The organism is bacterium (genome assembly GCA_004299235.1).
In the GTDB taxonomy this organism is placed as follows: Bacteria; Chloroflexota; Dormibacteria; order Dormibacterales; family Dormibacteraceae; genus SCQL01.
Genome location: SCQL01000035.1, coordinates 1 through 53396, shown reverse-complemented (window position 1 = coordinate 53396; position 53396 = coordinate 1). Strand labels below are relative to the sequence as shown.

Annotated in this window: 49 protein-coding genes and 1 riboswitch; of the genes, 26 read left to right on the top strand and 23 right to left on the bottom strand. The window is 69.1% G+C overall.

The window, feature by feature from the left end:
- The first annotated feature begins 3 nt into the window (after positions 1-3).
- Positions 4-888, top strand: coding sequence for a DNA-3-methyladenine glycosylase 2 family protein (locus EPN29_13500; GenBank protein TAN31441.1), 885 nt, complete (start codon positions 4-6; stop codon positions 886-888).
- Positions 889-899: 11 nt separating this feature from the next.
- On the opposite strand, the gene EPN29_13495 is transcribed toward EPN29_13500, so the two are convergent.
- From EPN29_13495 to EPN29_13480, 4 genes are all read right to left on the bottom strand, one after another.
- Positions 900-2591 carry a M3 family oligoendopeptidase gene (locus EPN29_13495; GenBank protein TAN31438.1) on the bottom strand — a complete coding sequence of 564 codons (1692 nt, stop codon included), beginning with the start codon at positions 2589-2591 and terminating at the stop codon, positions 900-902.
- An 81-nt stretch (positions 2592-2672) separates the two neighbouring features.
- The gene (locus EPN29_13490) at positions 2673-3236 is read right to left on the bottom strand and encodes a DNA-3-methyladenine glycosylase 2 family protein (GenBank protein ID TAN31437.1); all 564 of its coding nucleotides are present in this window, start codon (positions 3234-3236) and stop codon (positions 2673-2675) included.
- Between the two features lie 62 nt (positions 3237-3298).
- Positions 3299-4321 (bottom strand): 2-oxoacid:ferredoxin oxidoreductase subunit beta, encoded by a 1023-nt coding sequence (locus EPN29_13485; protein TAN31436.1) that lies wholly within the window; start codon positions 4319-4321, stop codon positions 3299-3301.
- Positions 4318-6147 carry a 2-oxoacid:acceptor oxidoreductase subunit alpha gene (locus tag EPN29_13480; GenBank protein ID TAN31435.1) on the bottom strand — a complete coding sequence of 610 codons (1830 nt, stop codon included), beginning with the start codon at positions 6145-6147 and terminating at the stop codon, positions 4318-4320. The genes EPN29_13485 and EPN29_13480 overlap by 4 nt, the downstream gene beginning before the upstream one ends.
- A 97-nt stretch (positions 6148-6244) precedes the next feature.
- Between EPN29_13480 and EPN29_13475 the strand changes: the two genes are divergently transcribed.
- The 4 genes from EPN29_13475 to EPN29_13460 all read left to right on the top strand — a co-directional run bounded on the left by EPN29_13475 (position 6245) and on the right by EPN29_13460 (position 10360).
- Positions 6245-7378: a Re/Si-specific NAD(P)(+) transhydrogenase subunit alpha gene (locus EPN29_13475; protein TAN31434.1), complete on the top strand. Its 1134-nt coding sequence runs from the start codon at positions 6245-6247 to the stop codon at positions 7376-7378.
- Positions 7375-7695, top strand: coding sequence for an NAD(P) transhydrogenase subunit alpha (locus EPN29_13470; GenBank protein TAN31433.1), 321 nt, complete (start codon positions 7375-7377; stop codon positions 7693-7695). Before EPN29_13475 ends, EPN29_13470 begins: the two co-directional genes overlap by 4 nt.
- A 28-nt stretch (positions 7696-7723) precedes the next feature.
- The gene (locus EPN29_13465; GenBank protein TAN31432.1) at positions 7724-9109 is read left to right on the top strand and encodes an NAD(P)(+) transhydrogenase (Re/Si-specific) subunit beta; all 1386 of its coding nucleotides are present in this window, start codon (positions 7724-7726) and stop codon (positions 9107-9109) included.
- 186 nt (positions 9110-9295) lie between these two features.
- Positions 9296-10360 (top strand): GNAT family N-acetyltransferase, encoded by a 1065-nt coding sequence (locus tag EPN29_13460; GenBank protein ID TAN31431.1) that lies wholly within the window; start codon positions 9296-9298, stop codon positions 10358-10360.
- Between the two features lie 4 nt (positions 10361-10364).
- On the opposite strand, the gene EPN29_13455 is transcribed toward EPN29_13460, so the two are convergent.
- The 5 genes from EPN29_13455 to EPN29_13435 all read right to left on the bottom strand — a co-directional run bounded on the left by EPN29_13455 (position 10365) and on the right by EPN29_13435 (position 16778).
- Positions 10365-11255 (bottom strand): hypothetical protein, encoded by an 891-nt coding sequence (locus tag EPN29_13455; protein TAN31430.1) that lies wholly within the window; start codon positions 11253-11255, stop codon positions 10365-10367.
- Between the two features lie 44 nt (positions 11256-11299).
- Positions 11300-12091 carry a bifunctional hydroxymethylpyrimidine kinase/phosphomethylpyrimidine kinase gene (thiD, locus tag EPN29_13450; protein TAN31429.1) on the bottom strand — a complete coding sequence of 264 codons (792 nt, stop codon included), beginning with the start codon at positions 12089-12091 and terminating at the stop codon, positions 11300-11302.
- A complete protein-coding gene (locus EPN29_13445; GenBank protein ID TAN31428.1) occupies positions 12088-13482 on the bottom strand; it encodes a hypothetical protein in 1395 nt (464 codons plus the stop codon). Before EPN29_13445 ends, thiD begins: the two co-directional genes overlap by 4 nt.
- Positions 13471-13580, bottom strand: a riboswitch (TPP riboswitch). (Overlaps the previous gene by 12 nt.)
- A gap of 64 nt (positions 13581-13644) precedes the next feature.
- Positions 13645-14538, bottom strand: a complete 894-nt coding sequence (locus EPN29_13440) for an alpha/beta hydrolase (protein TAN31427.1) — start codon at positions 14536-14538, stop codon at positions 13645-13647.
- A gap of 242 nt (positions 14539-14780) precedes the next feature.
- Positions 14781-16778: an ATP-dependent DNA helicase RecQ gene (locus EPN29_13435; protein ID TAN31426.1), complete on the bottom strand. Its 1998-nt coding sequence runs from the start codon at positions 16776-16778 to the stop codon at positions 14781-14783.
- Positions 16779-16875: 97 nt separating this feature from the next.
- Here EPN29_13435 and EPN29_13430 point away from each other — a divergent pair, with 97 nt between their 5' ends.
- From EPN29_13430 to EPN29_13420, 3 genes are all read left to right on the top strand, one after another.
- Positions 16876-17568: an alpha/beta hydrolase gene (locus EPN29_13430; protein TAN31425.1), complete on the top strand. Its 693-nt coding sequence runs from the start codon at positions 16876-16878 to the stop codon at positions 17566-17568.
- Positions 17381-18454 (top strand): hypothetical protein, encoded by a 1074-nt coding sequence (locus EPN29_13425; protein TAN31424.1) that lies wholly within the window; start codon positions 17381-17383, stop codon positions 18452-18454. Before EPN29_13430 ends, EPN29_13425 begins: the two co-directional genes overlap by 188 nt.
- 135 nt (positions 18455-18589) lie before the next feature.
- Positions 18590-18793, top strand: a complete 204-nt coding sequence (locus EPN29_13420) for a cold shock domain-containing protein (GenBank protein TAN31423.1) — start codon at positions 18590-18592, stop codon at positions 18791-18793.
- A 61-nt stretch (positions 18794-18854) separates the two neighbouring features.
- On the opposite strand, the gene EPN29_13415 is transcribed toward EPN29_13420, so the two are convergent.
- Positions 18855-20096 carry an amidase gene (locus EPN29_13415; GenBank protein TAN31422.1) on the bottom strand — a complete coding sequence of 414 codons (1242 nt, stop codon included), beginning with the start codon at positions 20094-20096 and terminating at the stop codon, positions 18855-18857.
- Here EPN29_13415 and EPN29_13410 point away from each other — a divergent pair.
- The gene (locus EPN29_13410) at positions 20068-20583 is read left to right on the top strand and encodes a hypothetical protein (GenBank protein ID TAN31421.1); all 516 of its coding nucleotides are present in this window, start codon (positions 20068-20070) and stop codon (positions 20581-20583) included. The two genes, EPN29_13415 and EPN29_13410, sit on opposite strands and share 29 nt — an antisense overlap.
- Here the strand turns inward: EPN29_13410 and EPN29_13405 are convergent.
- The gene (locus EPN29_13405) at positions 20575-21177 is read right to left on the bottom strand and encodes a hypothetical protein (protein ID TAN31420.1); all 603 of its coding nucleotides are present in this window, start codon (positions 21175-21177) and stop codon (positions 20575-20577) included. The genes EPN29_13410 and EPN29_13405 overlap by 9 nt on opposite strands.
- Before the next feature lie 106 nt (positions 21178-21283).
- Here EPN29_13405 and EPN29_13400 point away from each other — a divergent pair, with 106 nt between their 5' ends.
- The 6 genes from EPN29_13400 to EPN29_13375 are packed head-to-tail and all read left to right on the top strand — an operon-like array spanning position 21284 to position 28026.
- Entirely contained in the window at positions 21284-21799 is a 516-nt protein-coding gene (locus EPN29_13400) for a (2Fe-2S)-binding protein (GenBank protein TAN31419.1), read from the top strand.
- 4 nt (positions 21800-21803) lie between these two features.
- Positions 21804-24176 carry a xanthine dehydrogenase family protein molybdopterin-binding subunit gene (locus tag EPN29_13395; protein TAN31418.1) on the top strand — a complete coding sequence of 791 codons (2373 nt, stop codon included), beginning with the start codon at positions 21804-21806 and terminating at the stop codon, positions 24174-24176.
- The gene (locus EPN29_13390) at positions 24173-24979 is read left to right on the top strand and encodes a xanthine dehydrogenase family protein subunit M (protein TAN31417.1); all 807 of its coding nucleotides are present in this window, start codon (positions 24173-24175) and stop codon (positions 24977-24979) included. The genes EPN29_13395 and EPN29_13390 overlap by 4 nt, the downstream gene beginning before the upstream one ends.
- Positions 24980-24999: 20 nt before the next feature.
- The gene (locus tag EPN29_13385) at positions 25000-25890 is read left to right on the top strand and encodes a MoxR family ATPase (GenBank protein TAN31416.1); all 891 of its coding nucleotides are present in this window, start codon (positions 25000-25002) and stop codon (positions 25888-25890) included.
- Positions 25883-27043 carry a VWA domain-containing protein gene (locus EPN29_13380; protein ID TAN31415.1) on the top strand — a complete coding sequence of 387 codons (1161 nt, stop codon included), beginning with the start codon at positions 25883-25885 and terminating at the stop codon, positions 27041-27043. Before EPN29_13385 ends, EPN29_13380 begins: the two co-directional genes overlap by 8 nt.
- A 2-nt stretch (positions 27044-27045) precedes the next feature.
- Positions 27046-28026: an XdhC/CoxI family protein gene (locus tag EPN29_13375; protein TAN31414.1), complete on the top strand. Its 981-nt coding sequence runs from the start codon at positions 27046-27048 to the stop codon at positions 28024-28026.
- On the opposite strand, the gene EPN29_13370 is transcribed toward EPN29_13375, so the two are convergent.
- Positions 27940-28584, bottom strand: a complete 645-nt coding sequence (locus EPN29_13370; GenBank protein ID TAN31413.1) for a hypothetical protein — start codon at positions 28582-28584, stop codon at positions 27940-27942. The two genes, EPN29_13375 and EPN29_13370, sit on opposite strands and share 87 nt — an antisense overlap.
- Before the next feature lie 90 nt (positions 28585-28674).
- Between EPN29_13370 and EPN29_13365 the strand changes: the two genes are divergently transcribed.
- Positions 28675-28914, top strand: a complete 240-nt coding sequence (locus tag EPN29_13365) for a hypothetical protein (protein TAN31412.1) — start codon at positions 28675-28677, stop codon at positions 28912-28914.
- A gap of 30 nt (positions 28915-28944) precedes the next feature.
- On the opposite strand, the gene EPN29_13360 is transcribed toward EPN29_13365, so the two are convergent.
- The gene (locus tag EPN29_13360) at positions 28945-29790 is read right to left on the bottom strand and encodes a deoxyribonuclease IV (GenBank protein TAN31411.1); all 846 of its coding nucleotides are present in this window, start codon (positions 29788-29790) and stop codon (positions 28945-28947) included.
- 93 nt (positions 29791-29883) lie between these two features.
- Between EPN29_13360 and EPN29_13355 the strand changes: the two genes are divergently transcribed.
- The 3 genes from EPN29_13355 (at position 29884) to EPN29_13345 (ending at position 32703) form a co-directional block, all read left to right on the top strand.
- Positions 29884-30837, top strand: a complete 954-nt coding sequence (locus tag EPN29_13355; protein TAN31410.1) for a nucleotidyltransferase family protein — start codon at positions 29884-29886, stop codon at positions 30835-30837.
- 107 nt (positions 30838-30944) lie between these two features.
- Positions 30945-31802: a 1,4-dihydroxy-2-naphthoyl-CoA synthase gene (gene menB, locus EPN29_13350; protein ID TAN31440.1), complete on the top strand. Its 858-nt coding sequence runs from the start codon at positions 30945-30947 to the stop codon at positions 31800-31802.
- A gap of 1 nt (position 31803) precedes the next feature.
- The gene (locus tag EPN29_13345; GenBank protein ID TAN31409.1) at positions 31804-32703 is read left to right on the top strand and encodes a 1,4-dihydroxy-2-naphthoate polyprenyltransferase; all 900 of its coding nucleotides are present in this window, start codon (positions 31804-31806) and stop codon (positions 32701-32703) included.
- A 157-nt stretch (positions 32704-32860) separates the two neighbouring features.
- On the opposite strand, the gene EPN29_13340 is transcribed toward EPN29_13345, so the two are convergent.
- A complete protein-coding gene (locus tag EPN29_13340; GenBank protein TAN31408.1) occupies positions 32861-33751 on the bottom strand; it encodes an alpha/beta fold hydrolase in 891 nt (296 codons plus the stop codon).
- On the opposite strand from EPN29_13340, the gene menD reads away from it, so the two are divergent.
- Positions 33736-35415: a 2-succinyl-5-enolpyruvyl-6-hydroxy-3-cyclohexene-1-carboxylic-acid synthase gene (gene menD / locus EPN29_13335; GenBank protein TAN31407.1), complete on the top strand. Its 1680-nt coding sequence runs from the start codon at positions 33736-33738 to the stop codon at positions 35413-35415. The two genes, EPN29_13340 and menD, sit on opposite strands and share 16 nt — an antisense overlap.
- A 52-nt stretch (positions 35416-35467) precedes the next feature.
- Here menD and EPN29_13330 read toward each other — a convergent pair whose 3' ends face one another.
- The 9 genes from EPN29_13330 to EPN29_13290 form a co-directional block, all read right to left on the bottom strand.
- Positions 35468-36805 (bottom strand): isochorismate synthase, encoded by a 1338-nt coding sequence (locus EPN29_13330; protein ID TAN31406.1) that lies wholly within the window; start codon positions 36803-36805, stop codon positions 35468-35470.
- Positions 36802-37500 (bottom strand): MerR family transcriptional regulator, encoded by a 699-nt coding sequence (locus EPN29_13325; protein ID TAN31405.1) that lies wholly within the window; start codon positions 37498-37500, stop codon positions 36802-36804. The genes EPN29_13330 and EPN29_13325 overlap by 4 nt, the downstream gene beginning before the upstream one ends.
- A 64-nt stretch (positions 37501-37564) precedes the next feature.
- The gene (locus EPN29_13320) at positions 37565-38677 is read right to left on the bottom strand and encodes a PDZ domain-containing protein (GenBank protein TAN31404.1); all 1113 of its coding nucleotides are present in this window, start codon (positions 38675-38677) and stop codon (positions 37565-37567) included.
- 4 nt (positions 38678-38681) lie between these two features.
- Positions 38682-39386 carry a hypothetical protein gene (locus EPN29_13315; protein TAN31439.1) on the bottom strand — a complete coding sequence of 235 codons (705 nt, stop codon included), beginning with the start codon at positions 39384-39386 and terminating at the stop codon, positions 38682-38684.
- Between the two features lie 131 nt (positions 39387-39517).
- On the bottom strand, positions 39518-41626 hold the full coding sequence (locus EPN29_13310; protein TAN31403.1) for an AAA family ATPase: 2109 nt from the start codon (positions 41624-41626) through the stop codon (positions 39518-39520).
- Positions 41623-42195 (bottom strand): hypothetical protein, encoded by a 573-nt coding sequence (locus tag EPN29_13305; GenBank protein ID TAN31402.1) that lies wholly within the window; start codon positions 42193-42195, stop codon positions 41623-41625. The genes EPN29_13310 and EPN29_13305 overlap by 4 nt, the downstream gene beginning before the upstream one ends.
- A gap of 6 nt (positions 42196-42201) precedes the next feature.
- Positions 42202-43386 carry an amidohydrolase gene (locus EPN29_13300; GenBank protein ID TAN31401.1) on the bottom strand — a complete coding sequence of 395 codons (1185 nt, stop codon included), beginning with the start codon at positions 43384-43386 and terminating at the stop codon, positions 42202-42204.
- Positions 43379-44182 (bottom strand): response regulator transcription factor, encoded by an 804-nt coding sequence (locus EPN29_13295; GenBank protein TAN31400.1) that lies wholly within the window; start codon positions 44180-44182, stop codon positions 43379-43381. Before EPN29_13295 ends, EPN29_13300 begins: the two co-directional genes overlap by 8 nt.
- A gap of 243 nt (positions 44183-44425) precedes the next feature.
- Positions 44426-44890: a response regulator gene (locus EPN29_13290; GenBank protein ID TAN31399.1), complete on the bottom strand. Its 465-nt coding sequence runs from the start codon at positions 44888-44890 to the stop codon at positions 44426-44428.
- On the opposite strand from EPN29_13290, the gene EPN29_13285 reads away from it, so the two are divergent.
- The 6 genes from EPN29_13285 to EPN29_13260 all read left to right on the top strand — a co-directional run.
- Positions 44890-48915, top strand: coding sequence for a GAF domain-containing protein (locus EPN29_13285; protein TAN31398.1), 4026 nt, complete (start codon positions 44890-44892; stop codon positions 48913-48915). The genes EPN29_13290 and EPN29_13285 overlap by 1 nt on opposite strands.
- Before the next feature lie 579 nt (positions 48916-49494).
- Entirely contained in the window at positions 49495-50481 is a 987-nt protein-coding gene (locus tag EPN29_13280) for an MBL fold metallo-hydrolase (protein ID TAN31397.1), read from the top strand.
- A gap of 5 nt (positions 50482-50486) precedes the next feature.
- Positions 50487-51578, top strand: coding sequence for a 23S rRNA (adenine(2503)-C(2))-methyltransferase RlmN (gene rlmN / locus EPN29_13275; GenBank protein ID TAN31396.1), 1092 nt, complete (start codon positions 50487-50489; stop codon positions 51576-51578).
- Between the two features lie 90 nt (positions 51579-51668).
- Positions 51669-52316 (top strand): DUF72 domain-containing protein, encoded by a 648-nt coding sequence (locus EPN29_13270; GenBank protein TAN31395.1) that lies wholly within the window; start codon positions 51669-51671, stop codon positions 52314-52316.
- Between the two features lie 181 nt (positions 52317-52497).
- On the top strand, positions 52498-53259 hold the full coding sequence (locus EPN29_13265) for a DUF222 domain-containing protein (protein TAN31394.1): 762 nt from the start codon (positions 52498-52500) through the stop codon (positions 53257-53259).
- The coding region (locus tag EPN29_13260; GenBank protein TAN31393.1) for a DUF222 domain-containing protein at positions 53193-53396 on the top strand (204 nt) is incomplete at its 3' end. The genes EPN29_13265 and EPN29_13260, both read left to right, overlap by 67 nt.

Sequence of the window (53396 nt, the reverse complement as noted above, 5' to 3'; positions counted from 1 at the left end):
GAGGTGCGGGCGCGGTTCGAACCGCGCCCGCCGCTGAACCTCGCGCTCACGCTCGGACCGATCGGGCGCGGCGCATGGCTGCGTCTCGAAAACGCCGAGGCCTGGCGCGCCACGCTGACGCCGGAAGGCCCGGCGACCCTTCATCTGCGCCACGGCGGAAGCGCCGTCGACGTCGAGGCGTGGGGCCCGGGCGGTGCATGGGCCGCCGCCAACGCGCCGGCGCTTTGCGGTGAGGAGGACGACGACAGCGCCTTCTTCCCGGGCCACCCGCTGCTCGCCCAGCTCCGCCACCGGCACCCCGGCCTGCGCCTGCCGAAGACACGATCAGTGTTCGAGGCGCTGGTCCCGGCGGTGCTGGCTCAGAAGGTCACGAGCGTCGAGGCCAAGGCCGGGTATCGCGCGCTCGTCGGCGCCCTGGGCGAACCCGCGCCTGGGCCGGTCCGCCTCACGGTGCCGCCGGCTCCGCAAGTCCTTGCGCGCACCCCGTACTGGACCTTTCACCGGTTCGGGATCGAGCGCAGGCGTGCCGAGGTGATCATCCGCGCGGCACGCAGCGCCAACCGGCTCGAAGAAACCGTGGCCATGGACCTCCCGAGGGCATACCGCCGGCTGGAGGCCTTCCCCGGGATCGGTCCGTGGACGGCGGCCAAGGTCGCGCTGGTGGCGCTGGGCGACCCCGATGCCGTGCCCGTGGGCGACTACAACCTCCCGCACAGCGTGGGCTATGCGTTGGAAGGCACCCCGCGGTCGAGCGACGAGCGGATGCTGGAGCTGCTCGAGCCTTACCGGGGCCATCGAGCGCGCGTCATTCGCCTGATCACCGTCGCGGGCATCGGTGCGCCGCGGTTCGGCCCCCGGCAACCGCTCCGAGACATCGTTCACAGCTGAGGCCTCGGGCCTCAGCCGTCGAGCTTCTCTTCGACCAGGGATATGAGCTCGCGCATCCCCGCGCCGTCAAAGATCAGGCGCGCGCCCGCGGCCTTGAACAGTTCGGGCAGGGGGCGGGTGGCGCCAAGTGACAGCGCCTCGCGGTATCTCCGAACCGCATCGCCACGATCGCGCAGGCTGTTGCGCCATACCTGCAGCGCGCCCAGCTGCGCGATCCCGTACTCGATGTAATAGAAGGGGCTAGAGAAAAGGTGCGGCTGCTGGTACCAGCGAGCGATTCGCTCGGCGTCAAGACCGGCCCAGTCGACCGAGCCGCCTTCGAATCGCCGGCGCAGTTCCAGCCACTTGGCGTCGCGCGCGGCGGCATCGCGACCTCCATCGTGCAGATAGATCCAATGCTGGAACGCGTCGACCGAAGCGCAGTGGGGGAAGAACAGCACGATCCCCTCCAGCAGCTCAGATTGTGACCGGCGCGCGTCATCTTCCGTGTAATAGCCGCCGCTGGCCCTGTCGATGTATGGCGCCGCCAGCAGCTCCATCGACATCGACGCGACCTCGGCCATCTCGGATCCAGGGTGTCGCTGAAACAGGAGCGGAAGGCGCGCCGCCTCGAAGGCATGGAAGGCATGGCCCGATTCGTGCAGCAGCGTTCTCACGTCGCCGTCGATGCCAACGGCATTCATGAAGATGAGCGGCATCTTCCTGAACGCCAAGGTCTGGCAGTACCCGCCGGGGGCCTTGCCCTTTCGGTTCTCGAGATCGAGCAGTTTCGCGTCGGCCATGCTCTGGTAGTAGCCGCGAAACTCCGGGTCGACATGCCCGAAGACGCCGGCCGCGCGGTCGATGAAGGTGCCGATGTCGTCGAACGGCGCGAGCGCCGGCCGGCCTTCAGGATCGACCGCGAGGTCCCACGGCCTGAGCTCATCCAGCCGCATCCGGCGCCGTCGCCGGTCCATGATTCGCTCCACCGCCGGCAGCACGGCGGTCTCCACGGCTTCGTGGAACCGCAGGCAGTCATCCGGTGTGTAATCGAAACGATTCTTCTCGCGATGCGCATAGTCGCGGAAGTTTGGGAACCCCGCATTCCACGCCACCTGCTGGCGCAGGTCGTACATGCGGTCGAAGATGCCGGCCAGTACCTCACGCTGCTCGATGTACGGCTTGGCTCGCAGCCTGAAGGCGCGCTCGCGAACCTCGCGGTCTCCGGCCTGAAGAAACGGGAGGAGTTGAGCCGGCGTCTTCTCCTCGCCTGCCCACTCGACGGTCAGCGCGCCATTGATCTTTGACCACTGCGTGCCGAGCGTCGCGAGCTCGGCGAAGAGGGGCACATTGGCCTCGCTGAACAGCTGCATCTGATTCTGGAATCGCCGCACGACCATTTCCAGGCCGGGACGTACATAGCCCAGCTCGACCAGGCGTCTTTGGAGCCGCACGCGCTGCTCCTGAGCCTGGGGCGAGATCTGGGTCCCAAAGCGAAGGTGTGCCGACTCACGCCCCGGGTCCGTGGTGTCACACGAGTAGGCGAAGCTCGCGAGGGCGCCAGCCTCCGACAGCAGCGACTCGACGCGCGACCAGTCGGCAAGCCAGGCTTCCACGTTGTCGTGATCGAGCGGCCGCTCGGCCAGCTCCTCGTAATAGGGACGCACGTCCTCCCAGCTCGCGTTCTCGAACGCATCGGGAGAATCCGGAATTGCCTTCACCACACCTCACCCTCCGATTGCCATCGCCACGCCTGCGGGGCGCCTCATGGTACAGAGGGCCCCGCCCAGCGCCGGGCGCCCGGCTCAGGCCGAAAGCACGGTGTCGACCGCGCGCCAGCAATACCACGCGGCGACGGTGCGGTAGGGGCGAAAGCGATCGCCTTCGGCCTCCAGGAGGCGCGGCGTAAGCAGGTCTTCGAGCTTGTGCGCCAGCGCCCAGCCCTTGCGCACGCCGTAGTCGTCCACCGGCCAGACGTCCAGCCGGCGCAGCTGGAAGATCAGGAACATCTCCGCCGTCCAGCGGCCGATGCCCCTGACCTGCACCAACCGGGCCACCAGCTCGTCGTCCGCCAGCGAATCCACGTCGTCGAGAGGAACCGTTCCATCGCCCACCTTCCGTGCCAGATCGGTGATCGCGGCGGCCTTGGAGCCGCTGACGCCCGCCGAGCGCATCGCTCCTTCGGGCAGCGCCAGCACCGCGGTGGGGGAGAGGCCGTCGCCGAAGAGCTTCAGAAACCGGCCGTGGATCGTCGCCGCGGCGGCTCCAGCCAGCTGCTGATACATGATCGAGCGCACCAGCGCGGCGAAGCTGTCGTCGATGGGATCGCGCAGCTTGGCGGGCCCCACCGCTTTGATGAGCCGCGCCATGGCCGGGTCGCGGCGGGCGACCAGCCGGGTGCCGCGTATCAGCTCCGGCGGCGGATCAGGGCTCAGGCGAACTCGGAGATGAAACTGGCGAACTGGTCAGGCGTCAGCCGGAGCTCATCCTCGCCCAGGTCCTTGAGAGGGCGCTCCGGGATGTGCTCTGTCGTGGCGAAGTCCTCCATCGTCGTGTCGAGGTAGAGCAGCCCGGTCACCAGATGGCCCGCCGAACGTCCCTCTTCGAGCACGTGCATCGCCCCGCGGCGGTCGCTTGGGTCGTGGTCCTCACCCAGCTTCTTGAGCAGGATGTGCGACCCGTCGTGGAGCTCGACATCGCGGATCGTCCCCGGCTCGTAGTCGACGTGGACCTCCTCGTAGAACGGGATGAACGAGACGTCGGCGATCGACTCCTCGTGGTCCTTGACCCAGCTGTAGCTCTTGGTCGACCCGTCGTGGTCGTTGAACGTCACGCAGGGGGAGATGATGTCCAGCACAGCGGTGCCGCGGTGCGCGATGGCGGCCTTGATCAGCGGCACGACCTGCTTGCCGTCGCCGCTGAACGAGCGGGCGACGAAGGAGCAGCCCAAGGTGAGCGCCACGGCGCACGGGTCGATCGGCTGGAAGGTGTTGACCGCGCCCTTCTTCTGCACCGACCCGAGGTCCGCGGTGGCCGAGAACTGACCCTTGGTGAGGCCGTACGTGCCGTTGTCTTCGATGATGTAGGTGCAGTCGATGTTGCGCCTGATCATGTGCATGAACTGGCCGAGCCCGATCGACGCCGTGTCTCCGTCACCCGAGACGCCGAGCATGATCAGCTGGCGGTTGGCAAGCTGGGCACCGGTCGTCAGGGCGGGCATGCGTCCGTGGACGCCGTTGAATCCGTGCGCGGCCTCGACGAAGTACGCGGGGGTCTTCGACGAGCAGCCGATACCTGACATCTTGGCCAGGCGGTGCGGCTCGATGCCCAGCTCGTAAAGCGCCTTGATCAAATGGTTGGTGATCGAGTTGTGGCCGCAGCCCGCGCACAGGGTCGTCGCCGCGCCCTTGTAAGCGTCGCGGGGCAGGCCGATCCGGTTCAGGGTGGCACTCATGCGGGCACGGCCTCCGACTCGAGGAGCGGCTGGGTGATGGCGGCCGCCGGAATGGGCTGGCCGTTGTAGTGGCGGATGGACTTCACTCGATCGACCAGGTGTGCGGGCACCGCCAGGCGGACCAGGTCGTACACCTGGCCGTCTCGGTTTTGCTCGACGACGTATACCCGTTCATGCCGGGAGACGAACTCGACCACCTCGGAGGCCAGAGGCAGTGCGCGCAGGCGCAGGTAGTCCACCGGCCTGTTCGCCGCCGCCAGGCTCTCGCGCGCCTCCACCACCGCCGCATGCGTGGAGCCGAAAGCGATCAGGCCCACGGCCGACCTCGCCGTCTCGTCCACCACGGGGGAGGGCAGCGCGGCGCGCGCGGTCTCCAGCTTGAGCGCCAGCCGATCCATGTTTTGCTGGTACACCTCGGCGCTCTCCGTATAGCGGGCGAACTCGTCGTGCCCGGAACCGCGCGTGAAGTAGCCGGCCGCGGGGTGATCGGTCCCCGGCAGCGTGCGGTATGGCACGCCGTCGCCGTCGACGTCCCGGTAGCGACCCCAGTCGCCGGCGAGGCGCTCGAGGTCGGCTTTGGAGAGGACCTTGCCGCGGTCGAACGGCTTGTCCGGGTACTTGAACTCCGGCGTCATCCACAGGTTCATGCCCAGGTCGAGGTCGGAAAGGACGAACACCGGCGTCTGGAACCGGTCGGCGTGGTCGAACGCGTCCCGAGCGAACTCGTAGCACTCTTCCACCGTCCCGGGCAGCAACACGATGTGCTTGGTGTCGCCGTGCGAAAGCGTGAAGGCGAAGCCGACATCCGCCTGCGAGGTGCGGGTCGGTAGGCCGGTCGACGGCCCGATCCGCTGGATGTCGAAGATCACGACGGGCACCTCGGCGTAGTACGCCAGGCCGGCGAACTCCGCCATCAGCGAGATGCCGGGGCCCGACGTGGAGGTCATTGCGCGCGCGCCCGCCCAGCCCGCGCCGATCGCCATCCCAACCGCCGCCAGCTCGTCTTCCGCCTGTACGACCGAGATGCGCCGCTCGCCCGTCTTGGGGTCGATCCGGAAGCGGTCGGCGTACGCGATGAGGTTCTCGCACAACGAGGACGACGGGGTGATCGGATACCACGCCACGACGGTGACGCCACCCATCAGGGCCCCGATCGCGGCCGCCTGGTTGCCCTCGACAAGGACCCTCCCGTCGACGGCGCCGGTCATCGGCTCGAGCCGGTACGGGTCCTGCTTGGAGAAGTTGTCCTGCCAGTGGTCGAGCCCGATCTTGATCGCGTCGAGGTTCACCTGGACGGCTTTCGGCTTGGACAGGAACTGACGCCTGACGGCGTGCTCGAGCGCCTCCCATGGGATGCCGAGCAGCCCTCCGACCACACCAACGTAGATCATGTTGGCGAGCTGCTTGCGCAGGGTGTCGCTTTGGATCTTCGACTTGGCCAGCTTGGCGAACGGCACCGGGTAGTAGACGACGTCGGAGCGGACGTCAGCCGTGGAGAAAGCCTCCTCGTGGATGACGACGCCGCCGCGACGCACCGTCTTCAGGTCCTCGCGCCAGGTCGCGACGTTGAAGGCGACCAAGATGTCGACCTTGTCCGAGCGGGCCATGTGCCCTTCCGGCGTCACCCGAAGCTGGTACCAGGTGGGCAGGCCTTCGATGTTCGAGGGAAAGACGTTCTTGGGCGCGACGGGGATCCCCATGTGAAAGATCGCCCGAGTCAACACCAGGTTCGCCGTCTGGCTTCCGGAACCGTTGACGGTGGCGGCCTGGATGGTGAGGTCGTTGATGATCTGCTCGGTCAATTCGTCTCTAATGCCCTCTCCCAATCAGGGGAGAGGAGGGCGATTTCTTCACTTGTGGCGAGGGATTAAGAATCTTACGCGCCTGCAAGAATCGACCCCGATTCCTTACAGTCCTCATTCTGTGAGAGTCGCCATTCCGAAGGAACGTGCTCAGGACGAACATCGGGTGGCGCTCGTCCCCGACACCGCGGCCAAGCTCATCGCCGCCCACCTGCAGGTCAGCGTCGAGACCGGCGCCGGTGCCTCGGCGTTCATCGCCGACGAAGTCTATGAGCAAGCCGGGGTCGAGGTCGTCGAGGGCGCGCCCTCGCTGCTGCGGAAGGCGGACGCCGTCCTCAAGGTGCAGGCACCGGCCGCCGCGGAAGTCGACCTGCTCAAGCCGGGATCCGTCCTGATCAGCTTCCTGCAGCCCGCCACGCAGGGCGACGTCGTCAAAGCGCTGGCCGGCCGCGGCGTCACCGCGTTCAGCTTGGAACTGCTGCCGCGCATCTCGCGCGCCCAGTCGATGGATGCGCTGTCGTCCCAGGCTTCAGCCGCCGGCTACAAGGCGGTGCTGATGGCGGCTGAGCGGTTGGGCAAGTTCTTTCCGATGATGATGACCGCCGCCGGCACGGTTGCTCCCGCGCGGGTGCTGGTCATGGGCGCGGGCGTCGCGGGCCTGCAGGCGATCGCGACCGCGCGCCGCCTCGGCGCGGTGGTTTCCGCGTACGACGTGCGCCCGGCCGTCAAAGAGGAGGTGCAGTCGTTGGGCGCGACCTTCATCGCACTGCCGCTCGAGACGCAGGAGGGCGAGGGCGGTTATGCCCGCGAGCAGTCGGAAGAGTTCCTCGGCAAGCAGCGAGAGCTGATCGGCGAGCACGTCGCCAAGTCCGACGTGGTCATCACAACCGCGGCCGTTCCCGGCCGCCGGGCGCCCCTCCTGGTCACCGGGGAGATGGTCAAGGCCATGCGCCCGGGGTCGGTGATCGTCGACCTCGCCGCGGAGACCGGCGGCAACGTGGAGCTGACTCAGGCGGGAAAGGACGTCGACGTCGCGGGAGTCACCATCATCGGCACGCGCAACGTGCCTTCGACGATGCCCCTGCACACCAGCCAGCTGTTCGCCCGCAACGTCGCCAACCTCCTGCTGCACCTGGTCAAGGACGGCGCGATCGCGCTCGACTTCAACGACGAGATCACCAAGGGCAGCTGCGTCACCCACGGCGGCGAGATCGTCAACGAGCGGGCCAGGCAGCTGGTCGGAACAACGTCGTGACCAACGAGCTCCTCAACGAGGTGACCTTCTTCGTCCTGGCGATCTTCGTCGGCATCGAGGTCATCTCCAAGGTGCCGACGATCCTGCACACCCCGCTGATGTCCGGGACGAACGCCATCCACGGCATCATCCTGGTGGGCGCGATCGTGATCGCGTCCGGCGCCAGCTCTCCGGTCACGATCGTCCTCGGCCTGGTCGCGGTGATCCTCGCCACCACCAACGTCGTCGGCGGCTTCGTCGTCACCGACCGGATGCTGGAAATGTTCAAGGGCCGCCAATCGCCCAAGCCGGCCCCGCAAACCCCTCCCGCCAAATGACCGCGGAGTCGCGGCAGGAGGTCGACCTGTGAATCTCGCCATCACGCTCGCCTACCTGGTGGCGGCGGTGCTCTTCATCCTCGGCCTGAAGCAGCTGAGCTCGCCCAAGGGCGCCCGCAACGGGAACTTCACGGCCGCGGTGGGCATGGTAATCGCCCTCGGCGCCACGATCCCGCTGCTCCACTTCACGACCACCGGGCTGGTCGTCATCGCGATCGGCGTGCTGATCGGCGCGATCGTCGGCAGCGTCGGGGCCCGCATGGTGAAGATGACCGCCATCCCGCAGATGGTCGCCCTCTTCAACGGCGTGGGCGGCGGGGCGGCGGCGCTCGTCGCGGTCGCGGAGCTGCTCGGTTTCGGCGTCCACCCGGCCTTCTCCGAAGCGTTCCCCAGCGTCTTCAGCATCGTCATCGGCTCGGTGTCATTCGCGGGCAGCATGGTGGCCTTCGCCAAGCTCCAGGAGCTCATGACCGGCACCCCCATCACCTATCCCGGCCAGCAGCTCGTGAACGGCCTGCTCGCCGCCGCGATCGTCGGCTTCGTCATCGCCGTCCTGGCCATCGCCTCCATCCCGTTCTCCTTCCTGTCCCTGATGGTCCTCGCCCTGGTGCTTGGCGTGGCTTTCGTGCTGCCGATCGGTGGCGCCGACATGCCGGTCGTGATCTCCCTGCTGAACGCGTTCACCGGCCTTGCCGTGGCCGCCAGCGGTTTCACGCTCAACAACTTCGCGCTCATCGTCGCGGGCACGCTGGTCGGCGCCTCCGGCAGCCTCCTGACCAAGCTCATGAGCGACGCCATGGGCCGCTCGCTCGCCAACGTGCTGTTCGGCGCCTTCGGCCAGACGCACGCCGGCGCCGCCGTCGCGGCCGGCAAGGAGGGTCGCAGCGTGCGCTCAGGGTCGGCCGAGGACATCGGCACGCTGCTGGCCTACTCGCGGCGCGTGATCATCGTCCCGGGTTACGGCCTGGCGGTCGCCCAGGCGCAGCATGCCGCGCGGGAGCTGGCGGAGCTGCTGGAGAAGCGCGGCGTCGAGGTGGCGTACGCGATCCATCCCGTCGCCGGCCGCATGCCCGGTCACATGAACGTTCTCCTCGCCGAGGCCAATGTGCCTTACGAGCAGCTCAAGGAGATGGATCAGATCAACGACGAGTTCAAGAACGCGGACGTGGCGTTGATCGTCGGCGCCAACGACGTCGTCAACCCATCGGCGCGCAATGCACCGGGCAGCCCGATCTACGGCATGCCGATTCTCAACGCCGACCAGGCCAAGAACATCATTTTCATGAAGCGTTCGATGCGGCCGGGATTCGCGGGCATCGACAACGACCTCATGTACGACCCGAAGACGGTCATGTTCTTCGGCGACGCCAAGGACTCGCTGACGAAGCTGGTGAGCGCGATCAAGGCTGCGTAAAGAAAGCGAGCCTCCCGCCAAGTGGTAGGAGGCTCGCGCCGCGAAGAGGGTGTGGTGGTGCGAATGGTAGGCGGTGATCTGACAGTTGGTTAGTGGCCGGGCCACAAAGTCCAGGCCCAGCGGTTGTGCTCCCTGCCGTGCCGCCAATGGGCGGTCAGGACGGGCAGGGTGTGAGACCATCGAGACGTGATGGCCGGCGAGCTGACGCCCGTACCGGTCGAACCCAAATCGGCAAGCCGGGAATTCTGGGCGCGCTATCACGCCTACCGCCGCGTGCGGCAGATGGAAACGCGCCCCGACGATCCGATCCGGCCCGACCGTCTGGAAGAGGCGCGCATGAAGCGCGACAGCCCTTTCGACTTCGAGTACCGGTACGAGATCGCGCGAGACGGCGTGGCCCTGAGCTGGTTCACAGCTGAAACCATGAGGCCGGGGGCTCCGGGCTACGACTCCAACCGGCACCTGTTCGCGGCGGATTGGTCGGTGCATCCTGAGCATCGCCGGCGGGGCCTCGGGGCATCATGGGTGCCGCTTGTCCTTGAGCTGATGGATCGGCATGGCTGCACGGTGCTGACCCTGGCTTCGGAAGAGGAATCCGGCCATGCGTTCATGAAGTGGCTGAGGGCCGAGGCGAAGTTCCAGGGGGCGGAGAACAGGCTCGACCTCGCCGGCGTTGACTGGGGCATGGTCCGGCGGTGGATCGATGAGGGCGCCAGGCGCTCGCCCCAGACCCGCCTCGAGATTTACGACGGTCATCTGCCGGAGGCGATGTGGTCCGACTTCACGCTTCAGCTCAGCGGCCTTCTGAACACCGTGCCTTTCGAAAATCTCGACCACGGCGAGATCGTGATCACGCCCGACCATATGCGCGACTGGTATGCCCGGCTGGACCTTGGTGACGAGTGTCAGCACACGGTGATCGCGCGCGAGCCGGATGGCGTCATCGCCGGCATGACGGACGTGCTTTGGAGGCCGCATCGGCCGGCGATCATCGATCAGCAGTTCACCGGCGTGCGGCCGGACGCGCGCGGCCGCGGCATCGGCAAATGGATCAAGGCCGCGATGCTTGCGCACCTTCGTGAGCTCTACCCAGACGCTCGGTGGGTCGCCACGGACAACGCCGGCTCGAATGCGCCGATGCTGGCCATCAACAAGAAGCTCGGCTTCAAGCAGTTCAGGGCCGGCACCGAATATCAGATGAGCCGCGACGCGCTGGCGGCTCGGGTGGAGCAGCTCGGGGCGAAGGCCTAGCTGATCACGCGCGCCGGCTGCGCTGAATGCTGCGCACGAGCAGGATGATCCCGATAACGATGAGCAACGCCGGCAGCGCAGCCTTGCCGAAGGCCCCGTAATCCAACCCGCTGATTCCGAGGATGGATTCGAACAGGACGAATCCGATCAGGAAGATCAGCGCGCCGACGAACATCAGGGAGCGCCCGCGCCGCAACCTCGAGACGTCGCGGTCGCGAAGGGCTTGCAGATACATGCCCAGGCCGACGCCGCCGGGCGCGATGAGGGCCCAGGCGAATGCCCAGCTCGGCCAGTCGCCGGAACTGCTCTGATAGGCGAGCACGAGCCCGAGCATCGTGACGATGCCGCCCGGAATCGATGCCCCCGCGCCGCCCCTGAGGAACCCGACCACCAGCAGGGTGAGGCCCGGGATGATCACGAACAGCGGCCAGCCGTAGGTGCTCAGGTCGATGCCGAACATGACGATGGCCAGAGCGAAGATGCCCACGACGACGAGCACCACCCCGAGGGCGGCGCTGGAGCCCCCCCGGCGCGGTCGTGCTGGCGGTGGTGCGGGCACGGCCACCGGCTGCGGCTCCGCGGCGACGAAGGGAGGCGGCGCTTGGGGGGGCGGGGCGGAGGTTGCCACGGCATCGCCCTCGGCCGGCGGTTCGGTGGCTTGCGATATCGGCGCGACCGGCTCGCCGGCCTCCGCCGGCGGTTCCGCACCCTCGGCGGGCTTGCCGGGCCTGGAGGCGAATATGTCCGGACTGCCCGCGAGCCAATCCGGGCTGACGTGCGCCATGTCCTCTTTCACGGCGCTGTCGTCATCGGTGGCGGTCGTGTCTTCGATCGCGGGCGGCTGGCCTGTGCCGGCCGGGGTGCGGCCCAGGCCGGCGCGCTTCCTCTTGCTCATCACGCCACAGATTAACCGGCAATGCCGGCGTAGCTTGCGGTTGGTTACAAGCCGGATCTGAACATCGGATTCACCGGGCCGTGCCCGTGGCCGAGCTCGAGTGAGCGCTCGATCGCTCCGCTGATGAACCCCTTGGCCTCGCGTACGGCGACGAGCGGATCGAGCCCCCTCGCCAGGCCGGCGGCGATCGCGGCGGAAAAGACGCACCCGCTGCCATGCGTGTTCGAGGTGGAGATGCGCGCGGCCGGAAGCTCCACCAGCTGGGCGCCGTCCCAGTAGACGTCCGTCGCTTCCGCATCCGCATGGCCGCCCTTGACCACCGCCACGCGAGGGCCGAGCGCCACCAGGTCGCGCGCCGCCTGGCGACGCTCGGCCAGGGTGCGAATCGTGCGGCCGAGAAGCACCTCCGCCTCTGGGAGATTGGGCGTGATCACAGCGGCCAGTGGGAGCAGGCGGGTGCGCAGCGCGTCGACCGCATCGTCGCGCAGCAGCCTGGCGCCGCCTTTCGCCACCATCACGGGGTCGACGACGAGGGCGCGGATGCCGTGCTCCTCGATCGCGCGAGCCACCGTCTCGATGATCTGCGAGCTCGCCAGCATGCCCGTTTTGGCGGCTTGAACGCCGATGTCCTCGACCACGGCCGCGATCTGAGCGCGAATCAACCCGGCGGGAAGCTCAAAGATCTCGGTGACGGTGACGGTGTTCTGCGCGGTGATCGCCGTGATCGCGGACGTTCCGTGCACGCCCAGGGCCGCGAACGTCTTGAGGTCGGCCTGAATGCCGGCGCCGCCACCCGAGTCGGAACCGGCGATGGTGAGGGCGACCGGGAGCTTCACGGCCGCACGCGGCCTTCCCCGAACCGGATGCGGCGGCCGCCCCAATACAGCGCGGCGGCCACGGCGATGCTCATGACGCCGCTGACGTCGGCGCCATGCAGGCCGGCGATCAGTCCCTCGTTGAAAAAGCTCGGCTTCGCGACCAGGTTGCTGAACAGGTTGTCGTAGTTGACGAACAGCAGGCTGACGGCCGTCCCGGCCAGCCAGGCGGCCAGCCCGAGCCCAAGCCGTGCCCGGCCTTCGAAAACAAAGAAGCTCAGCAGCACGACCGCCGCCCAGGCGGGCGCCCACAGGTACGTGAGGATCAGAAAATCCTCGTAGGCGAGGTGAAAGTCGCTCACGAGCACCGCGTACGCGGCCAGCGCGGTGCCGAGGACGCCGCAGCCCAGGGCGGTCTGCCAGCGCTCGAGCTTGATCCCCATCGCGAGTGAGACCAGGCCGGCGGTGTACACGTCCAGGTAGTTGGCCCAGATCTCGCCCACGACGACGAAGATGAAAAACGGGATGGCGACCCAGGCCGGTGCGTGGGCGCTGATCACCGCGAGCACGCCCTGGTCGGCGGCGAGCTTGGCGTCGATCGTCGGCAGCAGCAGGCCGAACAGTCCGAGCAGGACCATCGGCAGCGTGACTCCGACCACCGGCCACAAGGTCACCGACCTCGCCGGGCTCGATGCCGGCAGGTAGCGCGAATAATCGCTGGCGAACGGGTACCAGGACGCGACCAGCGCGAAGCAGGTCATGAAGCCGAGCACGAAGGCGCCCGGCAGGTCTGCGCCTGATGCGGTCGGTCCCTGGCCCCAGTGGAACTGCGGCGCGAGGAAGACGAACAGCGCGGCCGACAGCACCGCGAAAATGACGGCGCCGTAGGTTTCCAAGACCTTGATGGTCTGGTGGCCGAAGATCGCCACCGCGACGCTGACCGCGGCGATCAGGATCACCAGCCCGAAGGTGACGAGCCGGTTGCCGCCGCCGAAGAGCTGCGCCCCGGCCTGCGCCGCGATCACGCAATCGACCGCGAACCAGCCGATGGCCAGGAACAGGGTGAGCGCCGCCCCGAGATAGGAACCGCGACGGCCGAAGATGCTGCGCGTGAAGATGATCTGCGGCAGCCCCGACCGCGGCCCGGTGTTGCTGAGCAGGCCCAAGATCACGGCCGCGGCGACGGTGCCCAGCGCGGCGGCCAAAAGGCCGTCCCACACGCCCAGTCCGTAATAGGTCGTCAGCAGGCTGGCGGTGAAAAGGCTGGCGTAGTTGACGAACGCTCCGGCCCAGAGGAATGCGAGCTCACGCGGCGCGCCGTGCCGCTCGGCGGCCGGGATGGCGTCGATGCCGCGGCTCTCGACCTTGCCGAAGACGTCCGTTGCAATCGCTGGCGTAGCGAAATCGCTCATCGTTCTCCCTCCGCTGGCATTACCCAGATCAGGTTCATGCGGTCGGCGCTGCTGGCGCCCTCTCAGCCCGTTACATGCGAGCTCCCGCTGGCAGCCGATGTTACATGGATCCGTCCGCCCAAGGCTCGGCCGAGGGGCCCATGCGTCCTGGGTGCTGCTCCTTTATGAAGCCGTCGCGGCCTCGCGTGCGATTCCATGCGCGCCCCAGCCGTTCAGAGCGTTCATGAATAGGCCGGGCGTTTCCATCATCGGCACATGGCCGACTCCCTCGAGCACCTTGAGCGTCCATTCCGGCCGCCGGCGGGCGAGCTTACGGGCGGCGGCGATCGGAATGAGTCGATCGAGGTCGCCGTGGATCACGAGCGTTGGTGCTGTCACGTGGGCGGCCCGCGCCCAGAAGCGTGGATCCGCCATGCGGAACGCGATCGAGCGCGTCGCCTGCAGGAAGGCCCGGCCGTTCTGGCGTCCCAGGCGCTCTCGCTCACGCGTCAGCTGGACATGCGCCGCGACGACCGCGGGATCGACGCAAGACGGGTCCGCGCAGACCAGGGCGAGCGTCTCGCGCACCAGGCGCTCGGCGCCGAGCTCCCGCGCCCGCCGGTCGAGCAGGGTTTGAGCGAGGCCGGGGATCGACAGCGCAGCCATGACTCCGAGCATGGCCGGCTTGGGCCGCTGGACCCGGACGCCGGGGATCGCGGGGTCGACCAGGACCAGCGTCGTCACCCAGTCCGGGTGGTCGGCAGCTTCGAGGATCGCGATGTGGCCTCCCATCGAGTTGCCCATCAGCACCACCGGCTCGCCGATCACGTTCTCGATGAACGAGTGGACCAGTTCCGCGTTGGCGCCGACCGCCGCGGAGCGCTTGAACAGCGGGGTACGCCCGAAGCCTGCCAGGTCGAGCGCCAGGGCGTGGTGGGTCTTGGCCACCTCGGGCCCGACGGACATCCAGTTGAGAGCGCTGCCGCCAAGCCCGTGGACCATGAGCAGCGGTTTGCCGTCGCCCCCGAAGTCGACGTAGTGAACCGGCCCTTCCAGGTCAACGGTTTTATGGCGCAATGCGTCAATAATAAATGCCCTCTCCCCTTGGGGAGAGGCCCGGTGAGGGGGCCGCCGGAACCGGCAAGCACCAGCTCGCCCCTATTGGGGAGGGGCCGCCGGAACCGGCAAGCACCAGCTCGCCCCTATTGGCCGCCCGAACCGGCAAGCACCAGCTCGCCCCTCTCGGTGAGGGGGCCGCCGGAACCGGCAAGCACCAGCTCGCCCCTCTCGGCCGCCCGAACCGGCAAGCACCAGCTCGCCTAGTCATCTGGCGCCGCCAAGATTTCCAGGACGGCGGCGCCATAGCGCTCGAGCTTGGATCGGCCGATGCCGGGCAGAGTCCCCATGGCGACCAGGTCCGCGGGCCGTCGAGCGGCCAGCTCGGACAGCGTCCGGTCGTGAAACACGACGTAGGCAGGCACTCCCTGACGGCGGGCGACCTCAGCCCGCCAGGCGCGAAGGCGCTGGAAAAGGACCGGATCCGGGCCGGGGCTGAGGGCCGCTTGGTGGTCCTGCTCGATCGCGACCTCGATCGTCTCCAAGCCGCCGAGAATGGCGCGCCCGCGCTCGGTCAGCCCGACCATCGGGTACTGGCCCGAGCTTTGAGCGAGGCAACCGGCCGCCACCAGCTCTTCGAGCAGACGGCGGATCCAGGCCGGGCTCCATTCCGACATCGACCCGTAAGCGGGCACGTTGACCACCCACGGCTGATCGCGAATGAAACGGTTCGCCTTGCCGGCCAGGATGGCAGCGAGGTTGACGATCCCGACCCGGCTCGAAAATCTCGCCGCGCCCGCGAGTGCGGCGCGGGTGAACCTGGCGTCGACTTGGGAGGTCTTGTCCGCGGCGACCGCTCCGTGCTCGCAGTTGTCGCACGAACGGCAGGAGCGTTCGGCCGTCGGCTCGCCGAAGTAGTCGGTGATGTAGGCATGGCGGCACGAGCGCAGCTGAGCGAAGGCGATCATTTTCGCGAGCTTGGTGTAGGCGTGCCGCTTCAGCGCCGCACGCTGTGGGAAGTCGAGTCGAGGGGGGTCGAAAGGACCGACGCTGCCGTCGCTCCGCAGAGCCCCCGCGGTCTGGAGCAGCCGCTTCGACGCCTCCAGTGATCTCCATGCGGAGTCCGGCAGGAGCGCCCTGAGCTCTTCAGGGTCGGAGTTCCAGACTCCGAGCCTCGAGTAGGCGGTATGAGCGCTGATCACGTCGCTGAGCTCCGGGAAGGCCATTTCGATGAAATAGACCTGGAGGTCGCGATCCTTCGCCGAGTGGATCAGCAGGCACAGGGCCGGCCGGCCGTCGCGGCCCGCGCGTCCAACCTCCTGGTAGTAGGCCTCGACGCTGCCCGGATAGCCGACGTGGATGACCTGCCGGATGTCGGGGAAGTCGACGCCCATCCCAAACGCGCTGGTGGCGACGACGACACGGAGGTCTCGAGCCGCGAATCCCTCCTGGATCCGGCGGCGGCTCACGTCCGGCAGCCGCCCGTGATAGGCGGCGGCGGGGAAGCCCCACCGGCTGATGGCGGCGGCCGTGTCCTCCGCGCCCTTGACCGTCCCGGTGTAGACGAGCGCGCGTCCATCGCCGGGATTCAGGCGGCGCCGGAGTTCCTCGATCCGCCCCTCGCGCCCGCGGGCCGCGACGGCGGCGAGCTTCAGGTTGGGCCGGTTGAAGCCGGTGACCATGACCAGCGGATCACGCAGGCCCAGGTTGGACGCGATGTCGACCCGGACGTCCGGCGTCGCGGTCGCCGTGAAGGCGCCGATCGGCGGCCGGCCGCATGCCTCCATCGCGCCGCCGATCAGGCGGTAGTCAGGTCGGAAATCGTGGCCCCAGCTGGAGATGCAATGCGCCTCGTCGACGATGAAGCGCCGGACGGCAAGAGCCGCCAGCCTGGCCGTGAAGCCCGGCCGGCTGAATCGCTCCGGCGCGACGTACAGGAGCTGATACGCCCCTCTCGACGCCGCCTCCAGGCGCCCCCGCTGCTCGGCCGAGCCGAGCGTCGAGTTGATGAACGCGGCCCTGACGCCGTGGCCGGCCAGCCGATCCACCTGGTCCTTCATGAGCGCGATCAGGGGCGAGACCACGACCGTGAGCCCGTCCCCCAGGATTGCCGGTACCCAGTAGCTCAGGCTCTTGCCCGAGCCGGTCGGCGCGACGGCGAGCACGTCGCGGCCGCTCATCTGGGCCGCCACCACCTCGGCCTGCCCGGGTCGGAACGATTCCAGGTGGAAGACGTCGTTCAGGACTTGCTCAGGGGTCACAGGCCACCGCGCCAGTGTGAACTCGACCGAGGCCGGGGCGCCACGGCCTTAACGGCGTGCTCCGGCCGGGCGGCCGCACAACCTACCATCGCTGCCTGTGAAGCTCTGGGACCCGCTCGCCCTCCGCGAGCTCACGGCCCTGCTGCGCGACCCCGTCTTTCGTGGCCGGGGCGTGCCGCGTGGGGACGGCCGGCCGGTGCTGCTGGTGCCCGGCTTCCTCTCCGGCGACTGGTCGTTGCGCGTCCTCCACGGCTGGCTCGGCCGGATCGGTTACAGCCCCCACCTCTCGGGCATCCTCTTCAACGTCCACCACTCGGAGCGGATGCTGGCCGGCCTGAGGCACCGGCTGGCCGAGATCGAGCGCCAGAGCGGGCGGCGCGTCAGCGTGGTCGGGCACAGCCGTGGCGGGCTCCTCGCCAAGGTCCTGTCGCAGCGACGGCCCCAGAGTGTCGAGCAGGTGATCGCGCTCGGTTCTCCGCTGGCCGATTTCACCGACCTGGCGCTCATCACCCGGGCCGCCGTGGGCGTGGTCAAAACCGCGAACGAGATCGGCTACGGCCGGCGCCTGAGGGCCGAAGGCCGCTTCGAGCACGACCTCGAGCTTGCCCCGGTCGTACCCACGACCTCGATCTACACGCGATCGGACGACGTGGTCAACTTCCGCTCCTGCCTCCGCCCGGACATCCCGGCGATCTCCGTTTGGGGCAGTCACAACGGCCTCGTCGTCAACCCTGAGGTGTACAGGCTTCTCGGCCGGTTGCTGGCGCGTCCTCGCCGGCCGGCCGGCTGAGGTTGCCGAGCTGATCGCGGCCGCCATCGCGCTCGCCTTGTGCGCCGCCGCCGTGCACGGGGCGTGGAACGTGCTCGTCAAGGTCAGCGGCAACCCGATGGCCACGTTCCGGCGCGCCAGCTATGCCGCGGTTCTGGTCATCACCCCGCCTGTCGCGGCGGCCTGGTTCATCGGCGGACGCCCCGGGTTCACCGCGCCGGCGGCGGGGCTGTGCGCTCTGTCCGCGAGCCTCGAGGTCGCCTATCTCTGGCTGCTGTCGGCCGCCTACCGCCGCGGCGAGCTGTCGGTCGTGTATCCGATCGCCCGCGGCTCCGCGCCGCTGCTCGCCGTCGCCGCCGGGCTCGGACTGCTCGGGGAGAGGCTGGCGCCCGTGCAGCTCGCGGGGGTGGGCCTGTGCCTGCTGGGGATCCTCGCGGTCACGCTGCCGCAGACCAGCGGCCGGGCCACGCTGCCGGCCCTGCTGACTGGCGTCGCCATCGCCGCCTACACGGCGGTCGATCGGGTCGGAGTGCGCCTGTCGACGCCGTGGCTCTACGGCTGGCTGCTGGTGGTGCTCATCACCGCCGGTCTGATCGGCTCGAGCTGGATCGCCTCGAAGCTTGACGCGGGCCGCCGGAATGGCCTCGAGGACCACCGTTCACTCGAGCCGCCTCCGCCGGCCTGGCCGGGGTCCTTGGTGATCGGGGTCTTCATGTGGGGTGGCTATTTCCTGGTGCTCTGGGCACTCAGCTTCGCTCCCTTGTCCGTGGTTGCCCCGGTGCGGGAAACAGCGATCGTGGCGGTCGCCGTCTGGGGGGTCTGGAGGTTGGGGGAAAGCCGGGCCGCCGCCCTGAAGCTGACAGGCGCGCTGGCCACCCTGGTGGGCGTCTTTCTGCTCGCCGTTTGAGCCGATTTGACTTGCCGGATGAGGGTGGTAAGGTAAGCCGGTCGCCGGGTGTCGAGCGATGTTCGCCGCGGTCGTCGATCTTCTCGAAAGGACCCGTGCGTTCGCGAATTTACTTTCGAGAAGAGGAGTTTCGAGATGCCGACTGGCACCATCAAGAAGCTGGTTTCGGACCGCGGGTTCGGGTTTATCGCGGCCGAGGACGGGCGGGAGTACTTCTTCCACCGGACCGGCCTTGACTCGAGCGTGAACTTCGATTCGCTGGCGGGCGGCGAGCGCGTCAGCTTTGAGATCGAGCCGAGCCAGAAGGGCCCGCGCGCGAACCGAATCAAGCTCGCGTAGCCACAGCTCTCCGCGCCGGTCGCCATCAGCGGCCGGCTTTCTTATTCCTGGCGCCTGCGGCTCACGCTTCGGTGTTCCGCCACTCCCGCTCCAGCCACATCGCGGCTCGCAACGTATCCACGTTCGTGCGTCCCACCACCTGGATGCCGACCGGGAGTCCATCCACCGGAGCCGGCAGGGCCACCACCGGTTGCCCCGTCGTGTTGAACGGCCGCGTGAATCGCGACAGGGGCTCGCGGACCTCGTTCCCGGCGTCGACTGGCGGGGCCACGATCGCCGTGGCGGGGACGAGGAGGGCGTCGATCCCATCCATCGCCCGCATCGCCGCTTCGCGCAGCCGCGGCCGCTCGAGGCGGGCCTCCTCGTAGTCGACGGCCAGCAGCCCGAGGCCACGCTGGAGGTGGCCCAGCACGTCAGCGCCGTACTTCTCAGGGCACTCGCCCACCCAGCGCCGGTGATAGGTCGCCGCCTCCACCAGCAAGATGGTGAGGCCGGTGCGGAAGAGCAGGTCGCGATCGACGAACTCGATCTCGGGCACGCCTGCGGCAACCCGCCGCCACGCGTCGTCGGTCGGCTCGTCCAGGCCCGAGACCCAGCCCGCCGGGACGGCGAGTCGCGGTCTCTGCAGGCGGTCGGCCGTCACCGCCTCGCCGGACATCATGGCAAAGGCACGCGCTGCGCCGCCGAGGTCAGGCGCCATCGGGCCCAGGGTGTCCAGTGATTGGCTGAGCGGGATCACGCCCGCGATGTCGATGCTGCCGAACGCCGGCTTGAAGCCGACGACGCCGCAAAGCGACGCGGGGATGCGGATGGAGCCCCCGGTATCGCTTCCGATCGCCCAGTCGCACATGCCCGCCGCCACGGCGGCAGCCGACCCCCCCGACGATCCGCCGGCGACCCGGCTCGGATCATGCGGGTTGCGGACCGTCCCGTGATGCGGGTTCACGCCCGTCACCCCGAGAGCGAACTCGTGCAGGTTGGTCTTGCCCACGACCACGCAGCCCTCGCGCCTGATGCGCCGCACCACCGGGGCGTCCCGGTCGGCGGCCCTGTCGGGAAGGATGACTCCACCCGCCGTCGTGACCATGCCCGCGACGTCGACCAGGTCCTTGACGGCCACCACCGGCCCGCCGCCCTCCTCGGCCGAGATGGAGATGAAAGCGTTGAGGTCCGCTCGTTGACTGATCCGCTGCCGCGCCAGCTGCAATTCCATGACGCAATTCTCACGTCTAAAGGGGGCGGGGTTCGTGCCCGGCGAGTTATCCTCCCCGGAGATGCCGCCGCAGACCATGAGCGCGATCAACCCCAGCCTCGCCTGGAGCAAGGTCGACGTCCTGACCGCGTATCAGCGCCTGACCGCCGAGATTCAGATCCGCGGTCGCCTGCGCGAGACCATCAACGACCCCGAGCCCCTGTTCCACCTCCGGAACGTGAGCGCGGAGCCCCTGCTGCCCGGCGCGGTGGCGCTGAACGGCGTGCCGGAAGGCCTGTTCAGCAAGGACATGATCGGCGGCATCCGGACCATCGAGCCCGAGCCTCCGCCACCCGACCAGGTGATGGAGATGGTCCGGCGCTACGTGATGTTCCAAGCCGGCGCTTTCATGGTCACCGGCGCCGCGGAGTTCCCCAAGGCGACCGAGCCCAGCATGCACAACGAGATCCTGCTGAAGGCGCATTTCTTCCCCATGGTCGACGTCACCGTGACCGTTCTCGGCGTCACCGGTCGGAGCTGGACTCAGCCCTCGATCCTGGTCAACCGCGACCAGATGCTCGCGCTGTACCTAGGCTGAGCTCCGCGAGAAGATCCGGGCCAATCGCGCCCACAGGACCGAGAAGAGCAGACCGAGCGCGTTGACCGGTTTGGCGGCGGCCGGTGCCGGCGCCGCCGGCGCCGTCTTGGCGCCGCCCGGGCTGGAGTCCGCCGGGGAAGCCGGTTCGCCGGCCTCGACGTTGGCCTTGATGCAGGCCGCCATCTCGTTGACGATGCGGCGTGACACGTCCTCCATCACTCCGCGCCCGAACTGGGCGACGCGGCCCGCGACGCTGTATTCGGTGACGATCTTGACCACGGATCCGTCGCCGTCGACGGCCACGCTCATCAGAGCCTTGGCCCGCGCCGAACCCGGGTTGGTGATCTCCTTGCCTTCGGCTTCGAGCGTCGCCGTACGGTTCGCGTCGTCCCGATCCGCGATCCTCGCGGTGCCGCTGTAAGCGACCGTGATCGGGCCGACTTTGACTTTGACCTTGCCTTTGAAGGTGGTCGCGTCGACGATCTCCGAAAGCTCTGCTCCGGGAACGCAGCCGACCACTTTGTTGACGTCCAGCAAGTAGCCGAACACCCGATCCGGCGGCGCACTCACGCTGAACGAATTTTCTAGTTGCATTTCGCCGCTAAAAGTAGCGCAATAGAGAAGTTCACCTCGGCTCGTTCACGAGGGTGTGAGGTTCCTGGCGCCGCGAAGCGCCGCCACCGCTGATTGGAGGAGCCGTATGAAGCACAAGGTCGTCACCACAGTCAACGGCCACCGCCACGAGCACGAGGTCGAGCCACGCCTTTTGCTCGTGCACTACCTGCGTGACGTCGTCGGGCTCACCGGCACTCACATCGGCTGCGACACCAGTCAGTGCGGGGCGTGCACGATTCTGGTCGACGGCATGGCGGTGAAGAGCTGCACCATGTTCGCCCTCCAGGCCGAGGGCAGGAACCTGACCACGATCGAGGGCATGGCCAGGGACGGCGAGCTCCATCCGCTGCAGCAGGCGTTCTGGGACGAGCACGGCCTCCAGTGCGGCTACTGCACGCCGGGCTTCATCATGGCCGCGGCCTACCTGCTCTCGCAAAACCCCGACCCGACCGAGGACGAGATCCGCAAGGGACTCGAGGGCAACCTCTGCCGCTGCACCGGGTACGTGAACATCATCAAGTCCGTCCAGTCGGCGGCGAAGGCGATGAACGGGTCGAGGGCCAGGATGGGCGAGCGAGCGGCTGCCGCCCGGAGGAGCTGAGGCCATGGCGGTCACCACGATGATCGGCGCCAAGATCCACCGCCGCGAGGATCCGCGGCTGGTCAGCGGGCACGGGCGGTTCGTCGACGACATGACGCGGCCGGGCATGGTGCACATGGCCGTGGTGCGGAGCCCGCTGGCGCACGCCAAGATCCGATCCATCGACCCGTCCGACGCCAGCAAGGCGCCGGGCGTCCACGCGGTCTACACCTACGCCGATTTCAAGGACCACATCGCGGGCGGACTTCCGGTGTCGGCGTCGTTCGTCGCCGAGAAGAAACAGGTGCCCAACCAGTTCCCGATCGCGCATGACGAGGTCGTCTACCAGGGCGAGCCGGTGGCCGTCGTGATCGCCGGCGAGCGCTATCAGGCGGCGGATGCCGCGCTTCTGGTCCAGGTCGATTACGACCCGCTGCCGGCGGTCATGAATCTCGACAAGGCCATGCGCCCGGGCGGCCCGACGGCCCACAGCGGCGCCCCGGACAACATCGGCTGGGAACTGACTTACTCGCCAGACTCGCCTGAGGCCTTCCAAGAGGCCGAGGTGGTCGTCAGGGAGCGAATCCTTCAGCAGCGGCTCTTCCCGATCGCCATGGAAGGACGCGGCCTGGTCGCGGAGTACGACGGCTACGACAAGCGGCTGACGCTGTGGACCTCGAGCCAGGTGCCGCATTTCATCCGGCTCTTCGTCGGCACCGCTTGCGGCCTGGCGGAGAGCCAGGTGCGCGTCATCGCCGGTCCCGATGTGGGCGGCGCCTTCGGCAGCAAGATCCGGCCGTACCCCGAGGAGTACCTGGCCTGCATCGCCTCCAAGCTTGCCGCACGCCCCGTGAAATGGACGGAGGGCCGCTCCGAGAACCTGGTCGCCACGACCCATGGACGCGGGCAGATCTTCGACATCGAGGTGGGCGCCAAGAAGGACGGCACCCTGGTCGCCCTGAAGGTCACCCAGTTCCTCGACATCGGGGCCTACCAGGGCGTGTTCGGAGCCTTTCAGGCGGTCGCCTGCCTCCTCTCGGGCGGAGCGTACAGGTGGAAGCACATCGCGGCTCGGACGGTGGGCGTGCTGACGAACAAGACCTCCACCGATCCGTATCGGGGGGCGGGACGGCCGGAGGCCACCCACCTCGTCGAGCGGGCGGTCGATCTCGTCGCGCGCGAGATCGGGATGGACCCGGTCGATGTGCGCCGCAAGAATTTCGCCACCGAGTTCCCCTTCACCAACAACTTCGGACTCACCTACGACTCCGGCAACTACGCGAAGGCCCTCGACAAGGCGCTGGACCTCGCCGGCTACCAGGATCTGAGGCGCGAGCAGGAAGCGCTTCGCCGGCAGGGTCGCTACCTGGGGATCGGGCTGTCGACCTGGATTGAGATCTGCGGCCTGGGCCCCAGCGCCGCCACCGCCCCCGCGGCGGGCGTGGCCCTGGTCGAATCCTCCCAGGTGCGCATCCATCCCACGGGCGGTGTGTCGGTGTACGTGGGGACGCACTCGCACGGACAGAGCCATGACACGACCTTCGCCCAGCTCGTCGCCGACACGCTCGGCGTCCCTTACGACTCGATCGAGATCCGCCATGGCGACACCGCGGAAGGGCCCGCCTTCGGCTACGGCACCTACGGGAGCCGCAGCCTGGCCGTGGGCGGGATGTCGGTGCGGAAGTCCTGCCTCAAGGTGATCGACAAGGCCAAGAAGCTCGCCGCGCATGTGCTCGAGGCGGCCGAGGACGACATCGTCTTCGAGCAGGGCCGGTTCACCGTGAAGGGCAGTCCCGAGAATTCCAAGTCAATCGGCGAGATCGCCTTCGCCAGCTACGGAGCCGGCCTGCCGGAGGGTATGGAGCAGGGGCTCGAGGCGGTCAGCTACTTCGATCCGCCCAACTTCACGTGGCCGTTCGGGGCCCACGTCTGCGTGGTCGAGGTCGACCCGGAGACCGGCGCCGTCGACATGCGCAAGTACATCGCCGTCGATGACTGCGGCAACGTGATCAACCCGATGATCGTCGATGGTCAGATCGTGGGCGGGATCGTGCAGGGCATCGCGCAGGCGCTTTACGAGGAGGTCGTCTACGACGACGAATCGGGCCAGCTCAAGACGGGGACGCTGCTCGACTACCTGGTCCCGACCGCCAACGAGATTCCGGCCATGGTGCTCGACAAAACCCTGACCCCAAGCCCCACCAACGAGTTGGGAGTCAAGGGCATCGGCGAGGCGGGGACGATCGCCGCCAGCGCCGCCGTCATCAACGCCATCTGTGACGCCCTGAGCCCGTTCGGCATCAAGCACGTCGACATGCCCGCCAGCCCGGACCGGCTGTGGAAGCAGATCCAGCTCGCCAAGCGGGCGTCCGGCGACGGAAAGGAGGCCCGCCAGTGATCCCAGCCGCATTCGAATACGCGCGCGCCTCCTCCGTGGAGGCGGCGGCCGAGCTCCTGCGCAAGTACGGTGAGGACGCCAAGGTGCTGGCGGGAGGCCACAGCCTCATCCCGCTGATGCGCCTGCGCCTCGCCCAGCCAAGCGCGCTTGTCGACATCAACGGCATCCAAGAGCTGGACCACATCAAGGCGGAGGGCTCCAAGCTGCGGATCGGTGCGCTGACCCGCCACGTGACCATCCAGAACTCACAGGTCGTCAAGGACAAGTTGCCGATCCTCGCGGAGGTGGCGGGCGAGGTCGGAGACAACCAGGTGCGCAACATGGGCACCATCGGAGGGGTGGTCGCGCACGCCGACGCGGCCGGCGACTACCCGACGATCGCGCTGATGCTGGACGCGGACATCGTCACCAACCGGCGGACCATTCCCGCCAGGGACTTCTTCACGGACCTGTTCACGACGCCTCTGGCGGCCGACGAAATCGTGACCGAGGTCGTGTTCCCGGCGGCCGGCGGGCCGCACAAGTACATCAAGTTCCGCCGGCGCCTCTTCGACTGGGCGATCGTCGGTGCGGCGGCACAGAAGATGAACGGGGGCTGGCGCATCGGCCTGACCAACGTCGGCCCCACGCCGGTGAGGGCGAAGGCGGTCGAGGAGGCTCTGCGCAAGGGCGCCAAGGCGGACGAGGCCGCGCAGCACGCGTCCGACGGGTTGAACCCGTCAGGCGACCTTCGCGCGAGCCCCGAGTACAAGAAGCACCTCGCGCGCGTCCTCACCAGGAGGGCGATAGAACAAGCGGGCTAGCGGCTCGGTAGTCTTTTGGCGTGGCCCCGCCTCCGGCGAGCATCGATGACGTAGAGACGCGCCTGCGCGATCGCCGCTACATCGGCGATCGCGGGCTGGCGACGTCCATCTTCCTCGCCCTCAAGCTCGACAAGCCCCTGTTCATCGAGGGCGAGGCCGGGGTCGGCAAGACCGAGGCGGCCAAGGTCATGGCGGACGTTCTCGGCGCGCGCCTCATCCGGCTGCAGTGCTACGAGGGCATCGACCTCGCCCACGCGGTTTACGAATGGAACTACCCGCGGCAGCTGCTGCACATCCGGCTCCTGGGCGAAGGCGAGGACCGGCGGATGGCGGAGCGCGAGATCTTCAGCTCGGAATTCCTCCTCCGCCGTCCGCTCCTGGACGCGATCGACAACGACGACGCCACGCCACCGGTCCTTCTCATCGATGAGATCGACCGTTCGGATGAAGAGTTCGAGGCGTTTCTGCTCGAGCTGCTGTCCGACTTCCAGGTTTCGATCCCCGAGATCGGGACCATCAAGGCGAAGCACGCGCCGTTCGTCGTCATCACCTCCAACCGCACCCGCGAGGTGCACGACGCGCTGAAGCGGCGTTGCCTGTATCACTGGATCGACTATCCCGACCTCGAGAAGGAGGTGGAGATCGTGCGCGCGAGGGCGCCGGAAGCCGCTGACGGGCTGGCTCGGGAGGTGGCGTCGCTCGTCCAGGGCCTGCGCGGCATGGACCTCTACAAGGTGCCGGGCGTCGCCGAGACCCTTGACTGGGCGCGATCGCTCGCCGTCCTCGGCGCCACCCGCATCGACGAGACGCTGGTCAACGCGACGATCGGCGCCGCACTCAAATACCAGGAGGACCTGGAGAGGGTCCGGGCTCAGGTCCCCGCACTGGTGGACAAGGCACGAGGTGCCTAGGACACCGGACCTGCTGCCTCGATTGGGAGCGTTCGCGCGACTGCTGCACGACGCGGGTGTCGAGGCCGGCCCGCGCCGGCTGACGGATGCCACCCGGGCGCTCAACCACATCGACCTGAAGCAGCAGGGCGACTTCAGGAACGCGCTGCGGGCGGTGTTCGTGAGTCGCAAGGAGGACATCGTCACGTTCGAGGCGGCGTTCGACATCTTCTGGGCGCCACCCGATCCTCGATCCGCCGCCGGCGCCCTGCCCGGCCGCAGCCGCGGGCTGCCCATGTCCCCGGAGCGGGCCAAGGTCTGGGCCGAGGCGCTCGGCCTCAACAGCTCCGGGATGAATCGCGAGCCGGATGCAACCGCGGTGCCGGCGAGTTCCAGCGGCTACAGCGCCGATGAGCTGCTGCGCCACAAGGATTTCGAGCAGATGACCTGGCAGGAGACCGAGCAGGTCCGCCGCCTCCTCGAGGCGGCTCCGTGGCGCGTCGCCGAGCGGCGAACTCGCCGCTTGCGCCCCGCGCGAGCGGGCCGCATCGACCTGAGGCGTTCAGCGCGTCACGCCATCCGATCCAGCGGCGAGCTCATGCAGCTGTTTCGGCGCCGCCCCAGAGTGCGCCGCCGTCCGCTCGTGCTCCTATGCGACGTGAGCGGATCGATGGAGCGCTACTCCCGGCTGCTGATGATCTTCGCGCATGCGATCGCGCGACGAGAGGACCTCGAAGCTTTCGTGTTCTCGACCCGCCTGACCCGGATAACCCGGCTGCTTCGATATCGCGATCTCGATCGCGCGCTCGACTCGGTGAGCAAGGGCGTTCACGATTTCAGCGGGGGGACGAGGATTGGCGAGGCGCTCGCCGACTTCAACCGGCATTGGGCGCGCCGGGTGCTCGGGCATGGCGCCGTCGTGATCATCGTGAGCGACGGTTGGGATCGCGGGGATCCGGCGCAGCTCACCGCCGAGCTCATCCACCTGCGGCGCTCGGCGCACAGGCTGATCTGGCTCAACCCGCTGCTCGGCTCGGAGGGCTATCAGCCGCTGACCCGCGGCATGGCCGCGGCGCTGCCCCACTGCGACGACTTCCTTGCCGCCCACAATCTCCAGGCGCTGGACGACCTGGGCCGGTTGCTGGCCGGCCTCGGCAGCCGATCGAGGATTTAGGGATGCGAGAAGTCCTGGGCGAGCTCAGCGAGTGGACGCGGGCGGGCGAAGAGATCGCCCTCGCCACGGTGGTCGAGACCTGGGGTTCGAGCCCGCGACCGCTGGGTTCCAAGATGGTCGTCACGCGATCGGGCAAGATGGCCGGCTCGGTTTCCAACGGCTGCATCGAAGGCGCCGTGTTCGAGGAGGCACAGAAGGTGCTCGGGAGCGGCGCGCCGAAGCTGGCCGCATTCGGGGTCGCCGACGACGTCGCCTTCGAGGTCGGACTCGCATGCGGCGGCCACATCGAGGTCTTCGTTCAGCCGCTGGGCCAGGTGCACCTGGAGCTGATCTCCATCCTGCAGCGCGACGAGCCGGCGACGTTGCGCACCGACCTGGTCACGGGCGAGGCAGAGGTGAGCAAGGGCACGCCAGCGGGCACCGAGCTGGCACGGCGCGACCGCGCCGTGGGCGACTTTTTCGTCGAGCCTTTCCGCCGTCCCGCGCACCTGATCATCATCGGCGCGATCCACATCGCGATCCCGCTGCATCGGCTGGCGAAGCTGATGGGCTACCGCGTCACGGTGGTGGACGCGCGAGCGAAGTTCGCCACCAAGGAGCGGTTTCCGGATGCCGACGAGCTCATCGTCGCGTGGCCGGATGTGGCGATGGCCAAGCTGGCGATCGACAACGCGGCGTACGTGGTGATCCTCACGCACGATCCGAAGTTCGACCTTCCCGCGCTGCGCTCTGTGCTCGGCCACGATGCCGGGTACATCGGGGCGATCGGCAGCCGCAAGACGAACCAGAACCGCTTCGACGCGCTGCGGGCGGAGGGATTCAACGAAGACCAGCTGTCACGGGTGCACGGGCCGATCGGCCTGGACCTGGGAGGGCGCGGGGCGGAGGAGACGGCGCTAGGGATCCTGGCGGAGATCACCGCCGTGCGATTCGGAGGCTCGGGGGTCTCCATGCGTGAGGTGAGACGGCCCTCCGTCGCGTAGCTCCGGTCCGGGGTTTTTGGAGCGGCTCCTGAAGCGTTTCGCCTTCATCCGGTTCCCGCAGGAGGCCATGGTGCACCAGCGGCTCGAATGGTTGCGGGAGCGATCGTAGAACGCCCACCGGCACGGCGGTGACTCGCAAAGCTTGAGCCGCGACCAGTCCTCACCCTCCATGGCGGTGTAGACCGCGGCGACGATGCGCCCGATCGCCCCGACCACGCCCGTGACCTCCGGGTCGAGTCGCGGCCTGCCGTCGGCGGCGAAGCGAATGCGCACGCGGCCGGCCGCGGCGGCCTCATTGAGCGTGGCGATGTCGATGGGATACAGTGGGAAGCCCGAGTTGGCGCCGATGACGCCCCGGATCGCCTCGCGGACGGCGATCGCGTGCTTCAGGTCGGAGGCGTCGACGGGCTGACCCTCTTCGATGAGGCCTCGTGCCACCAGCCACGCATTGAGCGTGTCCGGGCCGGCGAGCTCTTCGGGTCCGTCCTGGAGATCGACTGTGTTGACGAAGGCCTGAACGAGGCCGAGGGCGCCTCCGGCGGTCTCCCGATTGGACATTGATTCTCAGTATATCCATAACCACTACGGCTTGAACATCGGTTATAATAACCCTTGTAACCGGTAAGCCAGTTACGGGGAGAAGGAAAAATGTACCCATACATGAACGAGGACGTCGCCTGGCAGCGGCTGAAGGACCTGCAGCTGGAAATGGAGAACAGCCGCCTGCTGGCGACGGGGGGTGTCCCCGCGGCCGTGGCCTGGGCCCGTCGCCTGGCCGAGCGCGCGCGGCGGCTGGGAGGTTTTCTGATGTCGCGCCCGTCGCGGCGCCAGTCGGAGGTCGACCGTGAGGAGGCCGCAGAGAGGGCGGCGGCTTCGGACGCCGCCTAGGGTTTGGCCCCGAAGGTTCGGGACGCGACGCTAGGCGCCGGCCAGGCGGCGCAGGACGTCGACCTGCTGGGCGTCCGGGCCCTCTCCCGCGCCCGGCACCTCGAGGATGAACGGCACCTTGGCGAGCCGGGGCTCGTGCAGCAGGGCGCGAAAACCGGCTTCGCCGATCTGTCCGTCGCCGATGTTCGCGTGCCGATCCCGGTTGGAGCCGAGGCCGGTGACGGAGTCGTTGCAGTGGATGACCTCGACGCGGTTCAAACCGACCACCCGGTCGAGCTCGTCCAGAGTCTTCGCCACATCCGCCGGCGTGCGTTCGTCATAGCCCGAAGCGAAGGCGTGGCAGGTGTCGAAGCACACTGAAACCCGCGGATCGCCGAGCGCGGTCAGCATCTGCGCGATCTCCTCGAACCTCGCGCCGACGCAGCCGCCGAGACCCGCGTTGTTCTCGATCAACAGGCGCGCACTGCTCGGGTCGGCCCGCTCGAGCACTCGCCGCAAATGTTCGAGGATGCCCGGCAGCCGGGCCTCGAAGCCCGCGCCCTTGTGTGAGCCGGTGTGGAAGATGACTCCGTCGACGCCGAGCTCATCGGCCGCCTTCAGATAACCCGCGAGCGTGCTTTCGGATCGCTGGCGCAGGGTCGGATCGTCACCGGCGAGGTTGATCAGGTAGACGGCATGGAAGTAGAAGGGCGGACGGCCGTGCTTGGCGGCCGCCTCTTTGAAGGTGGCGATCCGCGTTTCGTCCAACTTCGGCGATCCCCAGAAGCCAGGCGGCGTGGGGTGGACCTGGATCGCCTGCGCACCCATTGCGGCCGCGCGGTCAAATGCGAGGTGCAGGCCGCCGGACGAGTCGACGTGAGCTCCGAGCAACGGCATTCGGAAAGATTAAGTCGTGGTCGCTCCTCACCACCCAGGAGGTGGTGCGTGCCGGTGGCCCTTGGGCAGCCTCGGCGCTGAGCGGCATCTGGCATGCTGAGGAGCGCGATGGTGTTTGTCATGAGCGACCTCGACCTGGCCATCAGGGGACGCACCTATCGCGAGCCTGAGGGGCCGCACTCACTGGTCGTCCGCGGCAAGGACCTGGAATCCGCTTGCCAGCATGTCGCCGCCCGAAAGGACTGCCGCGCGCTGGCCGTGGTCGGCCTGCCCGAGGCCGTGCCAGACCTGTCGTGGCTTGCGGGCCGGCGCCTGTTCCTGGTCGACGGCGACAGCGCGCGTCTGCGTGAGTTTGCGGAGGCCGCCATACGGGCTGAGATCGACGTCGAGTGGATCCGGTCGGCCCGACCGCCATTCGAGCGCCTCGCCGCCGCCCTGCTCCCGGTCGGTGCGATCGTGCTGGCGGCCGGGTCGAGCTCGCGCATGGCCGGGCCGCAGAAGGTGTTGCTCGAGGTCGCCGGCAAGCCGATGGTGCGGCACGCGATGGAGGCCGCGGCCGAGGGCGGGTGCCACCAGGTCGTGGTCGTCTATTCGGCGGAGGACGTCAAGCGGGCGGTCGTCGGCGATGCGGAGCTCGTGCACAACCCTCATGCGCGCACGGGCATGGCGTCCTCGCTGCAGGCTGGGCTTCGAGCCATGCGACCGGAGATCGAGGCGGCCGTGGTGCTGCTCGGGGACCAGCCGCTGGTCGGTTCTCGCACCGTGGCCGCGCTGCTCAGAGCCTGGCGGCGCGAGGGTTCGCGGCCGGCGGTCGCGGTGAGTCAGGCCCACAACGAATGGGTGCCGCCCGTGGTCCTGGCGCGCGAGCTCTGGGCTGAGCTCCTCGCGCTCAAGGGCGACGCCGGCGCGCGGCAGGTCCTCCACGGCCGCCCGGAGCTCCTCGACACGGTGCCCGCGCCGGGGCGCTCCGACGACATCGACACGCCCGCCGATTACGCCAAGATCGTGCGGCTGTTTCCGCGACGCAAGCCCCGGCAGCGCGCTTAGCGCGCCCTGATGCGGCGCCAGAGCGGCGCCGCCGCCCGACCGCGTACGATCTCAATGGTGCTAGTGATCGCTCTAGGAGTACTAACTTGAAAGATCGAGGGGGAGCCGTGGGCAAGGGGGCCGGGCGGAAGCGGGTCGCATCAGGTGGCGGGACCGGTTGGCTCAAGGCCGGCCGGTACGACGACATCGTCTACGAGACCTGGGATGGCATCGCCAAGATCACGATCAACCGGCCGGAGGTTCGCAATGCCTTTCGGCCGACCACCGTGTTCGAGATGTCGAAGGCGTTCGAGGTCGCGCGCGACGACCCGAAGATCGGCGTCGTCATCCTCACCGGGGCCGGCACCGAAGCCTTTTGCTCCGGCGGCGACCAGCGGATCCGCGGCGATGACGGTTATGTCGACTCCAAGGGCACAGGGCGGCTCAACGTGCTCGACCTCCAGATCCAGATTCGCCGCCTGCCCAAGCCGGTGATCGCGATGGTCGCGGGTTATGCGATCGGCGGGGGCCACGTGCTGCACGTCGTGTGCGACCTGACGATTGCCGCCGACAACGCGCGCTTCGGCCAGAGCGGCCCGCGCGTGGGCAGCTTCGACGGCGGCTACGGCTCGGGGCTGCTGGCCCGCATCGTCGGGCAGAAGAAGGCGCGCGAGATCTGGTTTCTCTGCGAGCAGTACGACGCCCGGCAGGCGCTCGACATGGGCCTGGTCAACAAGGTGGTGCCGCTCGCCGACCTGGAAAAGGAAACCGTCGCCTGGTGCCGCCGCATGCTGGAGCTCAGCCCGCTCGCGCTGCGCATGCTGAAGGCCGGGCTCAACGCCGCAGACGACGGCCTGGCCGGCATCCAGCAGCTCGCGGGCGACGCCACGCTGCTCTATTACCTCAGCGAGGAGGCCCAGGAGGGGCGCGACGCATACGTCCAAAAGCGCAAGCCGAACTTTTCGAAGTTCCCGAAAAGGCCTTGACATGGCGGCTGCCGGCGCCGCGCTGAACCCGGCGCGTGTGTGGTGGTCGGCGGTCCGTCCGGCCACGCTGGCGGCCTCGGTCGCGCCGGTCCTCGCCGGCACGGCGGTCGCCGTGCACGACGGTGGAGCGCGCCTGGTCGCGGGTTCGCTGGCGCTGGTCGTCGCGGTGGCGATGCAGGTGGGAGTGAATTTCGCCAACGACTACTCGGACCACGTTCGCGGCGCCGACAATCCCCGCCGCGTCGGCCCGCTGCGCGCGGCATCTTCCGGCGTCGTCGAGCCGGCCCATGTCGGGTGGGCGGCGATCGCCGCCTTCGGCGTCGCCGGCATCGCCGGACTGGTGCTCAGCCTGGCCACCGACTGGCGGCTGCTGGTGGCCGGCGCCGCCTGCCTGCTGGCCGGCTGGCTCTACACAGGAGGGCCGCGGCCGTACGGCTACTTCGGCCTGGGCGAGCTCTTCGTGTTCGTCTTCTTCGGCCTGGTGGCGACCGCGGGCACCGTGTATGTCGAAACGCTCGGCGTGACGCCGCTCGCCCTGGTCATGGGCTGTGCCATGGGTTGCCTCGCGAGTGCCATCCTCGTCCTCAACAACCTGCGTGACATCGCCACCGACGCGGCCGCCGGCAAGCGGACATTGGCCACGCGCCTCGGCCGCCAGCGCACGCTTTACCTGCTGGTCCTGCTCGTCAGCGCCGCTTTCGCCGTCCCGATCGTCGCCCTGGCGGCGAAGCTTGCCGGCGTGACCGTGTTGACGGTGCTCTTCGCCATCCCGATCGCCGCCGGCGCCGTTGGCACCGCGTTCACGACCCGCGACGGCCCGCAGCTGGTGGGCGCGCTCAAACGGATCGCGATCGCGGAGCTGGCCTACGCGCTGCTCTTCGCCCTCGGACTGCTCCTGTGACCAGCGCGTACGTCACGGCCCGGCAGCCGTGTGAGGTGGCGTGCGAAGTCGAGCGCCTCACCAATCGAGGATGGCGGTCATTCGTCCTCCGACCCGTGGTCGGCGGCGGCATGCTCGACCGCGAACGATTGGGTGCGGCTCGCTACGCCGCGGGCACTCAGGCCGGCGTCGAGCTGGGGGACCAGTCGTCACCGGCCGCCCCCGAGGCGCCGGTCGCCGCGGCGGGAGCGAGGTGAGACGCGAGCACGCGCGCCAATGCATCGGGTCTTTCCTGGTGCACCGGGTGACCGGCGCGCAGCACGACCTCGACCCGCCCGTTGGGCACGGTGGCCGCCAGGCGGCGGGCCGAAGCGACGTAACCGTGGTCGAGCTGCCCGGCGACGAACGTGCATGGAAAGGCGGCGTGAGCGAGGTCGTCCCACAGCGGTTCCATGGCCCCAGCTCCCATGCCGCGCAGCGACGCGGCAAGGCCGGCGACGTGATTGCTGAGCCGTTCCGCCCGAACGCGCGAGACAAACGCCGGGCCACGCCGCTCCAGGCCGGCGAAAAGAGGCAGGCCGCTCCAGTAGTTGACGAACGCTTCGAGCCCGTCCTTCTCTATCCGGCCGGCCAGCGCGTCGTCACCGCGCCGCCGGCCTTCGCGTGCCTCCTCCTCGAGACCGGCGTGCGCGCCGATGGTGAGCAGCGACAGGACGCGCCGCGGCCGCCTGGCCGCAACGTGAAGCGCGAGCCGGCCGCCCATCGAGTAGCCCGCCAGGTGCGTGCGCTCGATGCCGAGGTGGTCCCAGAGCATCTCGAGGTCGGCGGTGCAGGCGTCCAGGGTGCAGGGGGCGCCGGGCGGCGTCCGCGTCTCGCCGTGGCCTCGCAGGTCGGGCACGATCCACATCGAGCCCGCCGGCATCTTGGAGATGACCTCCCGCCAGCTGCTCCCGCTCTGGGTGAAGCCGTGCAAAAGAGTGACCGGCGCGCCTTCACCGGTCACGAAATAGCTCAAACGGACGTCCTTACCCTCGAGAATCACATGCAGATCGTATGGATGTAACCCAATCCTTCGCCGCCACCTTGGTTGACGAGCTGGCGGCTCAGGGTGTCGAGTACGCGTGCGTTTCGCCTGGCTCGAGGTCCGCGCCGGTCGCGATGGCGTTGCAGCGGCATCCCAAGATCAGGGTGCTCATGCACATCGACGAGAGGTCGGGATCGTTCTTCGGCGTCGGCCTGGCCAAGTCGACGGGCAAGCCGGTCGTCCTCCTGTGCACCTCCGGCACGGCGGCCGCGGAGTTCCACCCGGCGGTCGTCGAGGCTGCCTATTCACGCACGCCGCTCATCGTGCTCACGGCGGACCGGCCCCCGGAGCTGCAGGGCGTGGGCGCCAATCAGGCGATCGATCAGCAGCGGTTGTACGGCAGCGCGGTCAGATGGTTCTTCGACCCGGGCCCGCCGGTCGAGCTGCCCGGCGCCGCGCGCATTTGGCGGCGGTTGGCGGCACGGGCATATGCGGAAGCGGCCGCGGGTGGGCCGGTGCACATCAACCTTCCCTTTCGAGAGCCTCTGGTCGCCGAGCCGGGCCAGGTGGCGGCGCCGCTGGGGTCGCCCGGCCAATCGATGAGCGGCGGTCGGCCTCTGCCGACGCCGGGCCAGGTGGCGATCCTGGCATCGGCGCTGCAGCGCGCACAGCGGCCGCTGGTGGTGGCCGGCGAGATGCGCGATGGTGAGCGCCTGGCTTCGTCTCTGCACCGCCTTGGCCTGCCGGTGCTGGCCGAGCCGACCTCGCAGCTGCGGCGGCCGGAGACGGGAGCGTCGATCGAGTCTTACGAAGCCCTCCTTCGCGCCGGCTGGTCGCTGCAGCACGGGCCCGACCTCGTCATCCGCCTGGGCGCCACGCCCACGTCCCGGGCCCTCAACGCCTGGCTGGCAGCGGCGTCAGCGCCGACCTTTCTCATCGACCCCGATCACGCGTGGCGCGACCAGGATCAGGTGGCCAGCAACGTGGTCGCATGCGACCCCCAGCCGTTGCTGGAGGCGCTGGTGCCGGCCGAGCGACCGGCGTGGCGCGAGCAGTGGGTGACGGCGGGAAAGCGGGCCACGGCCGCCATCTCGGCGGCGCTCGTATCGACCCCGCTCCACGAAGGCCATGTCGTTCGCGCGCTGAGCGCCCGGCTGCCGGAGACGGCGCAGGTGTTCATCGGCTCCAGCATGCCGATCCGCGCCGCCGACAGTTTCTGGCCGCAGGCCAGGACGCAGCAGCGCTTCTTCGGCAATCGTGGCGCGAGCGGCATCGACGGCCTGGTGTCCACGGGGCTTGGAATGGCCGCCGGACGCGGCCACGTCCCGACCGTGCTGCTGCTCGGCGACCTCTCTCTCTACCACGACATGAACGGCCTGTGGGCGATGCAGCGACACGGGCTGCGCGCGACGTTGGTCGTGTGCGACAACGACGGCGGCGGCGTCTTCAACTTCTTGCCGCAGGCGCAGCACCAGGACGTGTTCGAAGAGCTGTTCGCGACGCCGCTCAGCCTGGACCTCTCCCAGGTCGCGCGCCTCTACGGCCTTGTCTACAGCCCGGTCACCGACCGCTCAGGCCTCGAGCCGGCGATCGCCGACGCGATCGCGGCGCCCACCCCGACCATGGTCGTCGTCCGGTTCAAGCGCGAGGACAGCGTCAACGGACACCGGCTGTGCTGGGAATCGGCCGCTGCGGCCCTTCGCGTCTAGCTCGTCGGGGGAGTCCCAAGTCAGACCAGGGGAGCCCACACGCGCGGTCTCCTCAGACCAGGGCCGCGAGCAAGGCCTTGAACTTCAGCTCCGTCTCCTCCAGCTCGCGCGCGGGATCCGAGTCCGGCATCACGCCGACACCGGCGTAAAGCCGTGCCCCGTCCTCCCACAAAAGGCCGCATCGCAACGCCACCGCCAGCTCGCCGTCGCCCCGCCCGTCCATCCAACCGACCGCGCCCGCGTACCAACCACGCTCCATGCCTTCGAGCTCGTCGATGAGCGCGTCAGCCGCGGCTCGGGGCCAGCCGCCGACGGCGGGAGTGGGGTGGAGGGCGGCGGCCAGCTCGAGGACGTCCGCGGCGGGCTCGTCGAGGTCGGCTGTGACCGTGGTGGCGAGATGCTGGATGTTGGTGAACCTGACCACCTCCGGCGGGCGCGCCGTCACCGAGCGCGCGAGCGGCCGCAGGGCATCGACGACGAACTCCGACACCAGGCGATGCTCGTCGGCATCCTTGGCGCTCTCTTCGAGCTGGCGGGCGAGCCGATCGTCCTCGGCTTCGGTCGCCCCACGCGCGACCGACCCGGCCATCGGCTGCGCGACCGCCCGGCCGCCCGATCGCCGTACCAGCAGCTCCGGGGACGCCCCCGCGAAGGCGGTGCCGTCCGCGCCCGTGACGAGGTACGTGAAGCACGACGGATAGGCGGCGCGGAGGGCGCGCGCGACCATGCCCGCGGAGACCACGCCGTCGCCGCGCGCCATGACCTCGCGCGCGAGCACGACCTTGGCGGCGTCGCCGGCACGAAGCCGGGCCGCCGCGGTTTCGACCGCCGCCGTCCACGCCACGGGGTTGCGGACGGGAGTCACGCCCAGCTTTCGAGCGGCGGGCGCACGCACGCCCGGGGCGGCCAGCTCGAGCAGCGCCTCCGCACCCGGCGCCGTCGCGGTGGCGAACGTCCGGCCGCGCACCCGTGTGACCGCCAGCTCGGGCACGCGAAACAGCAGGGCCGGAAAACCCGACCACGGCCCGCCCGGCTCGCGATCTGGCCGGTAGGCAAAGCCACCGACGGCGATCGGTCCCGCGCCGAGCGCGCCCGAGCCGGCGCCGCCCAGAGAGCTGCTCAGCCTGCGCCACAGGCGGGATGCGGCGAGGAGGCGGTCCTCACCGGCTTCGAAGTCGCTGACCTTGCCCACCGCATCCTCGAGCGCCACTCCGCCCGGGGCGGCGACCAGGTCGAACGCGCGGCCGAGAGCCGCCACGCTGACCGCGTCGGGCATCGGCCGCTCGACGAGCAGCACCTCGCGCCCCGCGTCGCGCGCGGCGCTGACGAGGTCGACCAGGTCCGGCGTGCGATCCAGCTCCCATGAACGGACGGGGGCGGCGGTGATCAACGGCCCCTCCTTTCAATGTGCTCGCGCGCCGCGCGCAGCAGCGTGCGCTGAAAGTGGTGCCGCACCAGGGTGCCGCTCGCGTCCAGGAGCTCGTTGAACAGCTCGAGAAGCCTGCGTTCGGCGGCCTCGGCCGCTCCGCCCTCCGCCTGGATGCGCTCGCGCACGTGATGGTCGAACAGGTCGACCGCCTGCCGGGCGGTGCGGTCGACCGCGGCCGAGTAGTCCTTGCCTAGATCCATCAGCGCGCCGAAAGGAACGCCGGCCGCGATCAGCCGCATCCCCGCGGCGATCGCCTCCAGGTCGTCTGCCGGGTACAGCGGTTCATCGCCGCCTTCGCGCGGGACCAGCAGCCCGGCTTGCTCGAGGCTCAGGAGCAAAGGCGCGGCCACGCCGCTGCGCTCGGCGAGCTCGCTCAAGGTGAGGGTCTGCGGCGCGGCCGGCCGCGTGACCGCCGCCACCAGCGCTTCGTCCGAGGGCTCCAGCTCGCCGGCGAGAAAGCGCTGGATCACCGTCAGGGTGAAGCCCTGCTGCTGGAGCTTCTTGATGCGTCGCAGCCGCTCCAGGTGCTCGTCGCCGTACCAGGTGACCCGTCCGTCGCGCCGCGGCGCCGCGAGCAACCCCTTCCCCTGGTAGAAGCGAATCGTGTCCACGGCCACGCCGGCGGCGCGAGCCAATTGTTCGATCCGATACTCCATGAGTGGATACTCGCATAAACGATGTCTCCCCCTGACCCAAGAGGCGAGACGCCTTCGCTCCCGTTCAGGGGGTCGTCGGGCAGGCGCCCGCGCCGGCGGCGGCGGTGCGGTCTCCCAGGGTCAGCGGGATCGTGGTCGTGCTGCCGCCCCGCGCGACCGTGAGCTGCACGGTTTCGCCGGGGCCGTGGGGCTGGATCGCCCCGCCCAGGGTCTGGCCATTGATCAGGTCGACGCCATCGACCTTCTCGATGAGGTCACCCGAGCGCAGCCCGGCCCTGTCCGCGGGCGTGCCGGGCAGCGCGGTCGTGACCAGGACGCCGTAGCCCTGGACGTCCTTGCCGGCGGCGAGATAGGCGTCCTCTGGCTGATAGCAGACGCCGATGTACGGATGGCCGGGCTTGCGTCCCGCGATCAGGTCTTCGGCAATGCGCTTGGCGATGAGGCTGGGGATCGCGTAGCCGATCCCCTGACCGCCCGCATTGGTGGCGGTGTTGACTCCGATCACGTTGCCGCCGGCGTCCGCCAGCGGGCCGCCGGAGTTGCCCGGGTTGATGGCGGCATCGGTCTGCATCACATCGGGCAGGTCCTCGGCGGGCGTGCCGCCGCCGCCGCCGGCCGAGATGCTGCGGTGAAGTGCGGAGATGATGCCCGCCGTGACTGAGCTCTGGTTGCCGAGGGGGCTGCCGATGGCGACCACCTGCTGGCCGGCGACCAGCTTGGTCGAGTCGCCGAACTGCGCCAGGGGCAGCGACCCATCGCTCACCTTGACGACGGCGATGTCCTGTATCGGGTCGGTGCCCTGGACCGTGGCGGTGAAGTGGCGCCCGTCCGGCATCAACACCACGACCCTGGTGGCGTCGGCGACGACGTGGTTGTTGGTCACCAGGTAGCTCACGCCGTTCTGCCGCGCGATCACGAAGCCGCTGCCGATGCCGCCGCCGCCGCCATTCCTGCTGACGATCAGCTCGGCGACCGCGGGCCCGAGGACCTGCACCACATGGGCGGGGTCGAACGTTCCCGACGCGGGGATCGGAGCCGGGCTGACGACGGGGATGCTGATGGGGGTCCCGCTCGGACTTGGGCTCGGCGACGGGCGAGCGCTGCCCATCGGATGGATGGTGCAGGCGCCGGCGAGCAAGAGCGCCAGCACGGGAGCGATCAGGCGCAAGGCTCTCATCGGCTCATCCGTAGGTGTTCCAGTAATACATGTGGTCGAGCCACGTGGGATCAGCGCGGAAGGCGCGGGCGAAGAACTCCACCGCGTCAACGTAGTCGTAGTCGAGGTTGTAGTGCCAGATGGCCTGGCGCATGTTATACGGAGCGCCGTAGTGGACCAGGTAGCGGGCGGCGGCCAGGATGGCGTCGTGCGGGTCGTTCACGTTCCCACCCTCGCCATAGCCAGCCCACGTGCCGGGTAGGAACTGCATCGGTCCAAGGGCGCCCGCCGACGACGGCCCGTTGACCCGTCCGAAGTTGCTCTCGATGAAGTTGATGGAGGCGAGGTAGCTCGCATCCACGCCGTACCGCTGCTGCGCCTCGAGGTAATACGAGCGCAGCGCGCTCACCGGCCTGGCGTCCGTGTAGGGATGGATGAAATGGACGTTGACCAGGTAGTACTGATCGATGCCCGCGAGGGCGTACAGCGAATGCAGCGCCGCGATGGAATCCTGGAACGGCGCGGCCACGTCAGGCGGCAGCAGCGGCTCCACGGCCGCCTCCACGCTCGCGTAACCCGCCAGCTCGTAGAGCCTCAGCTCCTCCTGCCGCGCCGCGGCGCGATAGGCGTATGCCGCGTCTTCCATCGCCAGCTCCTTGCGTAAGCCGTCGATGACGCTCGAGGGCTGCTGCGCCGCGATGGCCTGCATCCGGCTCGAGGCCTGGGTCATCGCCAGCTCGGCGGCGACGATGCGCGCGGCTTCGTGGTGCGCGTTGGGGGCCGTGCCCGGATCCTGCGCCTCGACCGCGCGCGCGGGCGCCGCCAGGAGCACCGCGACCACCGCCGCGGCTGCGACTCGAATCAGGCCGACTCCGCCGCGATCGCCGGCCGGCCGGGGACCGTGGGCACGGCGGGCGCGTCCTCCGGGTAGGGGACGCTCTCGTCCACCGGGTGCAGCCCGACCGAGTCGAGCAGGCCGTCGACCTCGTCGCCGACCAGCTCGCCCTGTGCCATCAGGGCCTCCGCCGCGAGGTCGATGGCTTCACGGTTGGTGTACATGAGCCGCCAGGCGTCGATGTAGGCGGCGCCCATCACCTGCGCCACCGAGCGGCGTGCATGCGGGTTGCGCAGCACGGCGGCGGCCGGGTCGGGATCCTGCAACTGCTGCATCGCCTCGACCTGTGAGATGAGGTACTCGCCGATGTCGGCCGCCTTGCGGGACAGCTGAGGCTCCAGCGGCTCGGGTCCCATGCCGTACACGCCGACCATGTGTGCCGCCGTGCTGGTGGTCTGGATCAGGTCCATGCTCACGCCCGAAGAGTTCTCACCGTAGAAGACGCGCTCGGCGGCGATCGCCCCCAGGCCCGAACGCAATCGCCCCGCGAGCTGCGAGCGGAAGCGGACGAACTGCTCCTCCTTCGGGACGTTGTAGTGGTGACCGAGCGAGCCCGAGCGCATCCGGATGGAGAGACGGACCGAGCTGCGGTCGGACTCGTAGAAGCGGGCGGCGACGGCGTGGCCGAGCTCGTGGCGCGCGACCGCGACCTTGTCCCGCTCGGTGTACTCCACCGGCTCCGCCAGGCCGGCTTCGATGTTGCCCATCGCCTCGCGCATGTCCTTCCAGGCGAACGCCTTGCGGCCGTCTTCGAACGCATAGACCAGGGCGAGCGAAAGGGCCTGCTCGATCATCGCCGGCGAATAGCCCTCGGTGATGCGCGCGAACTCGTCACGCCGCTCGGCCGAGTCGAGGTCGGGGTCGTGCGCCTTCTTGTCGAAGTAGAGCGCCGCGATGTCCTTGCGACTCTCGCGCGTGGGGATGCGAAAGGTGATCGTGCGGCCGAAGCGTCCCGGGCGCGTGACCGCTTCGTCGAGGACGGAGGGCCGGTTCGTGGCCCCCATGAAAAAGATGTTGTAGCGGGGCGGACGCAGCTGGGGGAGGCGGAGGGGAATTCGCGTCCCGTTGAACGCGACCACGCGTGGCAGGAACAGCCCGTCGAGGGTCACGTTGACCATTCGCCGCACCAGCTTCTTGAAGAAGCCAGGGTTGTCCACGCCGTCCATCTGCACGAGCAGCATGTTCAGACCCATCTGGCCGCCGCCGAGCATTCCGCCCAGGCCGCCCATCGGCCCGCCGCCACCACCCATCCCGCCGCGGCGGTTGCCCAGCGCGTCGAACTCGTCGATGAAGATGGCGCAGCCGCCCCAGCGCTTCGCCTTGGCCTTGGCCGTGCGCACCATCATGAAAACCCCGAGCACGTCCATGCCGATGAACATGCCGGCGAAAGCGGCGCCCGAGGTGACGACGATGGGCACGTGCAGGGTCGATGCGATCGCCTTGGCGAGCATCGTCTTCCCGGTGCCCGGCGGTCCGACCATGAGCACGCCGCGTTCTCGCTTGCCGCCGGCCTGCACGTAGTTGCGCCCCTGCTCGATGAGCCTGAGCATGCGCATCATCTCGCCGACCGCCGCCTTCTGGCCGCGGACGTCCTCGATCTTGACGTCGAAGTTGGCGTCCCCCGGCTCGATCGTCTCGCGACCCATGCGCGAGTAAAGGAGCATCGGGCCGAAAAAGAGCATGAAGTTCGCCAGCATCAGCGCGAACAGATACGCGAGCTGCGTGACCAGCGCCAGCAGGAACTGGGGAAGCGCGTCGAGGGCGTCGGCCGGTTGCAGCGCGTAGAACTGATATGCGCCGCCGAAGTAGGCGCCGAGCAGGATCGCGATCCAGAGGATGCGGCGCCAGAAGATGGCGCGGTTCGTCTCGACGGTCCTCTCCTGCTGGCTCGCCTCCGGCGACATGCGCTCGGTCAGGATCAGCCAGCGCCGCACGATGGTGAGCAGGCCGCGGCAGACGAGCATCGCGAGCACCGAGTACCCGATCGACCAGGCGATGCCGAGCTGCAGGTAGATATAGGCGAAGGCGAAGGCCGAACTGCCGACGAACAGCGTGAAGATCCAGAAGATGATCACGGAGGGTCACTCACTATACGTCGAGAGGTTTCGCCGAGCTCGGGCTCGGGACGCCGCCGGGTGGCGTGGAAAGCCACGAGCGCGACGCCCACGGCCACGAGCAGGTCCCCCGGGCTGTAGGCGTCGACCAGCGGGCCCGGAAGGCCGATCCAGTCGGCGAGCCAGTTGAGGTGCGTGTCGGGGCCCATGAGCACGTACTGACCCACCACTCCGCGGTCGACGAGGAGGTGCGAGCCGCGCCCCGCGAGCTCGAGTGATACCGGCATCCGGCCGCCGTTGGCGATGACGGCGATGAGGTTCATCGCGGCTCCAGCCGTCACGAGCCACACGCCCGGCAGGCGACCGAAGTGCCAGACGGTCCAGCCGACGAGGCCCGCCAGCGACAGGGTATAGACGTACTGGACGCCCTCGACGCGGTTGAGCGGGCTGGTGACGGCGGCCTCTCTGATCAACAGCACGGCCAGGACGAAGAACGGCCAGCGAAATCTCATGTTGGCCAGGTTGCCGATCCGCCCGCCGGTGGCGATGCCGGCGCCAAGACCGACTAGGACAACCCCCAGCAGTAGCACCGGTGACTACTCCGCCGCGAGCCTTGACGCCGCTCCCGCCAGAACCCTGACGCCGACCGCGAACGCGTCCTCGTCGATGCGAAACCCAGGTGAGTGGTGGGCGGGCGGCGGTCCGCCCGCGGGCATCGCGCCGAGCATGAAGTAGCAGCCTGGGATCCGGGTCAGGAACTCCGCCACGTCGTCGCTGACCGTGAGCGGACGCCCCAGGACGCTGGCCCTATCGCCGATGAGCGAACGGCCGACGTCGAGCACCGTGCGCGTGATATTCGGCTCGTTCATCAACGGTACCGTCCCGTGAACCAGCCCCAGCGTCGAGTGTACGTCGAACTCGGTGTCCGTCTCATGCAGGAGATCGCGCAGGCGGCCCAGCGCCTGCTCACGCAGCGGCGCGGTGAAGGTGCGCAGGCTGCCCTGGACGAGGACGCCTCGCGGCACGATGTTCCACGCGCCGTCGGTGCTGATGTTGCCGATGGTGGTGTGGCACTGGACGCCATCCTCTTCGAGACCCTCGACCACTGTGTGCAGGCGCTCGACGAAGAAGGCCTGCGCGGCCAGGACGTTGCCGCGTCGGCCCATCATCCCGCCGTGCCCGCCAGGCCCACCGATGTTGATCTCGAAAGCATCGGAACCGGCCCACATCAGGCCCGGCCGGGAGATGACGGTTCCCGACTCCATGAAGCTGGTCACGTGGAGGCCGATGACCGAGTCGGGGTGAAAGTCGTCGAGCAGGCCGCGCGCGATCATCGCCTTGGCCCCGCTCACGATCTCCTCGGCCGGCTGGAAGACGAAAAGGTAGCGGCCGGCGAGCTCCGAGACGCCCTCGGCGAGGGTCCGCGCGGCGCCGACCATGATCGCCATGTGAGCGTCGTGGCCGCAGGCGTGCATGCGCCCGTCCGCACGCGACTCGAACGGCACGCCGGAGGCTTCGTGAATCGGCAGGGCGTCGATGTCGGCCCGGAGCATCACCGTCTTGCCCGGCCGCCCGCTGTCGAGCACGGCGACGACGCCCGTCTCGGTCGGGCAGGGCCGCAGCTCGAGGCCGAGCTCTCGGAGCCGCTCGCCCAGCTTCGCGCTGGTGGCGTGCTCGCTGAAGCTCACCTCGGGGTGCTGGTGGAAGTGTCGTCGCAGCTCGATCACCTCGTCGAGCACGGAGCGGCTCGGCTGGGCCATCGACGCCGGATCTTCAGTCATGCACGGGAGCCAGGCCGTATCCGCGCGCGGACGCTCTGACGAAGCTCGGACCCAGGCCGGGCTCCAGCTCGTCCAGCCGGCGCCTCAAGGTCAGCAGCGCCGAATGCACGGTCGAGTGGGCGGCGTGGCTTTGGAACAGGCCCGCTTCGATGAGGTCGCGAGCGGTCGCCGGCTTGGAACCCTGGGCGAGGTGCAGGACCAGCGCGGTTTGCTGCTGGGTCAGGTGGATCTCCTCGGGCCCAAGTTTCACCGTCCGGCGGGTCGGATCGAACTCCAGGCGGCCGAACCGGTAGCTGCCGGGGCGGCCGGTGCCCCGCTCGACCAGGCGCGCCGCCAGGTCGGAGTAGATGTGGGCCATGGGCACGTTGCCCTTGACGAAGTAGGAGCTCGCGCCCAGCTCGTAGGCCTTGCGGATGGCCGCCGAGTTGACCTGCGCCGCCGACAGCACGATGACCGGCAGGCCGGGATGGTGGTGGCGGATCCACTTGAGCAGCTCGAACCCAGAGTCCTCGCTTTCGTCCAGGACCAGGTCGAGGAGCACGGCGGCGACCCGCTCTCGCTCCAGGAGTTGCCGGGCCTCGGGGGCGGAGGCCGAGGTGGAGGGTTGGTAGCCGAGGTCGTGCAGGTCGATGCGAAGCTGCTGCCGCATCGCCGCCTCGTCTTCGACCACCAGCACCGACGAACCGAGGACGTCGGCCGGACGGTAGACCTCCAGGCCGGGCGGCAGCGGCGGCAGCCGCAGATCACGATTTCGGGAATGGGCTCTCGATCCGCCCTTAGGGCTCGGATTTTCCAAGATCTGTCCTACATTATTTTTAACGCTTTTTGACGTGGTCTGAACACTCAGATTCGAAGGACCCGGTGCATACTCCCTGCCGGGTCTGGCTCAAATTGGAAAAACAAAGGGGTAATATGGGGATGACCTGGAAACTCAAAGTCCAGAGGGTAGCCTTCGCGTTGCTGGTGGTGAGTGCTTTGGCCCTGGCGTCGGGCGCCAACTTCGCGGACGGCGTCTTCGCCTGGTCCTGGTAGGCATCGGCTAGGAACCATCAATCCGGCGCTCCCGCGAGCGCCGGATCGCCGCCGGCAACAGCGCATACAGGTCGGCGCGGTCGACCGCCTTGCTCATGTAGCCGACCACGTCCGGGTCATCGGTCCCGGAGGGGAAGACGGGGTACGCGGTGTAGAAGATGACCGGCACCTTCTGCCCGCGCGCGCGCAATTCGTTCAACAGGCCCCACCCGTCCATCGGCTCGGGCAGCATCAGGTCGATGATGGCGACATCCGGGCTGTCGGACTGGGCGCGCTCGAGCGCCTGGTCGGCATCCTCGGCCATCGAGACCTTGTAGCCGAGCATGCGTAGATCGGTCTCCAGGATCACGCGCCAAGCACGCTCATCGTCGACCACGAGGACCGTGGAGCCGCGCAGCTCTTTCGGCGTCGGTGCGATCGGTTTCGGCGGGGTGAACGGCAAGGGGTTCGTGGCGCAGTATATCGGTGGCAATGCCCAGCCCCGGCCCGCGGCACGTTAGGCGCAGCGCACGGTCCAGGGCGCCGGAGAGCCCGGCACCCGGGGGCCGGCCGGTCAGGCCGGTCGCCGCCCGGCGGTCGAACACGTTGACGCCGGCGGCGGTCGCGCACGAGCTCGGGAGCTGCGTCACCGAAGCCGACATCGTCCAGGTCCTGTACCGCGGACTCCATCCCCTTTTCGGATACGACGTCGTCAACCTGCACGTGCTGGAGCGCGAGGGTTGGTATCACTCGCTGACCATGGACTCCGGCGTCCTTCAGGATCTCCGCCGGCGCCCGCTCAGCGGTTCGGTGTTCGCTCGCCAGTACGCGAGCCCGCGCAGCACCGTCATTCCCCTCGACCCCAAGCGACAGGAGATGAGCAAGGGCCCGGGGGCCGGGCGCGACACCAAGTTTGCGATCTGGATCCCGGTCGAGCACCAGGGGGAGGTCATCGGCAGCGTCATCTACCAGGCGTATCGCAACCGCCGCGTGGCGCCGACGGAGGTCGCGTTCCTCGAGGAGGTCCATCGCAGCCTCGGGATCCTGATCGCCAACGCTTCGCTCAACGAGCTCACGCGCAACCAGGCGCGGCGACTCGGTGCGCTCAACAGCATCGCCCGGGCGATGGCCTCGACCCTGGACGAGGCGAGCGTCCTGGTGGCGCTGCAGACGACCCTCAGCGAGCTCCTGCCGGTCGACAGCCTGGAGCTGGTCTCGATGCCGGGCGACCAGGCCGACCAGGCGCGCCTGCTTCACGTCGAAGCCGATTCGGAGCCGACCTCGCTTGGGGTCTCGATGCGCTCACCACAACTCGCCCAAGCGCGCTTGGTGGTGCGTGATTCGACTCCCCGCCTCACCCATGAACCGAACTCGTCGCTCTGGGTCCCGGTCAAGGAAGGCGGCGTGGTGCGCGGCGCCCTCGGCATCACAGCCTCGAAGCCGTACGTCTATGAAGCGTCGACGGCCGCCTTCATGGAACTGGTGTCCGACGAGGTCACGCTCGCGCTGCGGAACGCGCGCAGCTACGAGGCCATCGAGGATCAGAGGCGCCGCCTCGAGGTGGTCAACTCCATCGGTCGCCGGCTCGCTTCGAGCCTGGACCGCTGGTCGATCATGCGGACGCTGCGCGAGGAGCTGGCCTCCTTCCTCAGCTTCGACGGCTTCATCCTCGCCACCATCACCCAGACCGCCGACGGGCCGGTCGCCGAGGGCTACCAGCACGTGGGCGGCATCGAGGAGGTCGTGCCCCCGGTGGCCCTGGCCGTGACGGGGCCCTCCCGTGAGGCGTACGAGACCGGCCGGCCGGTGCTGGTTCGCAACTCCCCGTGGGCGCGCACCTTCGACCATAAAGACCTGCAGCGCGAGCAGTGGACGGTGGGTCGGGGCGCCGCCGTCTTCGTCTCCGGCCCTGGGACCGACCGCCGCCTCGTCTCACGTTCGTTCCTGTGGGTGCCGGTGCTGAGCGGGGAGCGAATCACCGCCATGCTGTCCCTGCAGTCATATAGCGAAAGCGCGTTCGACGACTGGCACGTGAAGCTGCTCCAGGACGTCGCCGCGCACGTGAGCCTGGCGCTCGCCAATGCGGACAACTTCAGCGAGGCGCAGGCGGAGCGGGCGCGACTCGAAGCGCTCCACCTGCTGGAGATGGGCGTGGCCGGGGCGTCCGACGAGCGCCAGATCGCCGAGGCGATCTTCTCCGTGGTCAGCGATTACCTGGAGGCGACGCGCATGGTCCTCGCCTACCTGGACGTGGCCGGCAACGTGGCCGCCTTTGCGGCCGAGCGCGGAGGTGAGACGGCTGCCGTCGGCCCCGTGCCGATCGCCGAGGAGCCTTTCTTCCGCCGGTTGATCGAGCGGCCGGGGACCGTGCTGGAGGCCGAAGCGGCCGGCGGTGAGGACCTCGCCGGGCCGATCGGCAGCTACATCTTCTCGGACGCTCCGAGCCACGTGGTGTGGGTCCCGATCGCCCAGGATGAGCGCGTGGTCGCCGGCGTGATGGCGATGCGCAACGACGGTCGCCGGATCCTGCAGGCGCGTCTCAAACTGCTCGAAGCCGCCGCGCCGGTGGTCGGCATTGCGCTGCGCACGATGCGCCTCCACCACGCCAACGAGCTGGCGCTGGCCCAGTCCGTCCGCATCCAGGAGCTCGCGGCGCTCGCCGGCCACGAGCTCATGAGCGTGGTCGCGAACATCGCCGACCAGGCCAGGACGATGCTCGAGTGCGCGGGCGCGGTCTGCTGGGCGTTCGACACCGAGGGTCGAATCAGCGCCACCCGAGGCAGCGGCGACCCGGCGGCCCAAGAAGTCTTCTCATGGTCCGGCCTGAGCTCGGAGGACAGCTGGCGCGACGCGCCCGCGGGGCTCATGAGCGGCACCGCGGACGGCCAGGCCTGGAGCCTGATCCCGCTCTGGTATGGCGACCGCCTCGTCGGCGCGATCGGTTCGGTCCACGCTTCGACGCATCTGGCCGAACCCAGCTCCGCGGCCCTGGACTTCGCGCGCCACGCGGCCGTCGCGATCGAGAACTCCCGGCTGGTCGCGGAGACGCGCGGGCGCATCCGCACGTTGGAGGCCGTGGCCGCGTTCACCCAGCTCACCCCCACCGAGCCGGACCGCGCGCGCTCGGAGATGGCGCGGTTGGTCCGCCGCGCGCTCGCCGGCTCGCAGGGTGAGCTCTGGCTGCTCGAGGACGGCCAGCTGGTACGCCGCTCGGACGATGGAGAGGCGGTGCCGAGGGTCCCGGTCGCCGACGGCGAGCAGCTGCTGCGCGCGCTGGCCTCGCCGGCCGGCGGCCGGCGGCTCCGAGCTCTCCTCGACCTGCTCGGCGCTCCCCCCGATGCCTTCGCCATTCCGATCCAGGTCGAGGGGCGATTAGCCGGCCTGCTGGTGGCGCGGATGACCGGCGGCGCCGCCGAGACCAGGCGCCTGGCCGCGGTCCTGGCCGGCCAGGCCGCGGTGCTCATCGGCCAGCTCGAGCTGGTCGACGCCCTGGACCGCGAGCGGCGGATGATGAACGCGATCCTCCGCCATTCGCCGGTTGGCGTGATGCTGGAAGACGCGGCCGGCCGGATCGTGTACGCCAATCCCGAGGTCGAGTCGATCTACAGCCTGCGGGCGGCTGAGATGCCGGGCCGGAAACCGGCGGAGATCTACGCCGCCGCCGGCGCCGTTCCGAACGAGGAGGGCGAGTCCGACGGGACCCTCGAGCTGCGCATGCACGACCCGGACCGCACGGTCCACGTGCGCCGCGTCGTCATTCCTGGACTGGAGGGCGAGCCCGCGGGCATCCTCACGCTGCACGAGGACGTGACCGCGCAGCGCCTGGCGCTCGAAGCCAAAGACCTGATGCTTCGCGCCATCGGCCACGAGGTCCGCAGTCCGGCGGCGGCGATGAAGAACACGCTGGCGGGCATGATGCAATGGGACAGCACCATCGACGCGACCGGCCGCCGCGAGCTCCTGCAGGAGGCCTACGAGTCGTCCGACCGGTTGCTCAGCCTGGTCGAGAGCCAGCTGATCATCGCCAAGCTCGAGACGCGCCACTTCGAGCCGAGCCCGGAGCCGGTCGATCTCGGGCCGGCCGTCGACGGTGTGATGAGCATCCTCCAGCACCGCTACGCGGAACGGTCGGCCGCGGTCGAGGTCAGTCTCCCGCCCGATCTGCCCGCGGCGTTCTGCGAGCCGGCTCATCTCGGGCAGGTGCTCACCAACCTGATCGGCAACGCTCTCGAGTACACCTCCGAGCCGGTGATGGTCGAGGCCCGCCTGGCGCAGCGCGGCTGGCTCGAGATCACGGTGGCCGACCGCGGCCAGGGGCTTCCGGCCGCGGGCCTGGACAGCCTGTTCGAGAAGACAGGACCGGCAGGCCGCAGCCGATCACAGGGCGGCCTGGGCCTTGGGCTCTACCTGTGCCGGCTGGTGGTCGAGCGCTCGTTCGGCGGTCGCATCTGGGTCGCCTCGAGCGACCGCAGGGGGACGACCTTCAAGTTCACGGTTCCCGCACGAGTCCGCCCCTGAGAGGCACCGCTTCCTGCCGGGTCTTCCAACCACTAACGTTAGGCCTTCCATGAACGCCGCCGCGCCGCTGTGGGTGAGGGTTGGCGGCGGGATGGAGTCGATCCCCGACCGCCTCCGCCACGGACCCGCTGATGTCGAGTTTCCGCCGCCCGGCGGACCGTGGGAGCCGCTGGTCCTGAACGGCCGCCTTGTCGGCTGGGGGGAGCGTGGCGGCCTCGCGCTGGCGCGCCGCTGCGCCGAGCTCGGCCAGCGGCTTGGCGAGCAGCACCGCGACTACGTACTGGGACGCCTCGGCCACAAGCTGCGGTCGGCTGTCCTGGCGCTCCAGGAATCGGCCCGGCAGGCCGCGTTCGGCCGGCCCGAGCTGCTGGAGGCGGTCTTCGAGCAGGCGCAGGAGGTCGGCCGGCGCGCCGCGGCGGTGGAGGCCGCCGCCATCCAACCCAAGGACGGCGCTCGTGGGGTCGTGCTCGGAGCGGTGCTCAACCTCGCTCTGCCCAGCGGGGGGCGGGACCTGCCGCCGGAGGCCGTGGTGACCGGCTCGGAGCCGGCGCTGGTCGAGGCCTTCACCCGGGCGCGGGAATGGCTGGGCGGACAGGGAGTCGTCATCGCGGCCGAACCGGTCGGCTCGTGGTGGAAGGTCAGCCTGGAGGCCACCGGCGAGCGTCGGCCCCTGGCCATGCCGGAGATGGGCGAGCCGCTCCTGCGGCTCATCGTCGATACGCATCTCGATGGCTGGCTCGATTCGAGCCGCCGGGATCGCGCCGACATCTACCTGCCGGCCCAACCCCTCCGTTGACCGCGGTACGCCGGGTGGTGGCGCCCAACGCCGGACCGTACACCGGGCCCGGGACCAACACCTGGATCGTCGAGGCGGGCCCGGTGGTGGCGGTCATCGACCCGGGCCCTGACGACGACCGCCACCTGCAGGCTCTCAACCAGAAGCTCGCCGGCGCGACCGTCGGCGTCGTCCTGGTGACTCATTCGCATCCCGATCACCTGCCGCTCGCGGAGCGTTTCGCCAGGCCCCATCACGCTTCGGTCCGCCGTTACCCGGAGCTTGGTGACGGCGACGTCGTGCGAGTCGGCACGCTCAACGTGACCGCGCTTCACACCCCCGGCCACAGCGCCGACCACCTGTGCTTCTGGCTCGCGGGCGACGGCGCGATGTTCACCGGCGATCTGATACTGGGGCGCGGCAGCTCGATGGTCACCTACCCGGAGGGCGACGTGGCCGCCTACCTGCGCTCGCTCGACAGGCTGGCCGAGCTCAAGCCCCGGATGCTGTTCCCAGGCCACTGGGACCCGGTGACCGGCGCCATGGCAAAGATCGCCGGCTACCGCGCTCACCGGCTGGAGAGGGAGGCGCAGGTGCTCGCCGAGATCAGGCGAGGGCGGGGCACCGCGCATGAGCTGACCCGGCGCGTGTACGGGACCGAGCTCGAGGACAGGCTGAGGGTGGCGGCGGAGATGACGCTGCGGGCGCATCTCCGCAAGCTGGTCGACGACGGCGCCGTGCGCGTTCGCGGCACCGGTGGCGAAGAGGTCTACGAACCGACGGTATCGTAGGCGGCGTGATCGATCCGCGGCCGCCGATGCTTGCGTTGCCGGCGGCAGACCTGGAGTCCTGGCTCGCCGCCCAGGACGCACCTGCCTACCGCCGGCGCCAGGTTTGGGGCTGGCTGGCGCGGGGCGCGACATCTTTCGCCTCGATGCATGACGTGCCCAAGCAACTCCGGCTCGCGCTCGACCGCGACTTTCGCGCCACCTCGCTGCGCCCGATCGCGTTCAGCCAAGCGGAGCGCGGGCTCACCTCCAAGACGCTGTTCGAGCTCGATGGCGGCCATTCGGTGGAGGCCGTCGTCATGCGCTACGCGGATCGCTCGACCCTGTGCATCTCTTCGCAGGCCGGCTGCCCGATCGGATGTCCGTTTTGCGCCACCGGCAAGTTTCCCTTCGGCCGCAACCTCAAGGCCCACGAAATCGTGGAGCAGGCGGTCGACGCCGCACGGCTGCTGGCGAGCGAAGGCCGGCGGCTGTCGCATGTGGTGTTCATGGGCATGGGCGAGCCGATGGCGAACTACCAGTCGGTCATCGAATCCGTGCGCCGCCTCGCCGACCCGGACCTGCTCGGCATCAGTCCGCGGCGGATCGTCGTCTCGACGAGCGGCCTCATCCCGCGCATCACGCAGCTCGGTGATGAGAAGCTGCCGGTGACGCTCGCGATCTCGCTACACGCCGCTCGTGACGAGCTGCGTGACGTGCTGGTGCCCATCAATCGCAAGTACCCGGTGGGCGACCTGGTGGAGGCGGCACAGGGCTACGGGGCGAAGACGGGCCGGCGGGTCAGCTACGAGTGGGTGCTGCTGGCGGGAGTCAACGACACCGAGCGAGACGCGAAGGAGCTCGGTGGACTGCTGCGCCGCAAGCTCGCGCATGTGAACCTCATCCCGTTCAACCCGGTTGAAGGCACGCCCTATCGTGCCCCCGACCGCCCGTCGATCCGGCGCTTCAAGGAGATGGTGGAGGCGCAGGGATTGAACGTCACCGTGCGCGACACACGCGGCCGCGAGGCCGACGCCGCCTGCGGCCAGCTGCATGAGCGGGTCATGCGCAGCCGGCAGGCGGTGGCCACCTCAGCCGGGCACGCGCAGGGCGCGCTCTGAACCATCGGCGCGCTGTACGCCGGCACTTCCGGTTTCAGCTACCAGGGCTGGCGGGGTGATTTCTATCCGGCCGGCCTTGCCGGCTCGAAGATGCTCGCCTACTACTCGGAGCGGCTCAACGGCGTCGAGCTGAACGGCAGCTTCTATCGAACCCCGCCGGAGCCGACCCTGGTGAGGTGGGCCGCCACGACCGAGCCGGGCTTTCGGTTTTGCATGAAGGCCAACCGCGGCCTGACGTACTCGGCGGAAGGCTTCGATCGTGTCGGCCTGGCGCGGCTCTTCGGCGAGCGCGTGGCGCCGCTCGGCGAGCGGCTCGGTCCGATCCTGCTGCAGTTCCCGCCGGCGCGACAGCTCAACGTCGAGCTTCTCGACTCGCTGCTGGGCGCGCTCGGCCGGCCGGCCGCGGCGGAGTTCCGCCATGAGTCCTGGTTTCACGACCAGACGTATCGCGTCCTCCGCGCCCATGGGAGCGCGCTGGTCGTCACCGATGAGGAGAAGTGGCCCCGCGCGCCGCTCGTCGACCTCGGTCCGGCCGCCTACTTCCGGCTGCGGCGGGGCTACACCACAGCATCGCTGCGGCCGTGGCTCGCGGAGCTGAGATCCGCGGTCGCCTCGCACGACGAGGTCCACGTCTACTTCAAGCACGATCCGGAATCGCCGTCGCTGGCGCGCCGCGTGCTGCGCCTCGTGGCGGCTAACCTGTCCGATCCCCGAGTAGCCGAGACGCGCGGCGGCTGAAGGACTGGGAAGAGGGCGTGCGCGTGGGGCTCGGAGGCCCACAAGCTATGTCGGTGGGGAAGGATGACCCCCTCTCCCCTCCGGGGAGAGGGCGAGGGTGAGGGGCGCGGGCTGGCTACCACCGCGCGAGAGAGATTTTGTTACTGATTTACAGCCTTCAGTTGCTTGACACCCCAAACGGATGTTTGGTAGCATGGTCCGTATGTTGGGGGTTGGGGGCACAGACCTTGAGGAACTGGCGCTCGCGGTGCGCAAATTCCAGCGCCGCGACGAGCGCCGCGTCGACGCCAAGGGCCTGCGCGGCCTGATCGACGCCTTGGAGGGCGAGTTCGCCGCCGAAGCCCGCCGCCTCCAGGAGTCGGGCGAGCATCTGGAGGGCGGCAGCGTCTCCGCCGTCGCCTGGCTGAGCCGGACCTGCGCCATGTCCGCCACCTCCGCCGCCGACCGACTCTGCGTCGGTGAGCAGCTGGAGTCGCTACCCAAAGTCGCCCAAGCCCTCGGCTCGGGGGAGATCGGCTACCAGTCGACGGCCCTGCTCTGCCACCTGCGCCAGCAGCTCGACGACAAGCACGAGCTCTTCGACGAAGAAGAGATGCTGGAGCTGGCGCGCCGGCACTCCGTCTCCAGCCTGCGCTTTCTCTGCCGCTACGCCCGCCATGTCGCCGACCCCGACGGCTTCTTCAACCAGGCGGAAGAGGACTACAGCCGCCGCCGCCTGCACGTCAGCCTGATGGCCGACGGCATGCACGCCATCGAGGGCGTGCTCGACCCCGAAGGCGGAGCGGCGCTGCGCACGGCGCTGGAGGCCCTGGCCAAGCGGCTGGGCCCGGACGACGAGCGCAGCCACCGCCAGCGGATGGCGGACGCCCTGGTCGAGTGTGTGGGGCACGCCATGGACGAGCGCTGCCGCGACGCAACGGGGTCAGGCCGCACCTCACCCTGACGACCACGCTGGAGGGGCTGAAGAACGAGCTCGGCGCCCCCGCGGCCGACCTCGAGCTCTCGCTGCCGATCTCCACCCGGACGGTGGAGCGCCTGGCCTGCGACGCCGCCATCTCCCGCGTCCTGCTCGCCGGCTCG

Excerpts from the sequence above, each read along its gene's own strand:
- EPN29_13300 (TAN31401.1), bottom strand. The coding sequence starts at position 43,386 with ATGACTGAAGATCCGGCGTCGATGGCCCAGCCGAGCCGCTCCGTGCTC.
- EPN29_13375 (TAN31414.1), top strand. The coding sequence starts at position 27,046 with ATGCGAGAAGTCCTGGGCGAGCTCAGCGAGTGGACGCGGGCGGGCGAA.
- EPN29_13360 (TAN31411.1), bottom strand. The coding sequence starts at position 29,790 with ATGCCGTTGCTCGGAGCTCACGTCGACTCGTCCGGCGGCCTGCACCTC.
- EPN29_13400 (TAN31419.1), top strand. The coding sequence starts at position 21,284 with ATGAAGCACAAGGTCGTCACCACAGTCAACGGCCACCGCCACGAGCAC.
- EPN29_13455 (TAN31430.1), bottom strand. The coding sequence starts at position 11,255 with ATGAGCAAGAGGAAGCGCGCCGGCCTGGGCCGCACCCCGGCCGGCACA.
- EPN29_13325 (TAN31405.1), bottom strand. The coding sequence starts at position 37,500 with ATGGAGTATCGGATCGAACAATTGGCTCGCGCCGCCGGCGTGGCCGTG.
- EPN29_13270 (TAN31395.1), top strand. The coding sequence starts at position 51,669 with ATGCTCGCCTACTACTCGGAGCGGCTCAACGGCGTCGAGCTGAACGGC.
- EPN29_13315 (TAN31439.1), bottom strand. The coding sequence starts at position 39,386 with ATGACCCAGGCCTCGAGCCGGATGCAGGCCATCGCGGCGCAGCAGCCC.
- EPN29_13320 (TAN31404.1), bottom strand. The coding sequence starts at position 38,677 with ATGAGAGCCTTGCGCCTGATCGCTCCCGTGCTGGCGCTCTTGCTCGCC.
- menD (TAN31407.1), top strand. The coding sequence starts at position 33,736 with ATGGATGTAACCCAATCCTTCGCCGCCACCTTGGTTGACGAGCTGGCG.
- EPN29_13265 (TAN31394.1), top strand. The coding sequence starts at position 52,498 with ATGTTTGGTAGCATGGTCCGTATGTTGGGGGTTGGGGGCACAGACCTT.
- EPN29_13490 (TAN31437.1), bottom strand. The coding sequence starts at position 3,236 with ATGGCGCGGCTCATCAAAGCGGTGGGGCCCGCCAAGCTGCGCGATCCC.
- EPN29_13410 (TAN31421.1), top strand. The coding sequence starts at position 20,068 with ATGCCGCCGCAGACCATGAGCGCGATCAACCCCAGCCTCGCCTGGAGC.
- EPN29_13355 (TAN31410.1), top strand. The coding sequence starts at position 29,884 with ATGCTGAGGAGCGCGATGGTGTTTGTCATGAGCGACCTCGACCTGGCC.
- EPN29_13280 (TAN31397.1), top strand. The coding sequence starts at position 49,495 with ATGGCTGGGCGGACAGGGAGTCGTCATCGCGGCCGAACCGGTCGGCTC.
- EPN29_13345 (TAN31409.1), top strand. The coding sequence starts at position 31,804 with ATGGCGGCTGCCGGCGCCGCGCTGAACCCGGCGCGTGTGTGGTGGTCG.
- EPN29_13370 (TAN31413.1), bottom strand. The coding sequence starts at position 28,584 with ATGTCCAATCGGGAGACCGCCGGAGGCGCCCTCGGCCTCGTTCAGGCC.
- EPN29_13445 (TAN31428.1), bottom strand. The coding sequence starts at position 13,482 with ATGAGCGATTTCGCTACGCCAGCGATTGCAACGGACGTCTTCGGCAAG.
- EPN29_13405 (TAN31420.1), bottom strand. The coding sequence starts at position 21,177 with ATGCAACTAGAAAATTCGTTCAGCGTGAGTGCGCCGCCGGATCGGGTG.
- EPN29_13285 (TAN31398.1), top strand. The coding sequence starts at position 44,890 with ATGCCCAGCCCCGGCCCGCGGCACGTTAGGCGCAGCGCACGGTCCAGG.
- EPN29_13365 (TAN31412.1), top strand. The coding sequence starts at position 28,675 with ATGTACCCATACATGAACGAGGACGTCGCCTGGCAGCGGCTGAAGGAC.
- EPN29_13485 (TAN31436.1), bottom strand. The coding sequence starts at position 4,321 with ATGAGTGCCACCCTGAACCGGATCGGCCTGCCCCGCGACGCTTACAAG.
- EPN29_13395 (TAN31418.1), top strand. The coding sequence starts at position 21,804 with ATGGCGGTCACCACGATGATCGGCGCCAAGATCCACCGCCGCGAGGAT.
- EPN29_13420 (TAN31423.1), top strand. The coding sequence starts at position 18,590 with ATGCCGACTGGCACCATCAAGAAGCTGGTTTCGGACCGCGGGTTCGGG.